At 43.3% G+C, this 57,671-nt stretch carries 53 protein-coding genes and 2 rRNA genes (1 of these 55 running past the window's edge); 36 read left to right on the top strand and 19 right to left on the bottom strand.

The genetic code is table 11. From position 1 onward, the window contains the following. Together L2740_RS12055 and rrf are read left to right on the top strand one after the other, a co-directional pair. Nucleotides 1-208: ribosomal RNA gene (locus tag L2740_RS12055) — 23S ribosomal RNA — on the top strand; the annotation flags it as partial. Between the two features lie 155 nt (nucleotides 209-363). Next, nucleotides 364-479: ribosomal RNA gene (gene rrf / locus L2740_RS12060) — 5S ribosomal RNA — on the top strand. A gap of 420 nt (nucleotides 480-899) precedes the next feature. Here the strand turns inward: rrf and hemB are convergent. From hemB to rraA, 12 genes are all read right to left on the bottom strand, one after another. Continuing rightward, complete coding sequence (gene hemB, locus L2740_RS12065) at nucleotides 900-1,910, bottom strand: porphobilinogen synthase (protein ID WP_248471066.1); 1,011 nt, start codon at nucleotides 1,908-1,910, stop codon at nucleotides 900-902. Nucleotides 1,911-1,938: 28 nt separating this feature from the next. After that, complete coding sequence (locus tag L2740_RS12070; RefSeq protein WP_248950452.1) at nucleotides 1,939-3,807, bottom strand: sensor domain-containing diguanylate cyclase; 1,869 nt, start codon at nucleotides 3,805-3,807, stop codon at nucleotides 1,939-1,941. Beyond that, nucleotides 3,807-4,601, bottom strand: coding sequence for a TatD family hydrolase (locus tag L2740_RS12075; protein WP_248950453.1), 795 nt, complete (start codon nucleotides 4,599-4,601; stop codon nucleotides 3,807-3,809). The genes L2740_RS12070 and L2740_RS12075 overlap by 1 nt, the downstream gene beginning before the upstream one ends. Then, entirely contained in the window at nucleotides 4,601-5,110 is a 510-nt protein-coding gene (locus L2740_RS12080) for a hypothetical protein (RefSeq protein WP_248950454.1), read from the bottom strand. The genes L2740_RS12075 and L2740_RS12080 overlap by 1 nt, the downstream gene beginning before the upstream one ends. Nucleotides 5,111-5,282: 172 nt before the next feature. Continuing rightward, complete coding sequence (gene tatC, locus L2740_RS12085) at nucleotides 5,283-6,050, bottom strand: twin-arginine translocase subunit TatC (protein WP_248950455.1); 768 nt, start codon at nucleotides 6,048-6,050, stop codon at nucleotides 5,283-5,285. 3 nt (nucleotides 6,051-6,053) lie between these two features. Then, nucleotides 6,054-6,452, bottom strand: coding sequence for a Sec-independent protein translocase protein TatB (gene tatB, locus L2740_RS12090; protein WP_028766634.1), 399 nt, complete (start codon nucleotides 6,450-6,452; stop codon nucleotides 6,054-6,056). Nucleotides 6,453-6,458: 6 nt separating this feature from the next. Next, on the bottom strand, nucleotides 6,459-6,728 hold the full coding sequence (gene tatA, locus L2740_RS12095) for a Sec-independent protein translocase subunit TatA (RefSeq protein WP_248471071.1): 270 nt from the start codon (nucleotides 6,726-6,728) through the stop codon (nucleotides 6,459-6,461). Nucleotides 6,729-6,788: 60 nt separating this feature from the next. Continuing rightward, entirely contained in the window at nucleotides 6,789-8,438 is a 1,650-nt protein-coding gene (gene ubiB / locus L2740_RS12100; RefSeq protein ID WP_248950456.1) for a ubiquinone biosynthesis regulatory protein kinase UbiB, read from the bottom strand. Continuing rightward, nucleotides 8,435-9,058, bottom strand: a complete 624-nt coding sequence (locus L2740_RS12105) for a ubiquinone biosynthesis accessory factor UbiJ (RefSeq protein WP_248950457.1) — start codon at nucleotides 9,056-9,058, stop codon at nucleotides 8,435-8,437. The genes ubiB and L2740_RS12105 overlap by 4 nt, the downstream gene beginning before the upstream one ends. Nucleotides 9,059-9,069: 11 nt before the next feature. Beyond that, nucleotides 9,070-9,825 carry a bifunctional demethylmenaquinone methyltransferase/2-methoxy-6-polyprenyl-1,4-benzoquinol methylase UbiE gene (gene ubiE / locus L2740_RS12110; protein ID WP_248471074.1) on the bottom strand — a complete coding sequence of 252 codons (756 nt, stop codon included), beginning with the start codon at nucleotides 9,823-9,825 and terminating at the stop codon, nucleotides 9,070-9,072. A gap of 204 nt (nucleotides 9,826-10,029) precedes the next feature. After that, entirely contained in the window at nucleotides 10,030-11,064 is a 1,035-nt protein-coding gene (locus L2740_RS12115; RefSeq protein ID WP_248950458.1) for a formimidoylglutamase, read from the bottom strand. A gap of 156 nt (nucleotides 11,065-11,220) precedes the next feature. Further along, complete coding sequence (gene rraA, locus L2740_RS12120) at nucleotides 11,221-11,706, bottom strand: ribonuclease E activity regulator RraA (RefSeq protein ID WP_248471076.1); 486 nt, start codon at nucleotides 11,704-11,706, stop codon at nucleotides 11,221-11,223. A gap of 339 nt (nucleotides 11,707-12,045) precedes the next feature. Here rraA and L2740_RS12125 point away from each other — a divergent pair, with 339 nt between their 5' ends. The 4 genes from L2740_RS12125 (at nucleotide 12,046) to L2740_RS12140 (ending at nucleotide 14,780) form a co-directional block, all read left to right on the top strand. After that, nucleotides 12,046-12,297 (top strand): YgjV family protein, encoded by a 252-nt coding sequence (locus tag L2740_RS12125; protein WP_248950459.1) that lies wholly within the window; start codon nucleotides 12,046-12,048, stop codon nucleotides 12,295-12,297. Nucleotides 12,298-12,461: 164 nt separating this feature from the next. Next, complete coding sequence (locus L2740_RS12130) at nucleotides 12,462-12,971, top strand: phosphatase PAP2 family protein (RefSeq protein WP_248950460.1); 510 nt, start codon at nucleotides 12,462-12,464, stop codon at nucleotides 12,969-12,971. A 9-nt stretch (nucleotides 12,972-12,980) separates the two neighbouring features. Then, nucleotides 12,981-14,036: an MJ1255/VC2487 family glycosyltransferase gene (locus tag L2740_RS12135; protein WP_248950461.1), complete on the top strand. Its 1,056-nt coding sequence runs from the start codon at nucleotides 12,981-12,983 to the stop codon at nucleotides 14,034-14,036. 72 nt (nucleotides 14,037-14,108) lie between these two features. After that, a complete protein-coding gene (locus L2740_RS12140) occupies nucleotides 14,109-14,780 on the top strand; it encodes a Crp/Fnr family transcriptional regulator (protein WP_248950462.1) in 672 nt (223 codons plus the stop codon). Nucleotides 14,781-14,860: 80 nt separating this feature from the next. Here the strand turns inward: L2740_RS12140 and deoD are convergent, their stop codons facing one another. The 7 genes from deoD to priA all read right to left on the bottom strand — a co-directional run bounded on the left by deoD (nucleotide 14,861) and on the right by priA (nucleotide 23,005). Further along, a complete protein-coding gene (gene deoD, locus L2740_RS12145; protein ID WP_248950463.1) occupies nucleotides 14,861-15,565 on the bottom strand; it encodes a purine-nucleoside phosphorylase in 705 nt (234 codons plus the stop codon). 227 nt (nucleotides 15,566-15,792) lie between these two features. Next, the gene (locus tag L2740_RS12150; RefSeq protein WP_248950464.1) at nucleotides 15,793-16,188 is read right to left on the bottom strand and encodes a gamma-butyrobetaine hydroxylase family protein; all 396 of its coding nucleotides are present in this window, start codon (nucleotides 16,186-16,188) and stop codon (nucleotides 15,793-15,795) included. A 116-nt stretch (nucleotides 16,189-16,304) separates the two neighbouring features. After that, nucleotides 16,305-17,630, bottom strand: coding sequence for an ATP-dependent protease ATPase subunit HslU (gene hslU, locus L2740_RS12155; RefSeq protein WP_248471083.1), 1,326 nt, complete (start codon nucleotides 17,628-17,630; stop codon nucleotides 16,305-16,307). Between the two features lie 45 nt (nucleotides 17,631-17,675). Continuing rightward, entirely contained in the window at nucleotides 17,676-18,200 is a 525-nt protein-coding gene (gene hslV, locus L2740_RS12160) for an ATP-dependent protease subunit HslV (protein ID WP_220767023.1), read from the bottom strand. 150 nt (nucleotides 18,201-18,350) lie between these two features. Next, nucleotides 18,351-18,929, bottom strand: a complete 579-nt coding sequence (locus L2740_RS12165) for an SPOR domain-containing protein (RefSeq protein ID WP_248950465.1) — start codon at nucleotides 18,927-18,929, stop codon at nucleotides 18,351-18,353. A gap of 10 nt (nucleotides 18,930-18,939) precedes the next feature. Next, nucleotides 18,940-20,685 (bottom strand): arginine--tRNA ligase, encoded by a 1,746-nt coding sequence (argS, locus tag L2740_RS12170; protein ID WP_248950466.1) that lies wholly within the window; start codon nucleotides 20,683-20,685, stop codon nucleotides 18,940-18,942. Nucleotides 20,686-20,809: 124 nt separating this feature from the next. Then, entirely contained in the window at nucleotides 20,810-23,005 is a 2,196-nt protein-coding gene (gene priA / locus L2740_RS12175) for a primosomal protein N' (RefSeq protein ID WP_248950467.1), read from the bottom strand. Nucleotides 23,006-23,335: 330 nt separating this feature from the next. Here priA and L2740_RS12180 point away from each other — a divergent pair, with 330 nt between their 5' ends. The 30 genes from L2740_RS12180 to L2740_RS12325 form a co-directional block, all read left to right on the top strand. Continuing rightward, nucleotides 23,336-24,091 (top strand): FimV/HubP family polar landmark protein, encoded by a 756-nt coding sequence (locus L2740_RS12180; RefSeq protein ID WP_248950468.1) that lies wholly within the window; start codon nucleotides 23,336-23,338, stop codon nucleotides 24,089-24,091. Between the two features lie 201 nt (nucleotides 24,092-24,292). Next, a complete protein-coding gene (gene rpmE, locus L2740_RS12185; RefSeq protein WP_220762057.1) occupies nucleotides 24,293-24,505 on the top strand; it encodes a 50S ribosomal protein L31 in 213 nt (70 codons plus the stop codon). Between the two features lie 137 nt (nucleotides 24,506-24,642). Next, nucleotides 24,643-25,416 carry a thermonuclease family protein gene (locus L2740_RS12190; RefSeq protein WP_248950469.1) on the top strand — a complete coding sequence of 258 codons (774 nt, stop codon included), beginning with the start codon at nucleotides 24,643-24,645 and terminating at the stop codon, nucleotides 25,414-25,416. 206 nt (nucleotides 25,417-25,622) lie between these two features. Continuing rightward, the gene (locus L2740_RS12195) at nucleotides 25,623-26,873 is read left to right on the top strand and encodes a malic enzyme-like NAD(P)-binding protein (RefSeq protein WP_248950470.1); all 1,251 of its coding nucleotides are present in this window, start codon (nucleotides 25,623-25,625) and stop codon (nucleotides 26,871-26,873) included. A gap of 341 nt (nucleotides 26,874-27,214) precedes the next feature. Beyond that, complete coding sequence (gene csrD / locus L2740_RS12200; RefSeq protein ID WP_248950471.1) at nucleotides 27,215-29,122, top strand: RNase E specificity factor CsrD; 1,908 nt, start codon at nucleotides 27,215-27,217, stop codon at nucleotides 29,120-29,122. Between the two features lie 213 nt (nucleotides 29,123-29,335). Further along, nucleotides 29,336-30,217, top strand: a complete 882-nt coding sequence (locus L2740_RS12205) for an MSHA biogenesis protein MshI (protein WP_248950472.1) — start codon at nucleotides 29,336-29,338, stop codon at nucleotides 30,215-30,217. Further along, nucleotides 30,214-30,822 carry a PilN domain-containing protein gene (locus L2740_RS12210; protein WP_248950473.1) on the top strand — a complete coding sequence of 203 codons (609 nt, stop codon included), beginning with the start codon at nucleotides 30,214-30,216 and terminating at the stop codon, nucleotides 30,820-30,822. The genes L2740_RS12205 and L2740_RS12210 overlap by 4 nt, the downstream gene beginning before the upstream one ends. Continuing rightward, nucleotides 30,819-31,475: a type 4a pilus biogenesis protein PilO gene (locus tag L2740_RS12215; protein WP_248950474.1), complete on the top strand. Its 657-nt coding sequence runs from the start codon at nucleotides 30,819-30,821 to the stop codon at nucleotides 31,473-31,475. Before L2740_RS12210 ends, L2740_RS12215 begins: the two co-directional genes overlap by 4 nt. After that, entirely contained in the window at nucleotides 31,456-31,791 is a 336-nt protein-coding gene (locus L2740_RS12220; protein ID WP_248950475.1) for an MSHA biogenesis protein MshK, read from the top strand. Before L2740_RS12215 ends, L2740_RS12220 begins: the two co-directional genes overlap by 20 nt. Nucleotides 31,792-31,795: 4 nt before the next feature. Further along, a complete protein-coding gene (gene mshL / locus L2740_RS12225) occupies nucleotides 31,796-33,457 on the top strand; it encodes a pilus (MSHA type) biogenesis protein MshL (RefSeq protein ID WP_248950476.1) in 1,662 nt (553 codons plus the stop codon). Nucleotides 33,458-33,459: 2 nt separating this feature from the next. Next, nucleotides 33,460-34,368: an ExeA family protein gene (locus tag L2740_RS12230; RefSeq protein ID WP_248950477.1), complete on the top strand. Its 909-nt coding sequence runs from the start codon at nucleotides 33,460-33,462 to the stop codon at nucleotides 34,366-34,368. Further along, complete coding sequence (locus L2740_RS12235; RefSeq protein WP_248950478.1) at nucleotides 34,365-35,642, top strand: tetratricopeptide repeat protein; 1,278 nt, start codon at nucleotides 34,365-34,367, stop codon at nucleotides 35,640-35,642. The genes L2740_RS12230 and L2740_RS12235 overlap by 4 nt, the downstream gene beginning before the upstream one ends. Beyond that, nucleotides 35,642-37,375: a GspE/PulE family protein gene (locus tag L2740_RS12240; RefSeq protein WP_248950479.1), complete on the top strand. Its 1,734-nt coding sequence runs from the start codon at nucleotides 35,642-35,644 to the stop codon at nucleotides 37,373-37,375. The genes L2740_RS12235 and L2740_RS12240 overlap by 1 nt, the downstream gene beginning before the upstream one ends. Nucleotides 37,376-37,377: 2 nt before the next feature. Further along, nucleotides 37,378-38,598, top strand: a complete 1,221-nt coding sequence (locus tag L2740_RS12245; protein WP_248950480.1) for a type II secretion system F family protein — start codon at nucleotides 37,378-37,380, stop codon at nucleotides 38,596-38,598. A gap of 22 nt (nucleotides 38,599-38,620) precedes the next feature. Further along, on the top strand, nucleotides 38,621-39,112 hold the full coding sequence (locus tag L2740_RS12250) for a hypothetical protein (RefSeq protein WP_248950481.1): 492 nt from the start codon (nucleotides 38,621-38,623) through the stop codon (nucleotides 39,110-39,112). Between the two features lie 69 nt (nucleotides 39,113-39,181). Beyond that, nucleotides 39,182-39,778 carry a type II secretion system protein gene (locus L2740_RS12255; protein ID WP_248950482.1) on the top strand — a complete coding sequence of 199 codons (597 nt, stop codon included), beginning with the start codon at nucleotides 39,182-39,184 and terminating at the stop codon, nucleotides 39,776-39,778. Between the two features lie 100 nt (nucleotides 39,779-39,878). Further along, the gene (locus L2740_RS12260) at nucleotides 39,879-40,385 is read left to right on the top strand and encodes a type II secretion system protein (RefSeq protein ID WP_248950483.1); all 507 of its coding nucleotides are present in this window, start codon (nucleotides 39,879-39,881) and stop codon (nucleotides 40,383-40,385) included. 14 nt (nucleotides 40,386-40,399) lie between these two features. Continuing rightward, entirely contained in the window at nucleotides 40,400-40,852 is a 453-nt protein-coding gene (locus L2740_RS12265; protein WP_248950484.1) for a prepilin-type N-terminal cleavage/methylation domain-containing protein, read from the top strand. Nucleotides 40,853-41,034: 182 nt separating this feature from the next. After that, the gene (locus tag L2740_RS12270) at nucleotides 41,035-41,508 is read left to right on the top strand and encodes a pilus assembly FimT family protein (RefSeq protein ID WP_248950485.1); all 474 of its coding nucleotides are present in this window, start codon (nucleotides 41,035-41,037) and stop codon (nucleotides 41,506-41,508) included. Further along, nucleotides 41,498-42,061 (top strand): type IV pilus modification PilV family protein, encoded by a 564-nt coding sequence (locus tag L2740_RS12275; protein WP_248950486.1) that lies wholly within the window; start codon nucleotides 41,498-41,500, stop codon nucleotides 42,059-42,061. Before L2740_RS12270 ends, L2740_RS12275 begins: the two co-directional genes overlap by 11 nt. Further along, nucleotides 42,061-42,963, top strand: a complete 903-nt coding sequence (locus tag L2740_RS12280; protein ID WP_248950487.1) for a PilW family protein — start codon at nucleotides 42,061-42,063, stop codon at nucleotides 42,961-42,963. The genes L2740_RS12275 and L2740_RS12280 overlap by 1 nt, the downstream gene beginning before the upstream one ends. After that, nucleotides 42,953-43,438 carry an MSHA biogenesis protein MshP gene (locus L2740_RS12285; RefSeq protein ID WP_248950488.1) on the top strand — a complete coding sequence of 162 codons (486 nt, stop codon included), beginning with the start codon at nucleotides 42,953-42,955 and terminating at the stop codon, nucleotides 43,436-43,438. The genes L2740_RS12280 and L2740_RS12285 overlap by 11 nt, the downstream gene beginning before the upstream one ends. After that, the gene (locus tag L2740_RS12290; RefSeq protein ID WP_248950489.1) at nucleotides 43,431-47,879 is read left to right on the top strand and encodes a DUF6701 domain-containing protein; all 4,449 of its coding nucleotides are present in this window, start codon (nucleotides 43,431-43,433) and stop codon (nucleotides 47,877-47,879) included. Before L2740_RS12285 ends, L2740_RS12290 begins: the two co-directional genes overlap by 8 nt. Nucleotides 47,880-48,062: 183 nt before the next feature. After that, nucleotides 48,063-49,112 (top strand): rod shape-determining protein, encoded by a 1,050-nt coding sequence (locus tag L2740_RS12295; protein WP_012278897.1) that lies wholly within the window; start codon nucleotides 48,063-48,065, stop codon nucleotides 49,110-49,112. Nucleotides 49,113-49,153: 41 nt separating this feature from the next. Next, on the top strand, nucleotides 49,154-50,041 hold the full coding sequence (mreC, locus tag L2740_RS12300; RefSeq protein WP_248950490.1) for a rod shape-determining protein MreC: 888 nt from the start codon (nucleotides 49,154-49,156) through the stop codon (nucleotides 50,039-50,041). After that, nucleotides 50,038-50,526, top strand: a complete 489-nt coding sequence (gene mreD, locus L2740_RS12305) for a rod shape-determining protein MreD (RefSeq protein ID WP_248471109.1) — start codon at nucleotides 50,038-50,040, stop codon at nucleotides 50,524-50,526. Before mreC ends, mreD begins: the two co-directional genes overlap by 4 nt. 95 nt (nucleotides 50,527-50,621) lie before the next feature. Further along, nucleotides 50,622-51,218 (top strand): Maf family protein, encoded by a 597-nt coding sequence (locus L2740_RS12310; RefSeq protein ID WP_275974211.1) that lies wholly within the window; start codon nucleotides 50,622-50,624, stop codon nucleotides 51,216-51,218. A gap of 208 nt (nucleotides 51,219-51,426) precedes the next feature. Beyond that, complete coding sequence (rng, locus tag L2740_RS12315) at nucleotides 51,427-52,893, top strand: ribonuclease G (RefSeq protein WP_420833532.1); 1,467 nt, start codon at nucleotides 51,427-51,429, stop codon at nucleotides 52,891-52,893. Next, entirely contained in the window at nucleotides 52,893-57,233 is a 4,341-nt protein-coding gene (locus L2740_RS12320; RefSeq protein ID WP_248950491.1) for a YhdP family protein, read from the top strand. Before rng ends, L2740_RS12320 begins: the two co-directional genes overlap by 1 nt. After that, a protein-coding gene (locus tag L2740_RS12325) for a carbon-nitrogen hydrolase family protein (RefSeq protein WP_248950492.1) crosses the window boundary here: on the top strand, nucleotides 57,157-57,671 show its 5' portion. 319 nt of this gene lie beyond the right edge of the window; the window shows 515 of its 834 coding nt (coding positions 1-515); its start codon is at nucleotides 57,157-57,159; its stop codon lies off the right edge, out of view. The genes L2740_RS12320 and L2740_RS12325 overlap by 77 nt, the downstream gene beginning before the upstream one ends.

Here is a 57,671-nt window from a genome sequence, read left to right on the forward strand (position 1 = left end):
GTTATGCCAATAGCATTGCCCGGTAGCTACGTTCGGAATCGATAACCGCTGAAAGCATCTAAGCGGGAAGCGAGTCCTAAGATGAGTCATCCCTAGGAATTTAATTCCTCTAAAGAGCCGTTCGAGACTAGGACGTTGATAGGCAAGGTGTGTAAGCGTTGTGAGGCGTTGAGCTAACTTGTACTAATGACTCGTGAGGCTTAACCATACAACCCTGATGGGTTTTATGAGTTAACTATGTTTCCATAGAAACCAGAATTAGAATGAAGCACTTAATGTGTGTTCGAACTCAAGAATTAATTTAAAAGCCATTTAAAAGACAATCTCTTTTGAAGGCACAGCTTTTCAAATTTACCCAATTTGTCTGGAAACCATAGAGTTGTGGCACCACCTGAATCCATTCCGAACTCAGAAGTGAAACGCAATATCGCCGATGGTAGTGTGGGGTCTCCCCATGTGAGAGTAGGTCATTTCCAGGCGCCAAATACGAGAAAGCCCGCTACGATGTAGCGGGCTTTTTTCGTTATTGCCTGGAAAAATGACCGAACGAACATGGGGAAGTAGAGAGTGCATGCGTAGCATGCTTCAAATCATGTGATAGTAGGGTGAAGCCCTTGTGCTTATCAAACGAAGTTTGATGCAAGGGGTGAACGCGGAGAGCTTGCTCGAAGCTGGCCATTTCCAGGCTTTAAATTAAGTGAGAAAGTACTTACCTTCTAATGCTATGGATGGGATAGAGAGCAGTTGCGTTTAGGCGTTTGTAAAATACTGAACGCTAACTTATTTAAAATACCGATCTCAGTATATATGGTGCTTTTGCGTGTGAGGCTAGTCATACAGACATAAAAAAGCCAGAGAGGTTCTCTGGCTTTCTAGTTTCTATATAGTGTAAGAAGAGTTTACTTGTCTTCTTTTAACCATTGAGCAGCGCGTTTGGCGAAGTAAGTCAAAATGCCGTCTGCGCCTGCGCGCTTAAAGCAAAGTAGAGACTCCATAACGATCGCTTTTTCAGCTAACCAACCATTTTGAATCGCAGCCATATGCATAGCGTATTCACCACTTACTTGATAAGCAAATGTCGGTACAGCTAGTTCTGTTTTAACACGGTGAACGATATCTAGGTAAGGCATGCCTGGTTTAACCATAACCATGTCTGCACCCTCTTGGATATCTAAAGCGACTTCGTGAAGTGCCTCATCGCTGTTAGCAGGGTCCATTTGATAGCTATGCTTATTGCCGCCCTTTAGATTGCCAGCTGAACCGACAGCATCACGGAATGGACCGTAGTAGTTTGAAGAGTATTTAGCTGAGTAAGCCATGATTTGTGTATTCACATGACCAGCTTCTTCTAACGCTTGGCGTATTGCACCAATACGACCATCCATCATATCTGATGGCGCAACAATATCCGCGCCTGCTTCTGCGTGAGAAAGGGCTTGCTTAACTAGAATTTCAGTTGTGATGTCATTCATGATGTAGCCAGTTTCATCAATTATACCGTCTTGACCATGCGTGGTGAACGGGTCTAATGCTACATCAGTCATAACGCCTAACTGAGGGAACGCTTCTTTTAATGCGCGAACTGCACGTTGAGCTAATGCATCAGCATTGTAGGCTTCTTCAGCCATTAATGTTTTTTTCTCGGCTGGAGTTACTGGGAATAGTGCGATAAGCGGGATCCCTAGCTCTACTAATTCTTCAGCTTCTTTTAGCAGTAGATCAATAGAAAGACGCTCAACCCCTGGCATAGATGCCACTTGTTCTGTGCGATTATTACCTTCAAGAACAAACATTGGGTAAATTAAGTCGTTAACCGTTAACTGGTTTTCTGCCATTAAACGACGGCTAAACTCATGTTTACGCATACGGCGCATTCTGCGTTGTGGGTAGGCACTTGTAATAATATTCACATTTTGCTCCAGATGATGGACATTAATTTTATAGCGGGCTATACAGATTTGAACGGTTCCGCCCTTCACTTTTTGCTTGATAAAGCGCTTTATCTGCCTGCTCTAATAGCAAAGTTGTATGCTCTTCGGAGTTAATAATTTCACTATTGACTCCGATGCTAACGGTTAAAGGAAAGCTCTGTTCTCCCCATGTTATAGGGGACTTGCTAATCGCTTTTCTTATGCTCTCAGCAACTTGTAAGGCACCAACTTGATCAGTGTTGGGTAATATAATAGCAAACTCCTCACCGCCAAAACGTGATACTAGATCAGTTGGTCGCTTTAAATTTTGTTTTAGTATTTCTGCGACTTCTCGTAATGCTTGGTCGCCCGCAAGATGACCATAGGAGTCATTAATTGCTTTGAAGTGATCTAAATCTAGCATCAATACTGACATCGGTGTTTGTTGTCTGCGACTAATGCGCCCTTCTGCTATGATTCTTTTATCAAACGACGCACGGTTTTTTACGCCAGTGAGGCTATCAACTTTAGTTTGCTCGGTTAGCTTTTGGTTGGCTTCGTTGAGTTCTCTTAATGCTATTTCTAGTTCTAAGGTACGCTCTTGTACTTTTTGGCTTAGCTGCTCACTACTACGCGCTTCAATGCGTAGTGCTTTTTCCTTGTGTTCTTTAGCTTGCTGAACTTGCTCGAATGCTTCTTGTTGTATTTTTAACTTGGCAAGGCGCTCATCGTTATAGCGAATGGCTAATAGAGCAGCCATTAATATAACTTCTACCGTTAAGCCTAAAATAAATGGCATATTGGCAGACATATTCCAATCGAGTACGTTTAAATAAAGCGCGCCAGATAGCAATGCGCCGAACATCATGCTAACCCAACCTAAAGCAAACAGTTTAGCAAGTTTGTAGCCCTTTATAGCCTGGGCTGTAGACATGTACATCAGCATAATGCTTGCCAACATAACGGCATAAATGTTGATTGTTAGCGCGGTGGTATAGTCAAAGAATAAACACAAGAGAAGTAACAAAGCTGATGCTGCAGCACTCAACCTGCAAAGACGCAGCATTGCTTGATTATGATATTTAAATTGCATTACTTTTTCAGAAAACAAGAATGCAAACATCATTGATAAGCTTAACAGCGCGGGCAGAGAATAATCTTGCAGTTGTGGCCATTGGGGCCAGATAAACCTATATGCCAACCCATGTAAGCTGGCGACAAAGAGGGTAATTGACAGCACGTAGCCAGCATAATAAGTGTAGCTAAAAGAGTGAGATGTTATAGCGATAAATAAGCTAAACAAGCCAATAGCAGTAAGTACTCCAAGCTGAAATCCATAGAGTGCAGATTCTTGTTCTGCATTCTGATAATAGGCGTCGCTTGACCATACACTTAATGGCAGATTTGTGGCTCCGGTACTCTCAATCTTGATATAGAACTGATGCTTATCCAGTTGTTTGCTAGAAAAAGAGTAGATGAAATTGGTACTTAAAATTGGTCGGTCGGCAAAAGGATAGTGATCTCCCAATAGTAAGTGTTCTACTTGCTGACCATCCGTGAAGTGATAGAGATCAATTGTGTCTATATGTGGATTTGTTAATGATAAAATTAACTGTCTCGACAGCGAGCTAGTTTGGGTAATATTGAATTTAACCCAATAACTCGTCTTTGTTATCCCTCTAACTTGTTCAGAGGCGAAGGGTTTCCAGCTAGAAGCAGAAGCGCTTTTTACCAAATTGATATCAGCATTTTGAGGGAAATTGGCAATAGAAAGCACTGGTGCTAATTTTATAACATCAGCAGTGCTATTACTGATCAATAAGCCTTGCTGTGCAGTTGAGGTACATGGAAGTATTAGAACGAGTGCTAGCAGCAGACGTTGAAAGCGGATCAGCATTAATTTTCTAAACCAAAAAAAGTTCGACTATTTGAGTAAGTTTGTGCAGCAAAATCTTCAAGGTTTTGCTTTCTAAGAGTGGCAATATATTGCGCTATGTAAGGTAAATATTTAGGCTCGTTTTTACTCGATTTTGGCTTGGGTCGCATGCTTCGCGGTAAAAGATAGGGACTATCTGTTTCAACTAATATTCTGTTATTTGGGATATCAGTAACAATAGATGCAAGCTCCTGCCCTCGGCGCTCATCACAAACCCAGCCAGTAACACCAAGGTAAATGTCTTGCTCTATATAGGCATCAAGTGACAGTTTATTGCCGGTAAAACAATGCAGTAATGCTGCAGGTAGTTCACTACGGAACTCTTTTAGGATCGCGATAAAGTCTTCATGGGCATCACGTTCATGCATCAGCACTGGCATTTGCAGTTCAACGGCTAGGGCTAGTTGCTCTGCAAACGCTTTACGCTGCATATCTCGCGGAGAGAAGTCTCTGTTGTAATCAAGGCCACATTCTCCAATTGCTATTACGCTAGGAGCTTGGCTTAGCTTTCGTAAAATATTAAGGCTATCAGCCTGCCATTCACTGGCATGATGAGGGTGAATCCCCGCAGTACTATAAAGTTGTTCTGGGAATTGCTGACAAAGCTTGACTGCTTGAAGGCTCTCTTCAATATGGCTGCCGATGACAACCATAGAGGTAACAGAGTGTGCCTTGGCATCATCAACAACGCGTTGAATATCTTTTTCTAACGAGCTGCCAATCAAATTGACAGCTATATCCATGTATTGCGGCATTATTTTAAACGCTTCACTCGAATAGTGGTATTGCGGTCATCAGTACCAAGCATGAAGGAGCCTAATGCTGCTTTTTCGATAAACACTTTTTGTTCTGCTTTAATTCTGTAGCTGCGGCTATCGGTTTGTTTCCAAATTTGACCATTGTTAAATGTAATCTTTAATGCACCGTAAGGATCTTTAGTGACTTTATCGACTTCTAAATAGATTTTGCTGACTTCGTCTTCTTCTGCTTTCTTTACTTTACCAAAGTTATCTTCTACAGAGCTTTCAGTTGTAGCGGCTAAAGCCACCGCAGCCGTTGGCGCTGCAACCGCCACGGATTCAGTTACAATACTTGTTTTGGTTTGTGAGCCTAAAGAAGATGAAAGCTTGTCGTAACAGATTAGGCGATCTAGCTTGTCTTGTATTGCAGCGCACTGTGATAGTTGGCTTTCTAACGATGCATGGGCAGTGGTTGAGATAAATAACGATGCAACACTTAGTAGGATTAAACGAGGCTTGATCATCTGTAACTTCCTTTTATTTTTATAAAGCAGGCTTGTAGCTGATTTTACATTTTATTAGGTTAATTGAAACCGCAAAATCAATTTGTACAGCTGCTATAAAAACAAAAAAGGTACTATCTGAGCCTGTTAAGGACGAGATAATACCTTTTAATAAGATGATTAAAGAAGTGGATTACGACTCAGATTCTTTCTGCTCGTCTCTCTCTTCGTTTTCGTCATCTTCTTCATTGTCTTTACTGTAAAAACGCGCGGCAATTAACCCACCTTCAAACAAAATTAGCATTGGAATCGCTAGCATTGTTTGCGAGATGATATCTGGTGGTGTTAGTAGCATACCAATTACGAATGCACCGACCACGATATATGGGCGTTTTTCTTTGAGGTCTGCTGGAGTTGTTACGCCAGCCCAACATAAAAGCACAACGGCTACAGGGATCTCAAAGGCTAAACCAAAAGCAAAAAACAGTTTTAGGATAAAGCTTAGGTAACTACTAATATCGGTAGCGACTTCAACACCGTCGGGTGCAACGCTGGTAAAGAACCCAAATACAACTGGGAATACGACATAGTAGGCAAAAGCGATACCTAAATAGAACAATAACGTACTGCTGGCTAGCAGTGGCACAACCAAACGTTTTTCATGTTTATATAGGCCAGGCGCGACAAATGACCACACTTGATAAAGAACATAGGGGACTGCTACAAAAAACGATAGCACCAATGTTAATTTGAATGGGGCAAAAAATGGCGCTGCAACATCAGTTGCAATCATACTGCTTGATTCAGGCAAAGCTTGCATCAAGGGCGTGGCCATATAATGGTAAATATCGTTGGCCCAATATACCAAACCAATAAACACCAAAAGAACACTACCAATTGCTTTTAGTAACTTGGTGCGTAACTCAAGCAAATGGCTGATTAATGGCTGCTGTTGTGACATGGACTACCCGTTAGGTTTGTCTGAATTAGCACTTGTTGTCGAGCTTGTCTCTGCAGTTGAGGTTTCTTTGGCTGGAGTAGTATCTTTCGCCGCTGGAACGTCTTCTACTTGATAAGGACGATTAACAGATTGAGCCGCTTCTTTTAATTGATCGATTGAATCCTGTAACTCTGGAGAAAGGTTCTTTAAACCTTGACTCTCTGCATTTTTCAAATCAGAGTGCAGTTGCTCAATTTTAAGCTCCTGCTCTAATTCGTCTTTTACTGAGTTAGCCATCTTTTTCATGGCGCGGATCCAGCTAGAAATTGAGCGCACAGCAGTTGGGAGTCTTTCAGGGCCAAGTACTACTAGGCCCAAGATCCCAATCAGCAGCAACTCCATAAAGCCGATACCGTCGAACATAGTCGATTACGCCTGTTCTTTGCCTTTAGACTCAGCTTTTTTCTCAGCTGTCTCAGCAACTTTTGCAGTTTCTGTCACTTTTGCAGCGTCAGCAGCTGGTTTGTCAGTTGCGTTATCTTCTAAAGCCTTCTTTTCTTCTTCAGAAGACATGGCGTTCTTAAAGCCCTTAACTGCACCACCTAAATCGCCGCCTAGTGAACGTAACTTCTTAGTTCCAAACAATAATACGACAATTAAAGCAATAATAAGAAGTTGCCAAATACTAATGCCACCCATGGATGAATCCTCTTAATTAGATACTGGTTCCATTATGAACCTTTGGTTATTTAGGTCTAGCTAAATTTTGCGATTCTTTGGTCTAGATCGCCATCCGAGCACCCACAGAGTGAGGCCTATGCCAATACTGCCATAAGAGGCCCATAGTGTAGCGTCTTGGTTTAACAAAATAGTGCCACAGATCACTAAAACAGCCGATGTAATCAAAAGATAGTTACTTTTATGAGCTTTTTGTTGATGTTTGAGATACCGATCTAACAAATTATTTTGATTTTTAGATAGGTTGCGGCCCATTTTCAGGTTGTCATAGATCAATTCTGGCAATTCTGGCAAATGTTCAGCCCAGTATGGTAACTGTTGCTTAACTTTTGCAGCCATCGCTTTAGGGCCTACTTGCTCTGCCATCCATTGCTCTAAAAATGGTTTAGCTGTTTGCCATAAGTCTAGTTGCGGATAAAGCTGGCGGCCAAGACCTTCAATATAAAGCAAGGTTTTTTCAAGCAAGACTAATTGCGGCTGTACGACCATGTCGAATCGGCGCGCGGTTCTGAATAGCTCTAGTAATACGTGGCCAAATGATATTTCATCTAGCGGTTTATTAAACATTGGCTCACAAACCACTTTAACCGCTTGCTCAAACGCTGCAACGTCAGTATCGGCTGATACCCAGCCCGACTCTATATATAGCTGGGCAATTCGGCGATAATCGCGATTAAAGAAAGCTAAGAAGTTTTCGGCAAGGTAGCGTTTATCTTCATCGGTTAAGGTTCCCATAATGCCGCAGTCTAAACCGATATAAAAAGGATCGTTTGGATGCTCACGACTGACAAAAATATTGCCAGGATGCATATCTGCATGGAAAAAATTGTCACGAAATACTTGAGTGAAAAATAGTTCGACACCGCGTTCGGCAAGCAGCTTTAAGTTGGTTCCTTGTGCTTCGAGTGCCGCTTTATCAGATACCGGCACCCCTTCAATACGCTCCATTACAATTAAACGTGTGAAGCATAGATCTTCATACATGTATGGGATGTAAAGTGCATTGGAGTCAATAAAGTTGTTGCGCAGTTTTATTGCATTTAAGGCTTCAAGCTTAAGATTAAGCTCACCCTCAATCGTTGTGCGGTAATCTTCAACCACTTCTGCAGGGCGCAGGCGGTTATTTGCGCCAAGTAAGCTTTCTAGAAAATCAGCTGCTTGTGACATCAATAAAATATCAGCGTGTACCTTTTGCTCAACGTCTGGGCGCAGCACTTTTAGTACGACGCTAGCACCATTTGATTTCAGTGTTGCTGTATGGACCTGAGAGATTGATGCTGAAGCAAGTGGCGTGTCATCAAAGTCGTCAAAGTAGCTTTCAATAGGCGCACCGAGTTCGGCTTCAATAGATGCTCGAGCAATAGCAGAGTCAAAAGGCGGTACTCTGTCTTGTAGCATTGCAAGTTCTTCGGCCCACTCGTCAGATAGCAAGTCACGGCGAGTCGACAGCATTTGGCCAAATTTAATGTAAACCGGGCCAAGCTCTTGCATGGCTAGCTTTAAGCGTTCGCCACCGACTTTATCTTTATGCTTGTTACCTAACCAGAAAAAGCAACCCCTTAACAGTTTGAAGTACCAAGGCGTTAACTTAGAAGGGATTAAGTCATCTAATCCGTAATGCAATGCAGTACGGATGACGTGATAAGCGCGCCTGATACTTTTTACTGTCATGGTTTCATCTTTACCCTGTTAATAAGCTGGTCTACTCGTGTTGATACTGCGTCGACATCGGTCACAAGATCGTCGATTTTGTCGCTTAGGTGTATGTATTCGAGTTTATGGGGAGCGAGTCGATATTCTTCAGTCGTTAGCTGGCCAAGGTGTGAGCGGGTTTTACGCAACACATTGGTTAGATCACTCTTAGCTTGTTTTAAACCTTGGCTAATGAAGTGTGTTGGCACATCGCCAATATAGCGTGATAAAGGCTCTGAAAAATCGACATCGATTTGCTGCATATAATGGCTAAAAGTCTGTAATAGACTTAAATCGCCTTCTAGGCTAAGTTTGTCTTGCTTGATCAGCTCGGTAAGGTTGGCACCTTCTGTAAGTTGATAAAGCGTGGTTACGTCAGCATTAACTTTGGTGGTGACTTCGCCTTCGTAACGAGAAAAAACTTGGATCTCTTTGGCAAACAAAAAGTATAGCGGCCAATTGAGTTGAGAAAGTTGGATGCAAAGAACTTTGCCATGCAGACTACGCAGCTTGGCGTAGTCTTCTGGAGATTGTGAGATCAGTTTATTTAAACTGATCTCAATCGCGGCGCAGGCAATTAATGGCAGGTCACGAGACATAGCGAGTCCAATCAGAATTTATAACCTTTGTGTAAGGCTACGATACCGTCAGTCATGTTGGTGTAGTTGACTTGCTCAAAGCCAGCCGTTTCCATCATTTGCTTTAGTGTCTCTTGATCTGGATGCATACGAATTGATTCCGCTAGGTATTCGTAGCTGTCTGCATCTTGGGTGATTAAAGAGCCCATTTTTGGTAGCACTTTAAAGCTGTATAGGTCATACACTTTACGCATAATTTCATGCTGGGGTCTTGAGAACTCTAGCACTAATAGCTTTCCACCTGGCTTTAGTACGCGCAACATAGAGGCAATAGCTGCATCTTTATCGGTTACATTTCGTAGACCAAAAGCAATGGTAATAATGTCAAAGTGATTGTCCGGGAAAGGCAAGGCTTCAGCGTTGGCTTGTACGTAATTTACGTTGCCAACAATGCCTTTATCTCTTAGCTTTTCACGGCCAACTTTCAGCATAGAATCGTTAATGTCTGCTAACGTAACTTGGCCTGTCTCACCGACGATGCGAGAGAATTTAGCCGTTAAGTCACCAGTACCGCCAGCAAGATCCAGTACTTTCATACCAGGACGTGCGCCAGCGCTTTCAATTGTAAAACGCTTCCACATGCGGTGGATACCGAAAGACATTACGTCGTTCATAATGTCGTACTTTGCTGCGACAGAATGGAATACGCCAGCAACCATGTCGGCTTTCTTCTCTGCTTCAATGGTTTTATAACCGAAGTGAGTGCTCTTTGGAGTGTCGTCTGACATCTATCTGTTCCTATAACGTTAGCGAATAATTTGTTGCGATTGTATGTCATCACAGCGGATTGCTGAATCTTTCATCTATCACTCTGTGACGAAGGTTAACTATCCGTTTGAGGATAATAAAAAAATGCGCTATTACGCAGGCTATCGCAAAATTGACAGCGCATTACACCACACTATTTAGCAATGTTGAATAATTATTACTGTCTATAAAGCATTTATACGTGCGTTGATATAAGAGTAGATCAATTCGCTTATGCTCTGACCTGTTTCGCGGTGGCCTGCGGCTTCTCCTGCTACGTGGCAGCTAGGCGCAGCTTCTGCTAAATGCAAGTATACACTCGGGCAGTGTTTAGCGATGTAATTTACATATTTGAGTGCATCTAATAGCGGGATCCCGGCAGCAGTTGAGGCGCTGCTAGGCATATTGGTGATCGCATCAAGGTCGAGCTCAATTGCAACTGGCAGTTGCGTATTATTCAGCTGTTTGGCAATTTGTTTTAGTGCTGTTTCTAGGCTGAGTTCTTGGCGAACCCAGATCTGTTGCAGGCTATGCCAGTGACCTCCAAAAGTTTCTAGCTGCTGTAAGGTCGTTTCGCTATTTTTAAGCTCATGCAACCCTAATACATGGTAGTAACCTAAGGCACCTGAGGCGGCTGCATAACTAAAACCATTGCCACTGTGACGACCTTCTTTTGGCCTAAAGTCAGAGTGAGGATCTAGGTTAACCGCTGCAAGTGGGCGTTTAAAGCTGGCTTTAGCTGCCATGAGTAAGCCATAAGCGTTGTTATGACCGCCACCAATTACAATAGGCTCTAGTCCTGATTCAAATACGGCTGATAAAACCTTTATTACGCGCTCATCTAGATTCGATACTTGTTCTCTGAGCTGCTCAGCAGTGCTATTAGTATCGAGTTGTAGATCTTGAGTACTAATTTGTCCCAGCACTAAGCACTGTTTGCCGTTGAGAAAGCGATTAGATTGTAGATTTAGAAATTGCGCCATAGCACTTTCAAATGCATTGGTTGCACCGCCGCGACCAAGGTTTGCTCTTGGGCCAATATCTTCGCCAATGCCTAAAATAACAAAACGTGCGCCATTGGTTTTAGCTTGGCTTAGGTTGTCTGCAATGCTTTGGGCTGCGCTTGCAAGTTGTACTTGTTGACCAAGTTTAGTTTCACCATCGCGAGTGCTAAGTAGGCTGCGTCGATTATCTTCAGTAAATAACGATAGGTTGAGCATAATATTATTCTTATTGTTAGCTTCGATGTGACCTAGTTTAAGCTGATAATTTTTGCCTGCAAGTCATAGTGATTTTAGTGGGATTGTTCAGATGTAAAAAGCCAGTCACGGAGACTGGCTTTAAATGAATATAACGCAGGTGGAAATCGTTGCGATTTAATCGATATCTAACGGCTCTGGCGAGAGGATGATGCCTGTGTTGTCGGCATAAACATGATCACCAGGTAAGAAAGTTACACCACCGAAGTTAACTGGGATCTCTAGTTCACCAACAGCATTGCTGTCTGCACCAACAGGAATCGAAGCTAACGCTTGAATACCGATATCTAAATCTTCTAATGCATCAACGTCACGTACTGTGCCGTAAACGATAATACCTTCCCAGTTGTTCTCTACTGCTTTAGCTGCAATGGTTGCATCTAATAGAGCGCGACGAAGTGAGCCACCGCCATCAATTAGGAGCACCTTGCCTTCACCATCTTCTTGAACTGCATCGATGATAAGACCATTGTCTTCAAAACACTTAATGGTGCTAATTGAACCACCAAAAGAGTTACAACCCCCATAATTACTGAACATGGGTTCGACAACATCAACAACATCGATATAAGTGTCACAAAGTTCTGAGGTGTTGTATTCCATAAGAACACTCCTGATAGATAGAGACGCCCAGCTGCCCGAGCAAACAAGTAATTGCACTCAGTATATAAGGGATTCTTAAAAAGAAAAGCGTTATCAATCACGCAATTGCCTAATAACAATACACTCGGCATTGCTGTAGTAATATTTCTTCGTCTTGGTTAAATAAAGCGCTAAAACATGATGTAGGTCATTATATGACGGTTTTTTATTACAGGTTTTGTGCGCGTTTGTTATCATGGTGTCGACTAAAATCGGTATAAACATTAAATTTTACCCGCTTTAGGGGCACGGAACCCCCAATTAGCTTAGGGAAGGCATAAGGCCTACAAAAGGTGCCTTATGGAAGCAGTAAATACGATAGAAATCATTGGTTACGCCGCATCAGTTATGGTGGCTATATCACTTATGATGAAAGACATTATCTGGCTTAGATGCCTTAATTTTACGGGCTGTAGTTTGTTCGTTATTTATGGTGCTTCAATTGAAGCTTGGCCTGTTGCCGGTATGAACGCTTTTGTTGCCTGTATTAATATTTATCATTTAGTGAAGTTGTATCGAAATCGTCATCGCAGCGATCTTGTTTCCCAATAGCATCCGCTTTGCACCAGTCCTAAACAGGGCTGGTGTCTGTTTCACTTTAGTTTCCTTTGCAACAACAAATACAGTTACCACTGTCATAAAACTTTAGGTCTGTTGTCACGTTGGCGTCATGGATATTTCATAGCTTGCCTACATAACAAGTGTAGGGAGCTAACATGACTTCAATAACCGAACTCGATAGCAAGCTCTATCGATATATAGTGCAACTAGGCCAGCAACATCGACTCCAGCCAATGGCGCTTAAGGTGTCGACTTCTGGCAATGGTCCAGCCTACCTATATTTAGCAGTCGCCTGTTTGCTATTTGATCGGCATCATGAGTCATTGTTACATGCCATGTTGGTTGCTTACTTTGTTGAGCTGCCTTTATATTTCGCGCTAAAAAATATGATCCGCCGCCCTAGACCATGCCATGCGTTAGCTGATGGCTGCGCTAGTATTGAGCCAGCAGATAAATTTAGTTTGCCTTCGGGCCATACAGCAGCGGCATTTGTAATGGCAGCAAGCATCTATTTTATTTACCCCCAACTTTTTTATATTGCAGTGACTTGGGCGCTTGCCATTGGTGTCTCACGGGTGCTTCTCGGCGTGCATTACCCACTCGATATTGTTGCTGGTGCCACTCTTGGCACTGTGTCGGTGTTAATCGCTCAGCTAATGATTTAGGAGAACAAGTTGCGAATTCTTTATGGTGTACAGGGCACGGGAAATGGTCATTTAAGCCGTGCAAGAGTAATGGCTCGAGCGCTTCAAAAGCAGGGCGTTGATGTGGATTTCTTCTTCTCGGGCCGCAGTGCAGAACAGTTTTTTGATATGCAGTGTTTTGGCCAATATCAAGTGCAGTCTGGGCTAACCTTTGCGACAGAGAACGGCAGAGTGAGCGTGGCTAAAACCGCTAAAGAAAATGCGTGGCTTGGCTTTATCAAGGATGTTAAAGCGTTAGATTTAACTGGCTACGATTTAGTGTTGAATGACTTTGAACCTGTATCAGCTTGGGCTGCAAAGAACCAAGGCGTTGCGTCTATTGGTATTAGCCATCAAGCTGCACTTAATTTTCCGGTACCAAAAGTTGGTGACAACTGGTTTAACGATATGATGTTAAGTTACTTTGCCCCAGTTGATATTGCTTTGGGCTGTCATTGGCACCATTTTGGCTTTCCTATTTTACCGCCATTTGTTGAGGTTGATGCTGTCGAGCAGCAACTTGCTCATCAGATTTTGGTGTATTTACCGTTTGAATCGCCTGATGAGATAGTTAAGTTTTTAACGCCGTTTACTGATTACACTTTTATGATTTACCACGCTAACCAGCCTTCTTTGCCTCCTCCAGAGCATATTCAGTGGCATGGTTTTGACCGCACCGGTTTTAAAGCGGCGATGGCAAATTGTGGTGGAGTAATTGGTAATGCGGGTTTTGAGCTGGCAAGTGAGGCGCTTACCTTAGGTAAAAAACTACTGATAAAGCCACTGCTCGGCCAGTTCGAACAGTTATCTAATGTTGCAGCGTTAGAGCTGCTTGGCGCTGCAGAGTGCATGAAAACTCATTTAGATCCCGAATCGTTAAGGCGCTGGCTTAAGGCGCCAATGCCTGAGGCTATTCATTACCCTGAAGTAGGCGATGCCTTGGTGACTTGGTTATTGAAAGGTGACTGGAGCCAGCCGGAAAAGTTGTGCCAATCGCTCTGGCAAGAGGTGAAACTCCCAATGAGCTGGCAGAAAAAAAGTCCTTAATGTGACTAAGTGTTAAGGTGAAAGGCGTATAATTAGTTTATCTATCGCCTGAACTTAATTTTAAACCATATTATGCAGCTAAAACCCTTGGCTAAAGGTCGCTTTCAATCTCTATGGGAGCAAGAGCATGATGCTATTGAGCAGATCATGCGTGAATGCATTACTGAAACAAAAACGGTTGCTGCTCAATATAAGTTAATGCAGCAAGGGCAGCGGGTAAATGCGTTGATTTTGGTTGCAAGTGGCCGAGTATCACTAGGTTATACAGCAAGAAATGGCCGTAGCTTTCAGCTTGGCACTATGACTTGTGATTCACAGCTATTTGGAGAAATGGAGTTCTTTAGTGATTATCAATGTCAGCTCGATATCATCGCCGAAGCGCCGTTAGAAATTGCGGTTATTAATGGTGATAAACTACAGCAGGCTTTGTTAAAGACCCCTAAGGTCGCACTTTTCTTTGCCAGCGCAATCGCCATTGATTACCAAGATACTATCGATATTCTTACCCGGCGTATGCTGTATCCAATCGCTTATAATATTGCTTATGACTTGTATCACCAGCACTTAAACGAACAACCGGTAGAAGGGTTTAGCAAGTGTTATTTAGAGGCGGAACGCTTTGCTACTACTGACAGGGTATATCGTCGCGCAGTTAAAAAGCTTGAAGATCTACAGTTAATTAAGCGTGATAAAGAAGGGCTGATTATTCAAGACTTAGCCGGACTCAAAGCCTTTATTGAATAGCTCCAGTTCGATAATAAAACTCGAGCTAGATTACAGCTCGCTTGGGAAAGTAGCCGAAGTTTAGTTCGGCTACTAATGCTTTATTGGCAGGCTGTTTCTAACGCTAACTCAATCATGTTATTAAAGGTTAGTTGGCGTGCTTCAGCTGTTGTCTCTTCACCAGTTAAGCAGTGGTCAGATACAGTTAAAATCGCTAATGACTCAAAACCTTTATGATGAGCAAGGCCGTATAATCCGGCAACTTCCATATCAACACCAAGCACACCAAAACGCTCGAGTGCTGGGATCATATCTTCATCAGGATCGTAGTACATATCACCACTGAACACGTTACCCACTTTTACGTTGAGCTGTTTCTGTTGGGCGATCATGTAGGCTTTGTGCAATAAGTCAAATGTTGCTGACGTAGCCATTTGGTAGCCACTGCTGCGCTTCGCATTAGTTGGTGAGTCTGTACCAGCTGCTTGGGCTAGAATCACGTCATTGATTTTCACATCGTGCTGGGTGGCACCAGCGCTACCGACACGGATAATACGCTTAACGCCAAAGTCAGCGACTAGCTCGTGGGCATAAAGCACCATAGATGGAATACCCATACCGTGGCCCATTACCGAAATACGCTGGCCTTTATAAAAACCTGTGTAGCCAAGCATGTTACGAATATTGGTGACTTCCACCGCATCTTCTAAGAAGTTTTCAGCGATGTATTTAGCGCGTAGTGGGTCACCAGGCATGATGATGGTTTCAGCGAAATCGCCAAGTTTGCCGTTGATATGTGCAGTCATGAGTTATCCTCTTTTTTGATTGCACGCGATATTAAATGGCATCAGCTACGGCATAGAGGACTTAAGTCCGCATTCACTCAATTTGAGGCAGATTTTTGTATTAGCTCACACTGTATTGGTGATAACGAATATTAGTGAGCAAGATGAGCGTTCAATTTATTGGGGGTAAAGAAGGAGAGGATCACCTAAACAGATAGATGATCCTAGGTAAGCTTAAATCAGTAGGCTTATTTATGGTACTTCACAGCCATATCGATTAATGGCTCGCGGCTCGCCTTAGCTGCGCGTAGTCGGGCAAGATACTTTTCCCATAAATCTAATTGATGGGTGGCAAGATCGTACAGCACCTTCCAAGAAAACAAACCGGTATTGTGGCCGTCATCAAAGGTGATTTTAACGGCGTAATTACCGACAGGATCAATCGCGCTGATATTGATGTTTTTCTTATGAGTCACCAGCACCGGATTACCGTGACCGTGAACTTCTGCAGAAGGTGAATACACACGCAACATTTCACAGCTTAGCTGGTGGGTCTCACCGTTATCGAAAGTCATCTCAAGTTGACGAGATTTACGTTTTAGCTTAAGCGCTATCACATTAGGTGTGCTGTTATCTTGAGTCATCTATTAACCGACATAATTTTAACGAGTATTAGAAACAGAATAGCGGTTAAGGAGCATATTGTCCTTAACCGCTATCACTAATTTAGCCATTATTTGGCAACGAGTTTAAGCTGAGCTTATAGAATAAAGCGGCTTAGATCTTCGTCTTGAACTAGATTATCTAGGTGTGCTTTAACATATTCGGCATCGATAACTGAAACAGAGCCAGACTTGTCAGACGCTTCATAAGAAAGCTCTTCCATTAAGCGTTCCATCACAGTGTGCAGACGACGGGCACCGATGTTTTCAGTACGCTCGTTTACCTGCCAAGCAGCTTCTGCAATGCTGTCGATACCGTCTTCTGTAAACTCAACGGTTACGCCTTCAGTTGCCATAAGCGCAATATATTGCTCAGTTAATGACGCATGTGGCTCAGTCAAAATACGCTTAAAGTCACCTGCAGATAACGCATCTAATTCAACACGAATAGGCAGGCGACCTTGAAGCTCAGGGATCAAGTCAGATGGCTTAGACATCTGGAATGCACCCGATGCGATGAACAAGATGTGATCGGTTTTAACCATGCCGTGTTTAGTGTTTACCGTACAACCTTCAACAAGAGGCAGTAGGTCACGCTGTACACCTTCACGAGAAACATCAGGGCCTGACGATTCGCCACGCTTACAGATTTTATCGATCTCATCTAAGAACACGATACCGTGCTGTTCTACTAGCTCGATCGCTTGTTCTTTCAAGTCTTCTTGATTAACTAACTTAGAGGCTTCTTCTTCAATCAATAGCTTGTAAGCTTCTTTGATTGGCATTTTACGGCGCTTGCTGGCACCTGGTCCCATATTTTGGAACATGCTTTGAAGTTGGTTAGTCATCTCTTCCATACCTGGAGGAGACATGATCTCAATGCCCGCTTGAGGCGCAGCAATATCGATCTCAATTTCTTTATCGTCTAGCTGACCTTCACGTAGCTTTTTACGGAAGATTTGACGAGTTGCACTGTCGTCAGACTTTTCGCTATCCCAATCTTCTTTTGGCTTAGGTAGCAAGGCATCTAAAATACGTTCTTCTGCAGCTTCTTCAGCGCGGAATTTGCACTTTTTAATTTGCTCTTCACGAGTAAGCTTGATGGCAGAGTCTGTTAGATCGCGAATGATCTGTTCGACTTCTTTACCTACATAACCCACTTCCGTGAACTTAGTCGCTTCAACTTTAATGAAAGGCGCTTTTGCAAGACGCGCTAAACGGCGAGCAATCTCAGTTTTACCTACACCAGTAGGACCAATCATAAGAATGTTCTTTGGTGTTACTTCTTGGCGAAGATCTGCAGCAAGCTGCATACGGCGCCAGCGGTTACGCAGTGCAATAGCCACTGAACGCTTGGCTTTTTGTTGGCCGATAATGTGGCTATCTAGCTCGTGAACAATTTCACGTGGTGTCATTTCAGACATATTCTTTCCTCATGCTTTACAGCATTTTTTACTTAGCGCGTAGGCTTAGTACTTTAATTCTTCAATTGTCTTAAATTGGTTGGTGAATACACAGATGTCACCAGCAATTGTTAGCGATTTTTCAGCAATTTCGAGTGCACTCAAGTCAGTGTTTTCAAGTAGTGCAGTCGCTGCTGATTGGGCAAAGTTGCCACCAGAACCAATCGCGATAAGATCATTTTCAGGCTGAACCACATCACCGTTACCGGTAATGATTAATGAAGATTCAGCATCGGCCACAGCAAGCAATGCTTCAAGCTTGCGTAATACTTTATCTGAGCGCCAGTCTTTAGCCATTTCAACGGCTGCGCGCATTAGGTGACCTTGGTGCATTTCAAGTTTAGCCTCGAAACGCTCGAATAGGGTGAATGCATCGGCTGTACCGCCAGCAAAGCCCGCTAGTACCTTGTTGTGGTACAAACGACGAACTTTTCTAGCATTGCCTTTCATAACGGTGTTACCGAGAGAAACTTGGCCATCACCGGCGATAACTACTTGGTTATTTCGGCGTACTGATACGATAGTGGTCACAATAAATCCTCTTCTCTAGCCAGCGACATTATGCCTGCTGGTTGACGATAATAGAGATATGGGGATGGGTTACTGAATATCAAGGGGGCGTTGTCTTGCAGGCATAAAAAAACGCCGCACAGGGCAGCGTTTTCGATTAGGCGTTTACGGTTAGCCTTCCCAGAACCAGATTTGACAACCGTTGGTTCCGTTGTTTTGTAGCACGTGGCGTTGTCTTTCGGCATCGCGCTTTTTGTCGTAAGGACCTAGGACTACTTTGTACCAAACGCCGCTACTGCCTGTTGCCTTACGTACTTGCGCCTCTAAACCTTGGAAAGCAATAATCGCTTTCAGTTCATTAGCTTGCGACTCTTTTCTAAACGAGCCACATTGCATTTGGTAAGGACGTTTTGGCTTAGTTGATACTTCAGGAAGATCAACTTCAACCTTTTTGTTCTCTAGCTCTTCAAGGTAGGTCCATTCCTCTTTTGGCACTGGAGGAAGGGCGTCCGGATCTTTCTTAACTGGCTTTTTCTTTGGTTGTTCAACAACTACAGGTGCAGTTGTTTCTGGCTCACCTGAACTGCTTAAAATCCATAGTAAATAACCAAAGCTAGCAATACCTGCAAGCGTGATCAGCCCTAGCAAAATTGGAAAGCGCTTAGGGGCGCTTCCTTTTGAGCTCTTTTTGCGAGCGCTGTTCTTACCTTTTCGAGCAGGCTTACGATTTGCATAATCACGATTTGTCATGAGCTACAGCTTACATCCGTTCTAAAGTTTCTAGACCAAGAAGATTTAAGCCTTGCTTTAGCGTCTTAGCGGTAAGCTGTGACAATAGTAGACGGCTCTTCTTAAGCTCTTCTGATTCTGCTGCTAGTACAGGACATGCTTCGTAGAAGCTTGAGAATGCACCCGCAAGTTCGAATAGGTAACCACAAAGGGCATGTGGCTGACCTTTGCTAACCATACGTGCCATGACTTCGCCAAACTGAGCTAGCTTAGTGCCTAGGTCTTTCTCTTTTTCGTGTTCTAGAATGATTTTCGCATCGCTTAAATCAACGTCTTGAGCACGCTTAAAGATCCCCGCTACACGCGTGTAAGCGTAAAGTAGGTATGGCGCAGTGTTACCTTCAAAGCTCAGCATCTGCTCGAAGCTGAAGATATAGTCACTGGCACGGTTTTTTGAAAGATCGGCATATTTAACTGATGCAATACCCACAACACGGGCAATCTCAGCAAGTTCAGCTTCATCCATTTCTGGATTTTTGCTACGAACAAGCTCTAGTGCGCGAGTATCGGCTTCTTTTAGCAGGTCAATCAGCTTAACAACGCCACCAGAACGTGTCTTAAATGGACGACCATCTTCACCGTTCATGGTACCAAAGCCCATGTGCTCGAAGCTCATTTCTTCACGAACAAACTTAGCTGTTTTAGCTAGCTTGAATACTTGCTGGAAGTGCAGTGCTTGACGTAAATCAACGAAGTACAGCGCGCGATCAGCGTTTAGTACATTCGAGCGGTAACGCATTGCTGCGAGATCGCTAGTGGCATATAGGTAACCGCCGTCGGCTTTTTGGATAATAACCGGCAGTGGCTCGCCTTCTTTGTTTTTGAATTCGTCTTGGAAAACAACTTTAGCGCCATTGCTTTCAGACAGCAGGCCTTGTGCATCTAGATCGGCTACTACTTGGGCAAGATCGCTGTTGTAAGCGCTTTCACCGCGAACATCTGCGCGAGTTAGGCTCACGCCTAAACGCTCATATAGCTCATGACAGTGGCTTAGCGAAATGTCGTTAAATTCGCGCCATAGTTTGTTGCAGTAATCGTCGCCTGATTGCAGTTCAACAACCAATTTACGTGCACGAGTGGCAAATTCTTCTGACTCGTCAAAACGGACTTTAGCAGCGCGGTAGAATGTCTCTAGATCTGCTAGTTCCATCTTAGCTTGCTCGCCATTGGCAGCTTGAAGCTCTTCCATGTACGCAAGCAGCATACCAAACTGAGTACCCCAGTCGCCTACGTGGTTTTGACGAATAACCTTGTGGCCCATAAATTCAAGGGCGCGTACCACACTGTCACCAATAATGGTTGAACGTAGGTGACCTACGTGCATCTCTTTCGCTAGGTTTGGTGAAGAGTAATCAACTACCACAGTTTGTGGTGCTGGTAGGTCGATCCCAAATGTGTCGCTGTTTAAAGCAGTCATCAATTGGTTAGCAAGGGCGTTATCATCAATAAAGAAGTTGATAAAACCTGGGCCTGCGATCTCTACTTTTTCAACATGTGCTGAAGTTGGTAGGTTATCAATTAGCAGTTGTGCAATTTCACGAGGATTTTTGCCTGCAGCTTTAGTTAGCATCATTGCCAAGTTCGTTGCAAAATCACCGTGGCTTTTATCTTTCGTTCGGTCAACTTGAATGCGAGCTTCAAAGTCAGCAGGAACAATCCCTTGTTGTTTAAGGGCATTTAAAGATTCAGCGAGTAAAGATTGAGTATGTGATTTCATTGGCGTTTAATCGACACTTACATAAAGAAAAATAATAAGGAGTAACCGACTATTTTAGCCGCTAGTGGCGGTGAATTACTATCCTCTAGCGAACTTTTTCTGCATTGAAGCGAATAAAGTCGATTTAAAGCAGATCTTGTGGATCTCTATCAATACTCCAACGACATTTTTTAGCCAGTGGCAATTGCTCTATTTGTGGTAATGCACGTTCAAATTCTGCCTGAAGTCTATTACGGTTTTTTGTCTGGAATAATAACTGGCGGCGATATTTTCCGGCCTTTCTATCAAGCGGCGCAGGCATTGGACCAATCACTTCGCATTCATCATCTTGTGGCAGCAGTGCGCCTATTTGGCTGAGCAAATTATCAGCATCGATAGCTTGGTGCGCCTCGGCACGGATCAGAATCATGTGCCAAGCTGGTGGTAATAGTGCTTGGGTACGTTCAAACAACTGATTGCGGGCAAATTCCCCGTAGCCTTTGTGCATCAGCTCACGCAGCATGGCATTGTCACTTTGGTGAGTTTGCAGCAATACAGTGCCCGGTTTTGTCGCGCGGCCAGCACGCCCTGACACCTGAGTATAAAGTTGGCCGAAGCGCTCTGGCGCTCTAAAGTCTGCACTAAATAATGCACCATCAACATCAAGTAGCCCCACTAAAGTCACATCAGGAAAATGATGGCCCTTGGCTAACATCTGCGTGCCGACAAGGATTTTGTATTCACCTTTATGAATCGCATTAAGGTGGCTTTCAAGTGATCCTTTATTGCGCGTGGTGTCTCGGTCGATGCGCACCACAGGATGATTTGGAAATTCTTTTTCTAAAAATGACGCCAGTTGCTCGGTACCCACGCCTTGTCCTGCAAGCATAGTACTGCCACAGCTGTGGCACTGTCTTGGGATCGCATATTGATTGCTACAATGATGGCAGCGAATTTCACCGAGCGCTTGGTGTACGGTAAAAAAGGCATCACAGCGATCGCACTCATGCAGGTGGCCACACTCATGGCAAATCAGCGCTGGGGCAAAACCACGGCGGTTTAAAAATAAAATAACCTGATTACCTGCATCGAGATGAATACGCATCTCATTTAATAACGCGTGTGACACCCCTGAGCGCAGTGGTTGATTGCGAATATCAATAATACCCTGACGGACTTTTTCAGCCGCGCCAGCACGCTTGCCTAAATGCAGGTGTTGATAACGACCATTTAAGGCATTTTGTAAGGTTTCTAGTGATGGTGTTGCAGTGCCTAGAACTACTGGCACTTGTTCTAAATGTCCACGCATAACCGCTAAGTCGCGGGCGTGGTAACCGACACCTTCTTGTTGTTTAAAGCTTGAGTCGTGCTCTTCATCTAAGATGATTACTCCAGGGTAAAGCATTGGGGTAAACAACGCTGAGCGGGTGCCGATAATAATCGCTGCTTCACCAGATTTAGCTTGGCGCCACGCATCCAGTCTTTGGTTGTCGGTAAGCCCTGAGTGAATCACCGCAACTTTAACATTGAATCTACGACGAAAACGGTTAATGGTTTGCGGTGTAAGGCCTATTTCTGGCACCAGTACTAGCGCTTGTTTACCTTGCCTTAGTACGGTTTCTAGCATGGCTAAGTAGACTTCGGTTTTACCTGAGCCAGTGATCCCCTCTAACAAGGTACAATGATAACCAGACTGTTGAGTTAGTGTCGCCACTGCAATGGCTTGCTCCGGGTTTAGCCTGTGCGGCTCCTCGGTCATTTCAAGCTCACTACGCCAGCTTAAATCGGTATCAAGAATTCGAGTCTTTTTCTCAATCCAGCCTTTGTCATCTAAGGCTTTTACGGCGGCTTTGCTGAGATCTAAATTGGTAATATCGCTCGGTTCTAAATCACGCTCACGTAAGCAATGTAATAATTTCCGCTGTGCAGGTGCACGGTTTAACTGATTGATATCGGCTTCTTTACCTGCATTGGTCAGCGTCCATAAGGTAACGCTAGAAGCTTTTACTTCAGCGCCTTTACGCAGCGCGACTGGAATGGCTTGCGATAACATCTGCCCTAGGCTGCAAAAGTAGTATCTTGCAGCCCATGCGGTGAGTTTATAAAGTGATTCAGGCAGCAATGGCTCATTATCCAAAATGGCCACTATGGGTTTAATCTGTTTAGGTGTCAGCGAGCAGCTGTCTGTTACTGCAGTAATTAAGCCTATAAGTTGTTGGCGACCAAATGGCACTTGAACACGCATACCTTTTTGCGGCGCAATAGTGATATGTTCAGGGACTTGATAGCTAAAGTTTTGTCGCATTGGCACGGGCAGAGCGACTTCAACAAACAAAGGCATAGATTTACTGTTTCGAAAGGAGACTGTTGTTAAGTGTACCGAGGCAATGAAACTAGAGCTAGCGACAATTGATTTTATTCACCGAGGCTTGGCTCAAGTTAGCAAAAATATTTGCTAAGGTTTAAAGGTAAATGTGCTGCTAACACTATAATGTTATGTTTAACGTAAAGAGCATAAACTACAATCACTTGAACGCTCATTTATACAGTTGCAGTTAGGGTTTAATGTTGACTAACCATAGTGTTGCAGTGAAGAAACAGAGTACATGCCGTTGTAGCGAATGGTTTAGCGACAATCACTGAAAAGGTTTATCAAACTGGGATACATTTGATGAAGAGAATTATATTCGCTTTAGCGGGGATCTTTATGCTGACTTCCGCCCATGCGCAGGTGTCGCATGTGAGCATTAATAAAAGATTATTTGAATTGGGTCAGCACCCGAGCTTAAAGCTAAATTTAGTTTCTTCGCATAATAGCCTAAAGAAAGTGCAATTTTCTGTGCGACAAGCTGACGGGGAGGAGCGCTTACTGTCAGAGCCAATTACTGGCTTTATGGTACAAGTCTCGGGTATTGATGACGTGACTGATAAAAACGCGGTATTAGTCGTAAAGGAGTACCGAATTAACCGTTGGTATCAAGTAAAAGTCATTAGCTTATTTAATGAGGATATGCCGGAATCAGCAATGGATAGGCACTATACCGCAGATCGTTTAACTCCTATTAAGCAAGGCACTCAAGTCTCTAATGCAGTGCTTGCTGATAACAAGCTTGCAGTAGCCTTAGGTTGGACTGAAGATCCTAAACCGCTTAAAAGCATTGCCCCTGTAACAGAGCCTCAAGATTGTCAGCTAGCCTTTAATGGTAAAGAAAGCCTTTGGCGGGTTGCCAATCGTCAGTTAAGTGCTTGGAAAGTGAGTCCGTATGGCGCCATGTTAGCGATTTTTGAAGCCAATCCAAGCGCGTTTAATCGGCAGAGTATTCATGGACTAAAGGCGGATGCAATATTGCGTTGCCCTACACCTGCTATATTAGAAAAGTACCGGGATTCTGAGGCGTCAGAACAGCAATTTAGTGCGATGAAATAATAAGTTAAGCTAGCTGGGTTAGCGGCAAGATTAACCCGCTCAATGTCAGGTTTAAGATTATTAGTTAATCGGCTATTTTGTTGCTTGTATATACTATGGAGTTGCTGTAGTATTCCGCGCCTAAATAATTTTATTTTAACAGCATGTGGTGTCCGACTTCGGGTTGGAAGAGCGACATGGCCTTTTACTGAGGTAATTCCAATGAAACCAGGCATTCATCCTGATTATGCAGAAATCACTGCAACTTGTACTTGTGGTAACGTTATCAAAATTAACTCTACTGTAGGTAAAGATTTACACCTAGACGTATGTGGTGCATGTCACCCGTTCTACACTGGTACCCAAAAAGTTATGGATACTGGCGGACGTATCGACAAGTTCAACAAGCGCTTTGGTGCACTTGGCAAGAAGTAATTATTACTTTTGCAATGAATTTAAAAAAGGCGCCTTCTGGCGCCTTTTTGCTATCTGAAATTTGCATTAGCTGCACACAACCGTATTTTGTCGTACGTTAGTGTTTGTTTTGGTTGGTATAAGACATGGAGCGGGTCATGAAGCAAATCATTTTGGTGCTATTATTGTTAACCACTGTGCAATCTTATGCTGTGCAGGCGAGTCAATGTGTGCCAACCCAGTTTGATGAAACCGTTACCTTAGCGCATATTAACGACGGTGATACCATTACCTTAACTGATGGTCGTTTGATCCGGTTTATCGGTATCGACTCACCTGAAATCGATTTTCAATTCCCAAACCTTTCTCAACCCTATGCAACCGACGCAAAAAAGTATTTATCTAGCATTGTTAAGCCAGGGCAAACATTACAATTAGCGTTTGATAAAAAGCGTTTAGATCCTTTTGGTCGTACTTTAGCTTATGTTTACACTGAAGATTTACAGCATCTACAAGAGTTGATGTTGGCCAATGGATTCGCTAAAGCTCGAGTTTATCAAAATGACTATTTTTGGCAGTGTTTAGAAACCGTGGAACAACGAGCGCGTGATAATAAAGTTGGATTATGGGCTCACAAAAGTTATCAACCTTTACTTGCAGACGCACTTACTCGTGAAGATACTAATTTATGGCGAGAGATCCGAGGAGTTGTCACTGGTTATGAAAGAAAAGGTCAGGTTTTTGAGCTTAATATTGATGATAATTTGGTATTGATGATATCTCAGCAAGATATTGGTAAGTTTCGTAACATTTTGACGTTAAAACTACTGCAAAATCGGGTTTTGGTGCGTGGTAAATTGTATTTTTCTTACGGTAAATATCGCCTGAATGCCCAGCATTTATCCCAGATAACCATAGAAAATGCACCTTAGAAATAATATATAGCGATAAAGTTAAAAAATGAGAAGATCTTATTTGAAATGACTTGAGATTCAAGTATCTTAGCGGCTATCAACTAACTGTTTTTTGCTCAATTGAGAATACCTCTTAAAGGATCAGTATTGAGTAACAGCATGAACACTTAGTTGTCGACCTTATACGCTTTGGATATTAATTAGTTGCACTCAGGATCAGAAAAATGGCAGATTTTCGTCAACAAGCTCTCGATTATCACGAATTCCCAGTTCCAGGCAAAACAGCTGTTTGCCTAACCAAACCCGCACAAACAAGCATGGACCTAGCACTAGCTTATAGTCCAGGTGTAGCAGAGCCCGTACGTGAAATCGCGGCGAATCCTGATAATGCTTACCGTTATACTGGCAAAGGTAATACCGTTGCGGTTATTTCTAACGGTACTGCTATTCTAGGTTTGGGTAACTTAGGTCCGTTGGCATCAAAGCCTGTAATGGAAGGTAAAGCACTGCTTTTCAAGCATTTTGCTAACATCGATGCGACTGATATTGAAGTTAAGCACAGAACATCTGAAGAGTTTATCAATACAGTTGAAGCCATTGCTGACACGTTTGGCGGTATTAATCTTGAAGATATCAAAGCACCTGAGTGTTTTGAAATCGAAAAAGCCTTGATTGAACTATGTAACGTACCAGTATTCCATGATGATCAGCACGGTACTGCTATTGTAACCGCTGCGGGTATGATTAACGCGCTGGAAATTCAAGGCAAGTCGATTGAAGATGCTGTGTTTGTATGTATGGGCGCAGGCGCTGCCGCAATCGCATGTATGACTATGATTGTTAATTGTGGTGCACAACGTGAAAACGTTTACATGTTAGATAGAAAAGGCGTTATTCATACTCGTCGTGACGACATCAATGAATATAAAGCACTATTTGCTAACAACACTGACAAGCGTACTTTGCAAGATGTAATTAAAGGCGCTGACGTATTCTTAGGTCTTTCTGGCCCAGACGTATTAGCTGCTGAAGATGTTGCGTTAATGGCTGAAAAACCAGTTATTTTTGCTTGTTCAAATCCAGATCCTGAAATTAAGCCTGAGCTTGCTCATGAAGTTCGCCAAGACTTAATCATGGGGACAGGCCGCAGCGATTACCCTAACCAAGTTAACAACGTACTTTGTTTCCCATTCATTTTCCGTGGTGCTTTAGATGTTCGCGCGACACGTATTAATGATGAGATGAAGCTTGCTGCTGTACACGCTATTGCTGCATTGGCAAAAGAATCTGTTCCTGAGTCGGTCTTAGCTGCATATCCAAATGTTGACTCTTTAGAATTTGGTGCAAACTATGTTCTACCAAAGCCTATGGATAGCCGCTTATTACCAAGAGTTGCTAAGGCTGTAGCACTTGCAGCAATTGAGTCTGGCGTGGCAACAATTACTGAATTACCAGAAGGCTATATGGAATCGTAAGATTCTATTCGTCACTTAAAGGGGCCTTGGGCCCCTTTTTTGTTGCTCAGTGTTTTTGGATTACGTATAACTGTAATTCTATTTTAGAGTTTTTAGCCGTCAATATCAGTCAATGCTCTGTATGGCACTCTTTTTATAGGCAAGTTAACTTAAACATAAGCTGAAATACTGATATTGCTTTGCTGTACTTTTAGCGCAAAAATTTAGCGCAAAAGTTAGTGGCCTTGAGTGCGGCATAGAATTTAGCTGATATTGAGAGTATGAATTTTATCTTGATTGGCACTCAAGTCGTGTGAGTTTTACTGTATAAAAACCAATAAGAAACTGCGGGAAGCGGACGAATGAAACTGACTAGAATCCTAACCAAAAAACTAACCAGCTTTTGGCTAATGTCGCTTGTTGGTGTTGCATTTATCTGCTTCTTAACTGCCATGGTTAGCTTTGTCCAACTAACCTATACATTTCAACAGCAAAAGGTAACAGAGCTTGAAGAGCTGATTGAGCAGCAGTCATCTCGCCCGGAACGTTGGGGCTTTCAAGAATGGTTACCACCATTATTAAATTCCTATCGCGCTCGTGCCTTTAGTTTGTATCAGGGCGATAAACTTATTTTTGAATATCAGCCTGAAACGACCGCCAAAGGCGGGGTTCAGTACAAAAGCCAGTTAGCTGAAGGCAAGCTAGCTATGCAGTTAACTATGCCGCAGCCGTTTGCTAAGAGTGATATTGGTTGGTATGGCATGTTAATTATCTTTATTGGCTGCGTAGCGGTATTTCTGTTTGTACGTTTTGGCTTTCGTTGGTTTTCTACCGAGCTCAATGGCATTGAACATCTGGCGCAAAGGTCGAGTCTTATATTGTCGGGACAGCATGATAAAGCGTTAGCTGAAAGAGGTCAGGGCAAGCCGCGATTAATCAACCGAGCGCTTACTCATTTGTTGTTAGAGTTAGATGATGCTCATAAAGAGCGTGCCCGCTTTGATCAGTTCATTCGTTCAAATACCTTCCTTGATTCAGAGACTGGTATTGGTAATAACCTGTTTCTAAAAAACCGCTTAGATGCGCTTAGTGGCTCTTCGGGGATGATCACCCCAGGCGTTTTGTATTTGTTTGAAATGGAAGATCTAGAGCTATTAGGTAGAGAACTGGCTGAGCATGAAGTGGATGAGTTTTTACTGCAATTAATCGGTGTGGTAAACCAAATTTTGGCGGACAAAGCCAACAGTATTTTCTCTCGCCGTTCATATAATCAGTTTGCCGTTGTTGTACCGCAGATCTCCCAAGCTGAAGCGGATCAATTAGCCGCGAAGTTATTACGTTTGAGCCTGAATCAGCTAAATAGCTTTGTGACTTTACCTGACGATTTTATCCATTTGGGCGGCGCTTACTTTAAAGTTGGTGATGATAAAGACGCCTTAGTTGAAGAGGCTGAACTGGCCTTGCGCTCGGCACAATTCCAAGGCGGCAGTAGTTGGTTTATGTATGACAAGGGCGCGGTTGACGGGGATCTTTCTAAAGGCTCTGTAAGGTGGCGTAGTTTTATTGAAAATGTATTGGTAAGCAGAAGAGTATTCTTGTTTTCTCAACCGGTGGTGGACAGCGACTCAAATGCCCATCATCAAGAGGTTACTTGTCGTTTGCGAGATACCCAAGGTAACTTGGTGCGCGCAACTTTGTTTTTACCTATGGCAATAAAATGTGGTCTAACCCCGCAAATAGAACGACAAGTTATCGAGATGGTGATGTTTGATGTTCTGCCAAAACATAAAGATAACTCGTTAAAATTTAGTATTAACTTAAGCTTAGATACACTTTTGAGTCGAGCTTTTGTGCGCTGGCTTAAAACAACATTGCTTGAATATCGTCACTTAGCTCCAAGACTTATTTTTGAAGTTAATGAAGATATTTTAGTTAATCATCAACAGCAGTTAAAAGATCCGCTAGATATGATTAATAAAATGGGAGCAAGTATCTGTGTTGATCGAGTAGGGCAACAGGTTGTAAGTACTGAATACATGCATCACTATCCAATTTCATTAATCAAGTTGCATAGATCTATTGTTAATCAAATTCATTTGCGCGCAGAGAATCAATTGTTTGTACGCAGCTTGATTGCTGGGATCTTTAGAACAGACGTGCAGGTATGTGCAGAAGGAGTTGAAGTGTTCCAAGAGTGGCAAACATTACAAATCCTCGGAGTGAGCGCGGGTCAAGGTAGCTTTTTCAGTGAGCCAATTGAAGAAGTATAGTTTGTTTCTTATTTTAGAATTATTGTTAATAAAGATTCGTAAATTAGGGTTTTATCTATAATTTTCAGGAATAACCCGCTACACTAAAGGGATAATGACAGTCTTGCGTTATTTAAATAAGAACTGACAATATTTAATTTACTAATTTAAGCGTGGAACAGCGTTAACTTCGCAAATTGAATTAGTTTTTGAACAATTTTAAGGCATGGATTAATGGAAGAAAGCCTATTGGGTAAAATCCAATTTTGGCGCAAATCTGCACCTAAGCAAAATCTAGGTGTGTATATTTGCGCAGACAAAATATCTGTCTTTCAAGGCTCTACTGCCCAAGTAGCTGCCAAAACTATGACATTCGCTTTCAATCAGCATGATTGGAATAGTGCCTTTTCTCAAGTTGTGAAAGAGTTTGGCGTGGCCAATATTCAAATTGTGCTCGCAGCAGATTTTTATCAACTCCTTTTAGTCGACAAACCGAACGTGCAAGAAGAAGAGCTCAATGCAGCTTTACTTTGGTCGGTGAAAGACATTGTGACTCAAGCTGTTACAGATATTCACTTAGACTATTTTGAGTCATCCAAGCAAACCACTAATAAAGTTAACGTAGTGGTTACTGAAAAATCCCAATTATCTGCACTACTCATTGCTGCCAAAAATGTTGGTTTAGTAACGGTTGGCGTTTCTATTGAAGAAATGGCGATGAGCAACCTATTTGACGATAACCAAGCTCGGCTTGTTCTTAGTCATCGAGAAGGGCAGGAGTTACTGCTAACGGTAGTCAGAGCTGGTGAAGTATTTATGCAACGCCGAGTACGAGGCTTTTTGCAGATAGATAAAGTTTCTGCAGAAGATTTGTCTTACGGTGTGGCAGATAATTTAAGTTTAGAGCTGCAACGCTCAATGGATTATTTTGAAAGCCAATTGCGCGAAGCACCAGTATCTTCAATTGAGCTGGTTATGGATGGTGAACGTGTAGCGTTAGCAAACTTAATTGCCGCTAATTTTGATCAGAGCGTCACGCCTTACGACGGCATATCGGTGGAATCCGTGTTTGCACAGTTAGCGTTGGCTGAAATCACGCGAGGTCAGCAGCAATGAAATTAAGAGTTAACTTATATTCTGATACGTTATTCCCGCCAGAACTACGCTTATCTTTTTCAAGATTGAATAAAGCACTGGTTGCACTTGTTTGCTTGCTACTGCTAACAACGGCTGTGTTCTGGGGCTTAAATTCGAGTTTAGAGTCCGACAAAAAACAGCTGATGTTAGTTAAAAAGAGTCTCGATTCCGAAAAACAAGATTTAGAAGCTGAGCTTGCCAAACGTGGACCAAATAAAGCCCTAGTGGCTGAAGTTGAGTTAAAAGCACAGCAACTGGAATTAAAACAAAAGTTGTTCGGCAAACTGAACCAACAAGAAGTCTTAACCAGTTATGGGTACTCGCCATTGATGACAGATTTAGCTAGCGTTGCTGACGCCAAGTTATGGTTAAATCGAATTCAAGTGAATGAAAATAAATATATTTTTGAAGGCTTCACCTCTTCACCAGAAGGCGTGCCTTTATGGGTCGATAAACTTAAAACGACTACAACATTAAAAGGTCATGCATTTGCTTCAATGACCATGAGCCTAGGTGAGGATCAGCCTCTAGCATTTAAGCTAACTAGCGATGCCGTCGGCAGCGATAAGGAGTTAGTGAAATGAAGCAAAAGTGGCAGCAGTTAGCTGAAAAGTTTGATGATTTAAGCCAGCGAGAGCGGGTTTTGGTAGCTGTGGCGACCTTAGTGGTGGCGGGGTTGCTTTTTTATTTACCGCTTGAGTCGGCCTTAGAAAAGCACAGCAAAATTTCACAGCAAAATCAGAGTATCGAAAGTGAAAACCGCATTTCAACACAGCAAATTGCTATGTATGAAGAGAGCTTGCAAAAAGATCCTGATACTGAGTATCGCGATCGTTTGAATAATATCAATCAGCAAAATAAACAGATAGATGAGCAATTATCTTTTCAAATGGTTGATATGGTGCCAGCTGATCATATGCCAACCTTGTTAGCGGGATTACTTTCTAAAGTTAAAGGTATCACTCTTAAATCCTTCACATCTATTGCGCCTAAGCCGTTACTTGAAGTGGGTGAAGAGAAGAAGATTAATTTATATAGTCACGGCATTCGACTTGAGCTGGTTGGTGATTATTTCTCGGTGTTGCGTTTTATTGAAGCCGTAGAAAGCATGCCGAATAAATTGTATTGGCGCAGTATGGACTATCGCGTTGATGCTTACCCGAAAGCTGCTATTTCACTAGAGCTTTACACCTTGAGTATTAATAAGGACTTTATCAGTGTTGCCAACAAAGATTAGTGCGCTATTGATTGCATTCCTGTGCAGTACTTTAGGTTTTAGCGTAAATGCTGCAGCTTTGCGAGATCCAACATTGCCTGGTAATGCCTCTGGTCAAGCAGACGTCGTAATCAGTTCTACGAATAACAATTTAGTGCTCAACAGTGTGGTTAAAAACAATACCTCTGCCTATGCGGTGATTAATAATCAAATTTTCACCCTAGGCGAGAGAGTTAAAGGTGTCAAAATCGTTGGGATCGGTAAGGACTCTGTGTCGTTAGCGGACGGCCGTAAGTTGACCATGTTTCAAGCTATTACAGATTTTAAGGGACAATAATTAAATGCGCTCAATTACCTATATCACCCCTTTACTGTCATTAATGTTAGTGGCTTGCCAAACGGTAGACAGGCCTAACCCTGTTGAGTCAAAGCAGGCGCTGGCTGATTCATTAGCTGCGCAGCAGACTGCAGCAACACCGCCGCCAGCAGTAATGCCTGATGATGTTCAAAGAGAGTTATCATCTGATAATTTATTAGCAGGTTACACACCAGCAAGACCTACTGAGCGACGCTTTGATGTATCGGCTAATGATGTTGATGCCAAAGTATTTTTCCCAAGCCTTGCTCAAGGTACACCACTGAGTGTGGCAGTGCACCCTGATGTAACCGGTAAGATCTCCTTATCGCTGAAAGGGGTGACTCTTAAAGAGGCCTTGCAAGTTGTTGAAGATATTTACGGCTATGAAGTAAGCCGAGAAGGTCGTATTTTACGTGTTTTTCCTGCTGGCATGCGAACTGAAACTTTCTCGTTAAATTATTTGTATATGGAGCGCCAAGGCCTTTCATTGACCTCAGTAAATTCAGGTCGAATTTCAGATAATAACGACTCAAATTCGAATAGCAGTAATAGCAATAACAGTAATTCAAATAGTTCGTCTAACAGTGATTCCAGCTCTAACAGCGATAATAACGAGCAAACTAACGGTACGTTTATTCGCTCAAAAACCAAAACAGATTTTTGGGGTGAGTTACAAGAAACCTTAGTATCGATAATTGGTAATACTGGCGGTGGACGTCAGGTGGTTGTGACTCCGCAAGCTGGTCTTGTGACGATTCGAGCTTACCCTAATGAAATTCGTCAGGTGCGCAACTTCATTAAAACCGCAGAAACGCATCTACAACGTCAAGTTATTCTAGAAGCTAAAGTGCTTGAAGTAACCTTATCTGATGGTTACCAGCAAGGTATTCATTGGGACAGTGTTTTAGGCCATGTTGGCAGCACAGATATCGAATTTGGCACAAGCCCTACAACAGGCTTAAGTGATCAAATAACCAGTGTATTAGGCGGAGTAACCTCGATTAAGTTATCTGGTTCAGACTTTAGCACTATGATCAATTTGCTTGATACTCAGGGTGATGTTGATGTGTTATCGAGCCCGCGAGTTACTGCTTCTAATAACCAAAAAGCAGTGATTAAAGTGGGTACCGATGAGTACTTCGTTACTGATGTATCATCGACAACCGTCGCGGGTAACACACCAGTTACCACTCCAGAAGTTGAACTTACACCTTTCTTCTCCGGTATTGCACTTGATGTAACCCCACAAATTGATGAGCAAGGTAATGTGCTACTGCATATTCACCCCTCAGTTATTGATATTAAAGAGCAAACTAAAACCATTAAGATTTCAGAGAATACTTTAGAGCTACCATTAGCGCAAAGTGAGATCCGTGAATCTGATACTGTGATTAAAGCTGCAAGCGGCGATGTAGTGGTGATTGGTGGCCTGATGAAGAGCGAAAACATTGAGCTGGTGTCTAAAGTGCCATTGCTGGGTGATATTCCTTACTTAGGTGAAGCATTTACCAACCGTGCTAACTCAACAGTAAAAACCGAATTAGTTATTTTGCTTAAGCCTGTAGTGGTTGGCGCTAACACTTGGGAAAGTGAATTGAAGCGTTCGCAGCAACTACTTGACCGTTGGTACCCAGAGGAGCAATAAGCTTGTATCTGCAGCATTTTGGGTTAACAGAAACCCCGTTTTCACTTACACCGAACACGGGATTTTTCTTTGGCCTTGCACCGCATGTGGAAGCCTTACAGGTACTGCAAACAGCATTACAAACAGGCGAAGGCTTTATTAAAGTTACTGGTGAAGTAGGCACGGGTAAAACGCTTATTTGTCGCAAATTGATGAATGAGCTGCCAGAACGTTTTCATTGTGCTTACTTACCTAATCCTTATCTTACACCAGAAGAATTGCGCTGGGCTGTAGCAATGGAGCTGGGCCTAAAGCATTCCAACAAAATAGATCAACAGCAGCTAACAGGTTTGATCCAGCAGCAGCTATTAGCATTAAGTGCACATGGGCATTCGATAATTCTGGTTCTGGATGAGGCGCAAGCATTGCCGGATGAAAGTCTGGAAGCGCTGCGCTTATTTACTAATTTAGAAACCGAAAGCCGAAAATTACTGCAAGTCGTACTATTTGCTCAGCCAGAGCTAGATGAACGTTTAGCGCAAAACAAATTTAGACAGCTTAGGCAAAGAATTACATTTAGCTATTGCCTGCGGGCATTGACTAATGATGAATCTGCAGCCTATATCCAGCATCGTTTAAGTGTCGCTGGCAGTGGTAATGGTCGCTTGTTTAGCGAAACTAATGCAAAGCGAATAGCGAAAGCGGCTCGAGGGATCCCAAGGTTGATTAACGTGTTATCCCATAAAGCGTTATTAGTCAGTTTTGGTGAAGGTGCACAGCAAGTTGAAAAGCATCATATTGGCGCGGCGATTGACGACACGAGTGATGCAATTAAGCATCAGCATAAGCCTATTTGGTTGGCAATAATGGCGGTGGTGACTCTAGTTATATCGTTTGGTGCAATTTATTGGTTTAAGGGAGGCGTTGTATGAGCGTAATTAACAAAATGCTCAAAGATTTAGATAAACGCCAGCAGCCTCATGGTATTGAAAGCATGGCGCGGCCACAGGCTTCGACTCAGCCTAATCGCGCATCTAAAAAACCAATATTGCTAGCAAGTGGCTTATCTTTGGTGATTGGCGGTTTGGCTGTATTTATCACGCTTAACTTCACAGGGCTCAAGCAGGCTCCTGACGAGCTCGTTGTTAGTGAAGAACAAAAGCAAGTACCAATCCAAAAGCTGAACCGAGTAGAAGCACCAATAGCGTCAGCTACAGAATCAGCAGCGCAGGTTCAAACTCAAATTAATTCTCAGCCAAATTCGAGTCGGCAAATGACGGCTGTAAGCTCTACTGAGCCGCAAATTGCAAACTCGCCAAAGTCTGTGCAAGAAAGTGATCCATCTATAGAAGTGCAAGAGTCTAGTAATGTTAGTTCAAGCAAGCCTGCTACTAATACAGCTAAGCCTGTTTCTGTAACTGACATATCTGTAACTGACACAGTCGTTGCAACTGAAGTAGCAAAAGTAACTGATAAGCCACAAGCTGTAAAAGTTGCACAAGTAGAAACTAAGCCACTGACTGAAAAGGTAGATAAAGCCGCACAAAAGCTAACTATTTCTCATCAGGTAGATCGTAGTGCAGAGCTTCACAGCAGCAGTAATATGGCGGTTACCGAGGTTAAACTTTCCCCTCAACAATTAGCACAAAAACAGCTACAACTAGCAACAGATGCGCAGGCGCAAGGACTGCACAGTGACGCGCTAACGTATTATTTAGCCGCGTTAGAGTATGATCCATCGCTTGAGCAAGCGAGAAAGCAAGCTGCTGCATTGTATTACGGACAAAACAAATTGCCGCAAGCGGCGCAGCTATTAGAGCAAGGCCGTTTGTTGTTTCCGCAACAATATGAGTTTTCATTACTGTTAGCTAGAGTGTTACAAGCGAGTGGGCAGAACCAGCAAGCATTGCTTAGCCTAAACGCTATTCCGGATTCGAGTGAATTTGCCGTTGAAAAATGGCATCAGCAAAGTGATTTAGCGCAAAAGCAAAAAGACTACCCAGTTGCAGAGAAAAGTTTCCGCCAGTTAGCACAACAAGAGCCATCACAAGGTCGCTGGTGGATGGGACTTGGTTACGCCTTAGATGCGCAGCAAAAATACAGTGATGCAAAGCAGGCTTATCACCAAGCATTGCTGCAAGATAATTTATCCGCCCAAGCAAAAGTATACGTCGATAATCGTTTGCTGCAGTTAGGAGCATACTAGTGAAACCCAAGTTAAAAATGCGATTAGGTGATCTGCTGGTACAAGAGCAGATCATTACAGAAGAGCAACTGCAACAGGCATTGTCTGAACAACGTAATACAGGCAAGAAATTGGGGCGCACGCTAATTGACTTAGCGTGTATCACAGAGCAACAACTACTGCAGTTTTTGTCACAGCAGTTAAATATTCCATTTCTTGATATCAGTAAACGGGCCATCAACGCTAAAGTTGTTAGCTTGCTGCCAGAGGTTCAGGCTCGTCGATATCGTGCATTAGTTGTTGAAGATAATGGTGATAGCGTGCTGGTCGCTATGAGCGATCCTGCGGATCTGCAGGCGATGGATAACCTTGAGATGCAGTTATCGCCCAAGGCGATATCAATTGCAGTGGTTACAGAAGAACAGCTACTTGATGCCTTTGATAACCTGTATCGTCGTACCGATGAAATTGCGCAAATTGCCGGTAAGCTAGAAGAAGAATATGCCGCCGATGAGATTTTCGATCTTGGCAGTTTAACTGGCGCCGATAGCGACAACGAAACAACCGTTGTAAAACTACTGCAATCTATTTTTGAAGATGCCGTGCAAATGCGTGCATCAGATATCCATATTGAACCCGGCGAAAAGTCCCTGCGTATTCGCCAGCGTATCGACGGCCAGTTACACGAAAATATTTTACCTGAGGTGAGCATTGCTGCTGCCTTGGTATTGCGATTAAAGCTGATGGCTGGTTTAGATATTTCTGAGAAACGCTTACCGCAAGATGGTCGTTTCCACATGGAGATCAAAGGCCATAAGATCGATGTGCGTATGTCGACTATGCCGATCTATCATGGTGAATCTGTGGTGATGCGTTTGCTTGATCAGTCGGCAGGCCTGTTAACGCTTAATGAAACCGGTATGCCTGCTGATATGCTGGCGAGGATCCGCCGTCAGATCAAACGACCACACGGTATGTTATTAGTAACAGGACCAACTGGTAGCGGTAAGACAACAACCCTTTACGGGATCTTAAGCGAGCTTAATACTGCAGATCGCAAGATCATCACCGTAGAAGATCCGGTTGAATACCAGTTACCGCGGATTAACCAAGTTCAAGTTAACCACAAAATTGGCTTAGACTTTTCTCATGTACTGCGTACTACGTTACGTCAGGATCCCGACATCATAATGGTCGGTGAGATGCGTGACCAAGAAACCGTGGAGATCGGCCTTCGTGGTGCATTAACCGGTCACTTTGTACTTTCAACTTTGCATACTAATGATGCGGTAACCAGTGCGTTGCGTTTGCTTGATATGGGCGCTGCAAGTTACTTGGTTGCGAGTGCGTTAAGGGTGATCATTGCTCAGCGATTGGTGCGCCGAGTATGCCAAAATTGCGCGGTTGATTATCATCTTAGTGCGCAAGATAAAGCTTGGCTATCTAATGTAAGCCAGCTTGATTACTCAAAGGCAACTTTCCGCATTGGTAGCGGTTGCCAGAGCTGTAACGGCAGTGGCTATCGTGGTCGAATTGGTGTGTTTGAGATCTTAGAGCTTGATGAAGCAATGATTGAGGCTATGCGCACCGGCAATCCGCAAGACTTTACCCGCGCAGCTTATCAAAGTCCTAATTTCACGCCGTTAGCTGAATCAGCACTAAAGTATTTAGCTCAAGGAATGACGACGATTGAAGAAGTGGCTAAGTTAGTTGAAGACGTGAGCGATATTGCACTTGAGCAAGGTGAGGCTTAATTATGCCATCGTATCAGTACCGTGGACGCAGTGCCCAAGGCGAACAGATAAAAGGCATACTCGATGCCAGTTCTGAGAGCGCGGCTGCCGATCAGCTTATGTCCCGTGGGGTGATTCCGCTAGAACTGACATTAGCCAAAGAGGTTAAAGAGTTTAGCCTTAAGGGCTTATTTAAAGGAAAAGTGGCTTTAGACGAGCTGCAGATCTTTACTCGGCAGATGTATTCATTGACCCGCTCAGGGATCCCAATCTTAAGAGCGATCGCGGGCCTTTCTGAAACGACTCACTCGCAACGTATGAAAGAGGCGCTTGATGATATTTCTGAACAGCTAACCTCTGGTCGTCCGCTTTCTTCGGCAATGAATCAGCATCCCGATGTGTTTGATGCCTTGTTTGTATCTATGGTTCACGTGGGCGAGAACACGGGTAAGCTTGAAGATGCCTTTATTCAGCTATCAGGCTATATCGAGCGTGAGCAAGAAACCCGCCGCCGTATTAAAGCTGCAATGCGGTATCCAATCTTTGTGCTTATCGCCATTGCTATTGCCATGGTGATCTTAAATATCATGGTTATTCCTAAATTTGCGGAGATGTTTTCGCGATTCGGTGCTGACCTGCCATGGGCTACAAAGTTACTAATTAATACATCAAACGTATTTGTTAATTATTGGCCCGCCATGATAGTGGTATTAGTGGCTAGCTTTGTTGGTATTCGTTACTGGCACAGTACTGAAAAAGGTGAAAAGCAATGGGATAAGTGGAAGCTAAATATCCCTGCTGTAGGCAGTATTATTGAACGTTCTACTTTGTCGCGTTACTGCCGTAGTTTTTCGATGATGTTGAGTGCTGGTGTGCCGATGACGCAGGCATTAAGCTTGGTGGCAGATGCCGTTGATAATGCTTATATGCACGATCGAATTGTTGGTATGCGCCGTGGCATTGAGTCTGGTGAATCGATGCTAAGAGTATCGAACAACAGCCATCTATTTACCCCGTTGGTGCTGCAGATGGTGGCCGTTGGTGAAGAAACCGGACAGATTGACCAATTACTAAATGATGCCGCTGACTTTTATGAGGGCGAGGTTGATTACGACCTTAAAAACCTAACCGCCAAGCTAGAGCCAATATTAATCGGTTTTGTAGCTTGTATTGTACTGATCCTCGCATTAGGTATTTATCTACCTATGTGGGATATGCTTAACGTGGTTAAAGGCGGTAGCTAATGATTTGCTGTGAGTCTGAGCAATGTTGAGTCAGCAAAAGTCAGACCGTGAATTATTGAGTCTTTCAGGCAGAGTATTTTCGATAATTATACTATTGTTAATACTGTCTTATTTAGCCTTTAGCCATTTTGATAGCATCAAATTATTGGGTAACTCTAATATTCAAACAGTGCACAATAGGTTGTTAAATGTGTTAGCGGGCGTTAAGTCTCAGTGGTTGATCCGTGGTCAACCACAGCAGCTAAAGCTAGATTGGCGCACAGATCTAAATCAAGAGTCTTTGCAGGTGAGTTATGTACTCATGTCTACTGGCGGCTGGCCTGTACCAAATGAGACAAATGTTGCGGGTTGTCGACAGCTGATAGGCAGTTTGTTGGGTGATAGTTATGGGCAACACTTTGTTACAGAGCATGATATAAACACTGAAACATGCCGATATATTGGCGTAGATGGCGGAAGTATTAGCTATCAACTCAATTCTGGGCGGGTCATTTTTTTGACAGGGGATCAATGAATAGTGAAATTATCTGTTTTCTAATTTTAACAAACTGCTAGAATAGCCGTATACAAGACTGGGGGTAAAATGAAACAACAGTATCAGAAAGGTTTTTCTCTTATTGAATTGGTCATAGTTATAGTCATTCTTGGCTTACTGGCTGCGACCGCAATTCCACGTTTTTTAAATGTGACAGAAGATGCTGAAGACGCAAGTGTAGACGGTGTTGCTGGTGGTTTAGCCACAGCAGTCAGCTTTGTGCGCTCTCAGTGGGAGGTTGACGGCCGTAATAACAATAACGTAGTACTTGATGGTGCTCGTGTATATCTGGATACGCGTTTTGGCTTCCCGACAGGAACAAGTAGTAAATTAGCTACTGAGATGGACGCTTCTAGCTGTAGTGAAGTATTTAATACTGTGCTACAAAATGCACCACGTAATGTACTGGAAGGCGTTGATGCTCGCGGATCTCGTTACGCAGTTAGCGTTGACAACGGCGCAGGTGACCTTGTTATCGATCTTGATGGTAATGATGTTCCTAGTGTTGATTTATGTGTGTATCACTTAGTGGAATCTTTAACACTAAACGACTCAGGTATTCCGACACCAACTCCTGATACATCAGATGGTAAAGGTGTGACTTATAATCCAGGTAACGGTCAGGTGCAGAGTTTTATTAACTAAGCTCGCTTGATTTAATTTTAAACGTTATTTTCTAGATAACAGCTAAGTAACTGTATGTTATAGATATAGTGCTTGTACAAGAGAAAAGCTCGAGGTTTATATGCAAAAGCAAAATGGTTTTACCCTAATCGAATTAGTGGTTGTAATTATTATTCTAGGTATTTTGGCGGTAACAGCTGCGCCTAAGTTTATCAACCTACAAAGTGATGCACGTGCGTCAGCACTACAAGGTGTTAAAGGTGCCATTCAAGGCGCTAACGGTTTAGTTTTTGCCAAATCAGCTCTAGCTGGTAAAGAAAAGTCTTCTACTGCAACAGCTGTTGAGATTGGAACGGATAGTGCTGGTGACCCGGTCGAGGTTCAAACTATTTATGGCTATCTATTAGCTACAGAGACTGATTTTGAAAAAGCGATGGATGTTGATTTTGATACAGATCCAGACACTAAACCAGAGTGGGTAATTGAATTAGCATCACCTGCTGCAGGCCAGGTTACTATATATCAACTAGGTGCTCCAAGCGACGGTGCTACATGTAATGTTGTTTATACCCAAGCAAAAAGCACTTCCGAAATACCTACTTATGTTATTACTGAAACAGGTTGTTAATAGGACTTTTAATAATGCAAAAGCAAAATGGTTTTACGCTAATTGAATTAGTGGTTGTGATTATCATTCTAGGTATTTTGGCGGTAACTGCTGCGCCTAAGTTTATTAACTTACAAGGTGATGCGCGACTTTCAACTTTACAAGGCATGAAAGGTGCTATTCAGGGAGCTAACTCACTTTATTACTCTAAAGCAGCTATTGCCGGTAAAGAGAAGAATGCGGATGAGCTAATTGAAGGTGCTACTTTGAATTACGGTTATGTTCAGGCTGATGCAGCTGAATTAGCGAAAGCATTAGATATCACAGCAGCTGATTGGACTTTTACTCCAGTTACTGGTGGTGATGCTCCTGCTATTGATATTTCTCCAGCAGATGCTCCTACAGCGTGTAAGTTTACTTACACAGAAGCTGAAGATGCATCGACACCGCCTAAATATAGTGCGATGCCTACAGCAGATAAGTGCTAGTTTTAGCTTGATGTAAAAGGCCTGCCTAGCAGGCCTTTTTTGTATCTAACGTATTAATAGCGGCTTTATTTGCCATACTTATTAAATTGTTAGACACTAACTCTATGAGTTAGCTCTCAATCCTTTTAGTTTGATTTACTTTAATCGAAGTCTAAACACCGCAGTACTGTTCAGGACGAATAATGCACAGAACGCCGCGACAAGCAGGTTTTACCTTAGTTGAACTTGTTACCACTATTATCCTTATTGCCATTCTTGCTGTGGTGGTGATCCCGCGACTGTTAACTACCTCGAGTTACAGTGCATTTACCTTGCGTGATGAGTTTATTAGTGAACTGCGTAAAGTGCAGATTATGGCGATGAATAACCAAGATCGTTGCTATCGTTTGTCAGTCACTGAAACCGACTACCAACTTATTCGTTTTAATGGCGCCTGCAGCGGCAGCCCTGCTCGAACAGATGCCCCTCAAGCTTTTCAAGGTGGTGCAAGTCTCTCTCTTTTCAATGGTGGTGCTACTAGCTTTAATATTGAGTTTAATCGTCAAGGAGTGCCAATAGTCAATGGCTCGCGCTGTAACGGCACCTGTATAAATGTGCTTGCTGATGAAACTCTATTTTTAGCGATAGAGTCTGAGGGATACATTCATGAAGGCTAGAGCGCATTTATTAAAAAGTATAAAGCTACAACAAGCCTTTACTTTAGTTGAGCTTGTTGTTGGCATGGTGGTGATTAGTATTGCCTTTGTGCTGCTAAGTACCATGTTATTCCCTCAAGCAGAACGTGCGGCTGATACTTTACATCGAGTGCGCTCTGCAGAGCTTGCCCATTCCATTTTGAATGAGATCTGGGGTAAGCGATATGATCAAAATACCAATGCCAATGGAGGCGTGCCGGCATGCGGTACAGCAGCTAAGCCTGCACTTGGTTTGCCTGCGGGGCTTGACTGTACAGCTTCAGCTAACTTAGGCCCAGATGCTGGTGAGAATCGCAGTGATTATAATGATGTTGATGATTATGCTGGGCTTAATATCAACAGTCAGATGCTGAATAGCGCTGATACCTATGCCGAACGCTATAAGAACTACTCATTATCTGTTTCAGTGCAGTACGATAACTTGCCAAGCTTAAATACAAAACTGGTGACTATTGATGTGACCACACCTAGCGGTGAAGTGATGACGTTCAATGCGATCAGGAGTAACTATTAATGCCTGTATCGATAACTTCAGCTTCTAGCTTGCAGCTACGAAAAATAAAACAGCTAAAGGCTAAAGGTTTCACCTTGGTTGAGTTGGTCACGGTTATCATTATTCTTGGGGTGTTAGTCCTAGGCGTGAGTAGTTTTCTTATCTTTGGTACGCGCATTTTTGTCGATGCAACCTCGGTCGATCAGGTGATGAGTCAAAGCCGCTTTGCGATAGAACGAATGACCCGTGATATTCGTAATGCAGTGCCTAATAGCATTCGGGTTAGTAATGGTACACGCACTAATGGTTCAGCATGGCAGTGTATTGAAATGATGCCAATTCAGGCGAGTGCATCCTATATTGAATTGCCAATCATGCCAGCTGCTAAGTCAAGAGAAGCTAGAGTGATGCCTTCACGAGCTACGGCATCTTCGTTAACTGCAGGGCAGTTTTTTTTGGTATACCCATTGAGCCCTGCTGATGTTTATACCTCTACAGCTATCAGTAAAACCGACGGTAAGTTATTTCGCATTGATGCAGTTTCTGCCAATTCGACCAATGACTTAACTGTTAATTTTGGTCGTCAGGTTCGTTTTGATACAGCCTCACCAAGGCAGCGATATTTCGCCGTCCAAGATGCAGTTAGTTATTGCTTTGAGCAGGTTAGCGCTGAAAGTAGTCTGCTTAACCGTTATAGCGGTTATGGTTTTAATAACCCTACGGATCAACCGTCGCCAGATAAGATGGGTGACGGAGTATTAATGGCTGAAAATATTGTTAACACTATCGGTAACAATAGCCCTATGGCCTACACCCCGGGAACCTTAAAAAATAATGCAATGGTGCATCTGAATCCATTATTTGATGTTCAAGGCCAGAGCTTTCAATACCATCATCAAGTGCAGGTGATTAATGTTCCTTAAACTACAAAGAAAACCAAGTAGGAATAACTTCACTAGGCAACGTGGTAGCGCCCTAGTTATTGGTGTATTCATTATCACTGTGATGTTCTTGTTAGCGGCGACCTTAATAAATGTACTTAATGATGCAGACCAACAGATCAGTGTTGAGGTATGGGGAACTCGTGCCTTAGCTGCTGCCAATAGTGGGGCAGATCGAAGTTTAGCGACATTATTCCCTGTAGATGGTAGTTCGGGGAGTTGCAACGCACAAACGACTTGGAATATTGGCAGCGATACGGGACTTGTGGGCTTTCATAGTTGCCAAGTCATAATGACTTGCTCTGAAGTCGCTACTACTTACCTTACTAATAATGTTACTCAATATTTAATATCCAGTTCGGCCACATGTAGCAGTGGTGATTGTGACTCTGGTGGAACTAGTGATACGAGTTGTATTCGAGTGAGCCGACAGGTAGAGGTAGAAGCTCGTGATTAAATACCGTGGAGTAAAAATAGCGCTTAGTGTGTTATTTATTAATCTATTAGTTCAGCCAGTGCTCGCGTCTAATTGGAGTAACGTTTTCCAGGAAGGGATAAATGTTCATAATAAAAATGGCAAGATAGAATTTGACCACGGTGCCCACCTTGAAAATGCCCCTGTGGATGGAAAGTTGCCTGCTAAATCTGTGGAAGATGAGCAAGGGAGATCATGTTGGCCACAATCTCCTTATCCCAGAATTGAATGCGTTGCTTCTGGTCGTGCAGCTGATACACCAGCTGACAGAATAGGATTTGAGCAATGTAAATCACATAGTAATAATGATATTAGTACTGATTATAACAATAGAGAAATAGACCTTGTTAGTGACGAGTATGGGCACATTCACTTAAATGGGGGCAGCTCCCGTAAAATTCGTTTCGTTACTAATAATGGTGTTTATAAAATAAAGCACTTGAAGGCAACAAGCGGTAATTTAGAGTTTGCTCCAGGACAATATTGGATAGAAGAACTTGAGATAAATAACGGTGTTAATGTTATTTATCCACCTTTAGGGGCGGGTACTGTAAGCCTATTTGTAAAAAAAGCATACGAACACAAAAATAGGAGCTTATCGCAATCCGCGGAGCAGTTGTTAATGTACCACTATGGTGACTTTACTCTAAATGGTGCAACGTATTTAAGAGGTTTTGTTTTTTCAGAAAAGGATATTGAACTAGACGGTTCTTCTTCAGTTGAAGGAGCCGTATCTGCTAAGAACAAAGTTGAGTTAGATGGTAATAGTCGCGTTATATTTAAAAATACCGCAGGTAATTTAAATGTAACTCCTAACTGTGAATTAGGACCTGAGCCTAATCCTGCTGTCCCAGCACAGTGTCCAGCTGGGCAAGATAATGTCCAAGGATTAACCTACAGAACTTACGATACTAGGGACTGGTATAGCGATAATTATAGCCCTGCAAACGACAGCGAATTTATGACGCTTGTTGATGATTTCAAAAAGACCATCTATCAGATTGGAGAGTCAATTGAAGATAATTTAAACCAGAAGGGCAATGGCATTAATCCTCACTCGAATCTAGCTAGGGATCAAGATTTATACTTAGGTATTTTTGAAGGATATATAGAAGCTCCTGTAACAGGTGAGTATACCTTTGCTATTGACGGCGATGATGCAATTGAGTTGTTGATTGATGGTGAAGTTATCACTGGTTTTTATGGGACTCACGCAACTTGTAATTGCACCCGTTATCAAGGGACTGTATCGCTCGAAGAAGGTGCTCACCGAATAGAGCTTAGATTTCATGAAGCATTTGGTTATGAAGCATTTAAGTTGTACTGGAAAACACCTAATACAAATAGTTTTGCCATAGTACCGCCCCAACAGTTACTCACCTGTCCTTCACCACAATTTGAATTTGGTCGGGCGGAACTCAGTAATGATGGAATCGCAAATATCAGCTTTAATAATAGCTATGCCGAGCCTCCTGTCATTGTTGTTATGCCAACGATTGATGGTAGTAGTCCAAATAATGACAAACCATCAACTCTTCGAGTTGATAATTTAACTAAGAGCACTGCCAAAATTAAGCAGGTAAATGCGAATGGTAACTCGGTATTGAACAAAAAGATGACCCGTGTTGATTATTTTGTCATGGAACCTGGTTATCGTTTTTTGAAAAAGGGATCTGCATTGCAGGCGGGAGCAGTCTCTACCGCTTGGTATCAAGGTAAACGCTTACCTAGTGCGGGGCGTGGCTATGAAACTGTAGACTTTGAACATGAGTTTGGCAGTAAGCCTGCAATGATAGGTCAATCACTAACCAATAAAAATCGTCGTTTTTTTACAACTGTGATTAACAATGTTGATTCAGATGGTGATGATTTTGATATTGCAATCGAAGGTTCGGAGATTAGTGGAACGATTCTTCATGAAGAGAGCTTAGGCTATGTTGCAGGTATAGGTAGAGGTACTTTAAATAATGGCGGTGATAGTGTTCTTTATGAATTTTCTACAGCACTAAATCATGGTGCAGGTAATAGCACTCGCACTCTAAATCAGCAGTGTGCATTTTCCAATAACTATGCTCAAACATATGACTCACAACCAATTACTATTGCGACCAAAAACCAACGTAAAGGCGGTGATGGTGGTTGGGTACGTAGGTGCCTAAAAGACAGCTTCAATAACACGGTCAGTTTTGTTTTAGATGAAGACACTGCACTCGATAACGAGCGAACTCATTTAGCTGAAAGTATCGGTTATTTTGCTTTTGAATATGCATCAGAGCCACCTCCGGTTAATCACTATCGCATCAGTTTTGACTCGGGAGCACTAAGCTGCGCTGCAAAACCGGTGACAGTGCAAGCCTGCGCAAATGATAACTGTAGCGCTTTATTGCCAGATCCGGCTTTTATCACCCTAACTAAAAACGGCAGCAATTATACCAGTGCGACTTTTAACGGTAGCACCAGTCTTGATGTATGGCATCCGCAAGGAGGTTTAGTCACATTGGGCTTGGGTAATACTACGCCTAGTGGTGAATATCGCTGTTATATTGATGGTAGTTTAGTGGCCAATAGTCAATGTCAGCTCAATTTTGAAGATAGTGGCATCTACTTTGACATTGATGATTCAACCTCCTGTAAAAACTCGACTAACTTTGAGCTGTTTGCTGTGAAAAAGGATCAAAATAGTCAACAGTGTGTACCGCTATTTGCTAATCAAACTAAACCACTTGCTATGGCATTTAATTACATAACGCCTAATGCCAGTGGCATAACCAATGCTGAAAAGCTAACGGTTAATAGCCTGAACTCACCACAGGCAAGTGTAGAGATCAGTGGTGGAGAAACTGAGCAGTTGCAAGTGCGTTTTGATACGAATGGTAAAGCCTTACTGAATGTGAATTACCCTGAGGCTGGTCGAGTAGAGCTTGAAGCAACGCTAACTGAAGAAATTGAATCTCCAGATGGCTCAACTAGTGAAACCTTAGTACTTACTCATAGTGAGCAGTTTGTGGCTAAGCCTGACGGCTTTCACTTCTTCAATCCATCGGGCAATAATGGCTGTACAGGAGCAAGTTGTACTAAGTTTGCTATGGCGGGTGATGATTTTGCTTTGAGCGTAAAAGCGGTTTGTGGTGTTGACGATGCAAGGCCATTTAAAGATCGCCCAGCGCTTGGAAATTTCCGTTTTACAGACTTGAGTATTAAGCCAGAATTATTAGCGCCATTAAAGGTTAACGGTGATGCTGATGACGGTGGCTTAGGTAGTATTGACCAAAGTCAGCTTAGTTTTACTAAAGCTAACAGTGCGCCATTTACCATGAATAACCAGACTTATTCTGAAGTTGGCGCTATCAGTTTTGCACTTGATGGTGATGTTAACTATCTAGGCACAACCATTGCCGAGGCGAACTCAAGCAGTGATATCTTTGGGCGCTTTACGCCGTACTTCCTATCTATTGAGGCTAATTCACCAGCGCTTCAAGCTCAATGTAATAGCTTTACCTATATGGATCAGCCTTTTGGGTTCCAATCAGGAATGGAGCCAACCATAAAAGTCAAAGGGATGAACAAAGTCGGCGCTGAGACTCGTAACTACCAAATTGGTGATTGGTGGCATTATCACGGTAATCAGTGGACGAATCGCAGTTATAACGACACCTCTGGTGCAACCTCTGTGAATGGTGCGGCGCTTGCTGTACAAGATGTTTCACCACTTTCAGAGCAAGTCGATTATTATCCAACTGACTCAACTAACACTATTCAGCGAGCTTATTTGAGTGGTAGTCAACTTAGTTACCCGCGCACAGAATCTTTAGCTGTGCCTTTTAATGGTAAGTTTGATTTAGAGCTAAATAAGGATGATGTGACCGATAGCGATGGCATTTGTTATCGAGATCCTGCATCTCTGGCCAGTGGCTGTATCGGATTCACCTTTAAAGATATTGGTGAGTCAAGTTCTACCGGTGGCGCCTTTGCTTTACGCTATGGTCGTATGCTGCTTGAAAATGCTTATGGTCCATCGTCTGAAGAGCTTCGACTTACAGTGAATACCCAGTTTGTAAATAGCGGCGGCGCTTGGGAAGTTAACTCCGCTGATGAGTGTTCCGTTTTTAATACAACAAGTGCTGCTGAGTCGGCCGATATAGGTTTGAACCTTAAACCTGATGCAGGGCTAGAAGATGTTGAAGGTTTCACCCAAATAGGCGGAACTGGAAAGTCAGGGACAATCTATTTAGGCAATAGCTTTATCTATTTCCCTGCACCTAATGTTGACGGTGAAGTTGGCCTACAACAACATGTTGATAAATGGCTGCAGTGGTATTGGGCTTTTGATTCAGCCAGCGGTTTACAAGATCCTCGAGCAACAGCTTACTTTGGTACTTATCGGGGTCACGACAGGATAATTTATTGGCGAGAAGTTAACTAAATGTCAGTAATGAAGGGTAAGACAAGATATTGGCTTGCCCTTTGCTATAGATATCTCAATATATCGCAAAAAAACACCGTTTCATTAGCAATTGTTAACCTCTCTGGTCTTGTGGATTTTAAGAAGCATGATAAAGTTACCTGATTTCTTTTTTCTACGATTCCACATAGACAGGCTGGTTACATGTTCAAGAAGCTACGCGGCATTTTTTCTAATGATCTTTCGATCGATTTGGGTACAGCAAATACGCTAATTTACGTCCGTGAAGAAGGCATTGTACTAAACGAACCATCAGTGGTTGCTATTCGTGGAGAGCGAAGTGGTTCTGGCCAAAAGTCGGTAGCGGCTGTTGGTACTGAAGCAAAGCAAATGCTTGGTCGTACACCAGGTAACATTCAAGCTATTCGTCCAATGAAAGATGGCGTTATTGCTGACTTTTATGTGACAGAAAAAATGCTACAGCATTTCATCAAGCAAGTTCACAACAACAGCGTATTCCGTCCTAGCCCACGCGTATTAGTGTGTGTGCCAGTTGGCGCAACACAAGTAGAGCGCCGCGCAATCCGTGAATCGGCAATGGGTGCTGGTGCACGTGAAGTGTATTTGATTGAAGAGCCAATGGCAGCAGCAATCGGTGCTGGTCTTCCAGTATCAGAAGCAACCGGCTCTATGGTTGTTGATATCGGTGGTGGTACAACTGAAGTTGCCATCATTTCACTAAACGGTGTGGTTTACTCTTCGTCAGTACGCATCGGTGGTGACAAGTTTGATGATGCCATCATCAATTATGTACGTCGTAACTACGGTAGCCTGATTGGTGAAGCAACGGCTGAGCGTATTAAGCACACAATCGGTACTGCATACCCAGGTGATGAAGTATTAGAGATTGAAGTTCGCGGTCGTAACCTTGCTGAAGGTGTACCACGTAGCTTTACGCTTAATAGCAATGAAATTTTAGAAGCACTGCAAGAGCCGCTTTCAGGTATTGTGAGTGCAGTTATGGTTGCACTAGAGCAATCACCTCCAGAGCTAGCATCAGATATTTCTGAGCGCGGTATGGTATTGACTGGTGGTGGTGCACTTATTCGCGACCTAGATAGACTACTAATGCAAGAAACTGGCATTCCAGTGATGATCGCTGATGATCCGTTAACTTGTGTTGCTCGTGGTGGTGGTAGAGCTTTAGAGATGATCGATATGCATGGCGGCGACCTGTTCTCTGAAGAAAACTAATCACGGTTAAAAAGGGCGGTTTTCAACCGCCCTAGTTTGTTATGAAGCCTATTTTTGCTCGCGGAATATCCAACCAATTTAGACTAACACTGGCTGTTATTATGTCAGTGATTTTGCTTGTCGCTAATGACAGGCTTGAGCCTGTGCGTAACTCTCTTTCTTCGCTATTGAGCCCGTTACAATACGTGGCTAATATCCCCGGCGCACTGTTGGATCTTTCTGCTGAAAGTCTTGCTACGCGCAATATGCTTGCTAAACAAAATAAAGAATTGCTACGCCACCAATTACTGATGAGTGAACGCTTACAGCGTTTCGAGCATCTACGCCAAGAAAACGATCGCCTGCGGGGGCTACTTGGCTCACCTGTGCATATGGATGCTAAAAAGGTGGTTGCTGAGGTGATGGAAGTTGCGAGCGATCCTTTCCGTCAATACGTGGTGCTTAACCATGGTTCGCGCAGTGGCGTGTTTGTTGGTCAGCCAGTGGTAGATGCTCAAGGCGTCGTTGGCCAAGTGGTGCAAGTGAGTGAGCTAACCAGCAGAGTGCTTTTGTTGTCTGATACCACGCACGGTATCCCTGTGCGTATTACCCGCAATGATGTGCGTTTGCTTGCTGTCGGTACTGGCGTGCTTGATGAGCTTGAGCTAAGGCATGTTGCTAAGAGTACCGATGTTCGCGTCGGTGATTTATTGGTGTCATCGGGTCTTGGTAAGCGTTTTCCTGAGGGGTACCCAGTTGCTCGAGTGATGAGCGTGGAAAAAGATGACGGCAAGAGTTACGCAACCGTAGTTGCTCAACCTTTAGCTGCATTAGATAGAATTCGTTATTTATTATTACTTTGGCCTGACATCGAATCTGATGGCGCTGAACTCACACCGCCAGCAGGTGTCGAAGAAGCTATAAAAGCGAGTCAAGAGAGCGTGCAATGAGTATACATGTGGCAAATGGCCGCTGGGTAGTTTGGCTCAGCCTGTTGGTGGCAATGTTATTTCAGATCATGCCACTGCCTGATCTTGTTGAAGCTTGGCGTCCAGACTGGTTATTACTGGTTATCATGTACTGGGCAATGGCTTTGCCCCATAGATACAATATTTTAACCGCGTGGGTACTGGGCGTAATGCTCGATATCTTGCTCGGAGCAACCTTAGGCATTCGTGCCTTTGCAATGTCAGTAGTGGTGTATGTTGTGGTGCTGCACTTTCAGCGTTTACGTAACTTTCCTATGTGGCAGCAAGCACTTGTAGTTGCCATGCAGGTAGCGCTGTATAACTTAGTTGTGTTCTGGGTGCAGTTTGTTGCTGACAGCGCTGTATTTGATATCAGCCTGTTTTACCCAGCTGTTTCAAGCTTAATTATGTGGCCGTGGATCTTCTGGATCTTGCGCCGTGTAAGACGTTTATACAAGGTTCGTTAACCTAACAAGGTGTGTCTACTTGTAGCGTAATGCTAAGCAGTATTGCGCTAACAACAAGTGGAGTGGATCAAAGCTTATTAAGAAGGTAATTGATTATGAAGTTAGTCCTTGCTTCGGGATCTCCTCGTCGTAAAGAGCTGTTAGGCCAGTTAGGATTCTTAAAAGCTGACAATAACACGTCTTTTGAGTTTGATATTCTCGCCGCTGATATTGACGAAAGTCATCATGCGGGTGAGTCAGCAACAGACTTTGTTGTGCGCTTAGCTAAAGAGAAAGCATTAGCGGGTTTAGCGCTGTATGGTCATGATAAGCAAGCAGTAGTATTAGGTTCTGACACCATAGTTGTGCAAGGCGAGACTATTTTAGGCAAGCCGACAGATGAAGCGAATGCTGCTGAAATCTTGGCAAGCTTGTCTGGAAAACGTCACCAAGTTATGACGGCGGTTGCACTTACTGATGGTACTAAAACCGTTAGTCGATTAGTCACTACTCAAGTGCAATTTTGTGGCTTAACTGAGGCGGATATTCTCGCTTATATCGCCACAGGCGAGCCGATGGATAAAGCCGGAGCCTATGGTATTCAAGGCTTAGGTGGAAATTTTGTTGAAGCTATCGACGGCAGTTATTCCGCGGTAGTGGGGTTACCTTTGGTAGAAACCCGCGCGTTATTGTGTGAGATGCAAGTTTTATAGCCATAACAAGTAGTAATAAACAGGCAGTATTCGCCGCGCTATAAAGTCATTCATTGCAAACGATATCAAAGGCTAAAGCCTTACTCTTTAGCCTTTGATCTTTAATCTGACCACAATTTACGCCAAATCCTTTTTAAATTAGCTATTTCCCTAAGTGGGGTGAGTTGTGAGTAGAAGTCGATTCGCGCAAAGCAGAGTGCAGAAAAAAATAGGCTCTGAACTCTTAATCAATGTAACACCTACCGAAGCACGTGTAGCCTTAGTTGAGCATGGTGTGTTGCAAGAAGTCCACATTGAGCGACGCATGAAGCGTGGCTTAGTCGGCAATATTTATAAAGGCAAAGTGAGCCGTGTACTGCCGGGTATGCAGGCCGCTTTTGTTGATATCGGGCTAGATAAAGCCGCTTTTTTGCATGCATCAGATATTGTGCCGCATACCGAATGCGTTGCCGATGTAGAAAAAGGCAACTTTGTTGTGCGTGATATTGCTCAGCTGGTTAGGCAAGGGCAGGATATTATGGTGCAAGTGGTTAAAGATCCACTTGGTACTAAGGGCGCACGCTTAACCACAGATATTACCTTACCTTCCCGCTACCTTGTTTTCATGCCAGGCTCTAGTCACGTTGGTGTTTCTCAGCGTATTGAGTCAGAAGCTATTCGTGCACGCCTGAAGAAAATTACTCAGCCATTTGTAGATGACGACGGCGGCTTTATTATCCGCACCGCGGCAGAAAGTGCCGGTGAAGACGAGCTTATTCAAGATGCAGGCTTTTTAAGACGGGTTTGGGCCAAAGTGAGTGAGCGCCGCAAACGTCGTGGCGTGTCATTGTTATATCAAGATCTAGCGCTGCCAGTACGTATTGTGCGTGATTTTGTTGGTACTGAGCTAGATCAGATCCAAGTCGATTCAGCGCAAACTTATGAAGAGTTACAGCAGTTTGCGCAAGAATTTATGCCAGAGATCGCGGATAAGCTTGAGCATTACAACGGCCCGATCCCGATTTTTGATTTGTATGATGTTGAAAATGAAGTGCAACGTGCATTAGGGCGTAAAGTCGAGCTGAAGTCAGGCGGCTATTTGATCATAGATCAAACTGAAGCCATGACTACCGTCGACATCAATACCGGCGCGTTTGTGGGTCATCGTAACCTCGAAGAAACCATTTTTAACACCAACCTTGAGGCAACTCATGCTATCGCTCGCCAGTTACGTCTGCGTAATTTGGGCGGCATCATCATTATCGACTTTATTGATATGCTCAATAATGATCATAAAAAGCGTGTGCTTGCTAGTTTAGAAAGCGCCTTAGCCAACGATCGCGTTAAAACCAATATCAGCGGTTTCTCTGGTCTTGGGCTGGTGGAGATGACGCGTAAGCGTACTCGCGAAAGCTTAGAGCATGTACTTTGTGGGGAGTGCCCAGCTTGCCAAGGCACAGGCAATTTAAAAACGGTTGAAACGGTATCTTACGAGATCTTTAGAGAGATCATTCGCTTGAATCGTGGTTACGATGCCGATGAGTTTTTAGTTTATTGTGCTCCAGCAGTGTTTAACAGCCTCAAAGGTGATGAGAGTCATTTGCTTGGTGAGCTTGAAGTTTATATTGGTAAGCGAGTTCGCCTACAAAGCGAGCCTATGTATGCACAAAACAAATTTGATGTGGTGATAATGTAGTGCCACCAGAGACATGCGCGCCTAAAAAGCGCTCCTTTAGCTTCCCTCGATTTTGCTGGCAATTCCTTGCCATCATTTTAGTGCTATTTGCACTTATGGTAAGTCTGTTTCGAGGGCTGTTACCACAACTTGATCAAGTTCGAGTCGAGCTGATCAATTATGTGGAATCGGAATACCAAGTAGAAGTTCAGGTAGGTAAACTTGCGGCCGAATGGCAGGCTTATGGTCCGGCATTGACGGTAAAAAACTTTGTATTACCTGCACAAGACAACTTACCCGTGACGCTGATCTTCAATCAGGTCAACGTAAAATTCGATTTTTGGCAAAGCATAGTGACTGCCAGCCCACAAATTGAAGATGTGATTTTTGATGGCGTGAATGTGGCGTTAGATCTCGATCATTTAAAATCACTAAAGCCGCGGGAATCCTCAACTGCGATGCAAACCGATTGGTTGTATAAGCTGCTATTAGAGCAACTTGATCGCTTCTCGATCACCGATGCACGCTTTCAACTGCTTAGCCAACAGCATGCTTATCGACCAATCTTTATTAAAGATATGAAGTGGCGTAACGCCAATAACCGTCACCGCGGTGAAGGTAAGTTATTCTTAGATGAAAATGCCTCTGAGGTGGAGCAATTAGCACTAAATGTTGACTTAAAAGGTAGCGGTTATCGACCAGAGTCTTTGGTGGGGCAATTCTACTTAGCTGCGAGTTCGCTCGATATTGGCGAATGGGCTTCACGACAACCTAACCCATACGATGCAACTAAGCGCCTACCTTTAGAAGGCGTAGTTAACTTGCAGGCTTGGGCGGAGTTTTCTAACCGTAATATCGACACTGTTACCGTCGCATTTGAGCCAAGCTGGCTTGAGTGGCATTTAAATAAACAGCCTCAACGTTTTACTATCGAATCCGGTGCAGCCCTGTGGCGACCAGCTGAGCAAGGCTGGGCACTTAATAGCCATAATCTGCATTTTTCAACCAATGGTAAAGCGTGGCCAGAACTAGAGCTAATAGCACGTAAATGTGAGTCTGGTGTCGACGCAAGCTTAAATCAGTTAGATTTGAGTATGTTATTACCCTTGCTGCCATTAGTTCCGGGCGTTGAGCCAGAAGGGCTGAGAACTTGGCAGTCGTTAAATCCAACGGGCAAAGTCAAAAATATTCGCGCGCACTGGGATAATTTACTTAGCCAGCCAAAAGTTGCTTTAACCCTTGAGCAAGTCAGCTGGCAGGCCAGTGATGCTATTTTAGGTGTTGCGCCAATTGACGCCAAAGTTAGTCTTGTAGATGACGCTGTGCAGTTTGCTTTACCTCAGCAGAATTATACGCTCGATTTTAACGGTGGCTTTGAAGCACCGATTAAGCTTGCTGGTGACAGCTTTAGCGGTGAGTTTAACATTGCCGATCTCGCGTTATCTCTACCTAAGATCCATTTTAATAATCAGGATTTGGACATAGATGGCGCGGTGCGTTTAGAGTTTGCTGATTCCGTCCATATGGCCTTACTTGCCAATGTTAACATTCACAATGTAGCCAATGTGCATCAGTATTTTCCGCTAAACGGCATGAGCAGCGAGCTTGTGAGTTACTTAACGCAAGCGTTAAAAGCGGGTAAAACTGATGACGCTGTTGTGCTGTGGCATGGCGCTTTTAATGATTACCCTTACGCTAGTCATAATGGCTTATTTCAGGCAGGCTTTACCCTTAGCGATGCGACCTATGAGTTTGAAGAAAGCTGGCCGGCAGTAGATCAATTAAACCTGTCTGCACTGTTTGAAAATAACTCAATGGATCTGTGGATCAATCAAGGCCAATTACTAGATGTAAACGCTAGTGGAGCTTACATTGGTATTCCAGCGCTTGGGGAGAAGAGCTTACTGCAAGTAAAACTCGACCTTGCAACCAAAGCTGAGGCCGCCAATGACGTGATCCAAAAGTCACCACTGGTTGATTCAGTTGGTGCAACGCTAGATGTAGTGCAAATCTCTGGTGATATTACAGGTCAGATTGATTTGAGCATTCCGCTGTATGATGGTGAGAGTGAAGTCATTAAAGGTACGGTGACTTTTGATGACACGCCTGTTTATATCACTGAGCCGGGTATCGCGCTTACTGGTGTAACAGGTCAATTGCAGTTTGTGAATGATGTGGTCACGGGCACAGGTTTTACTGCAAAAATGTATCAACAGCCCTTACAGTTTAGCTTTCACACCGAAAGCATGAATCAAAACTACGGCGTTAATGTTGAGCTAGACGGCCAATGGCAGCTAGCAGACTTGCCAGCAGAATTAGCTAATCCACTTAGCGATTATTATACCGGTCAGGCTGATTGGAGCGGTGACTTAAGGCTGATTTTCGATCCTATTGGTTATCGTATTCAAGCGCGAGTCGAGAGTGACTTAATTGGCACAGAGTTAAACTTGCCGGTTCCTTTTGCTAAAAGCCAAGATGAATCCAAGCGCTTAGTCGCTGAGATGATAGGGGATAATAAACAGGCCTCGCTCGGCATTAAGTTGGATAATCAGCTAGAGTTTTGGGGCGGTTTTGACGCCGAGTCAGGTAATCGTCTAGCCCATTACGACATTTTACTCGGTCGGTTATTTAAGCCGGGCGATATGCTGCGTAAAACTAAAGGTCATTTGCAAATTGATATCGACGAAACCGAGTTTTCACCTTGGCTGCCGATCATTGAAGGTTTTGTGAGTCAAACTGGTGCAAAAGAAGTTGATCAGGCTGCAAACGAGGCTGTTATCGCTGAATCATTAGGCTTCTTCCCAGCTTTAGTTTCTATTGATGCCAACTTCAACGGGCTTAACCTTATGGGGCAACCATTAGAGGATGTCCATTTTACTGCTAACCCTACGGATCACGCGTGGCGCTTTGATATTACATCACAAGAATTTGATGGTCGTATCGACTTTTATCCTGACTGGGTCAATCAAGGCTTGAAGATTGTTGCTTCAAAGTTCCATATGGCGCCTGAGCCGCGCACCGAAGAAACTGCTCACTATAAATCAGACACCATAATGGCAAACTTACCGCCATTGGCCGTAGATGTTGATGATTTTGCTTTATATGGCAAGTCGTTAGGACACCTAGTTTTGCAAGGTACGCCAAACGGAGATACTTATCAGATCCAGACTGTATCAATAACCGCGCCTAATGTTGAATTAAAAGGTAAGGGTGACTGGGACATGACAGAGGGCAAAAACATCACCTCGTTCCAGCTAAGTCTTGATGCTAGTAAGTTTGATTACCTGTCTGAAAAACTGGGTATTGACCCTGGTCTTAAAGATGCGCCTACAGAAGTGAAAGCGGATATTTCATGGACAGGTGCGCCGTATGCATTTTCACTTGAAACTCTTAATGGTGATGTGAGCTTTGATTTAGGCAAAGGCCATTTGTCAGAAGTCAGTGACAAAGGTGCGCGAATTTTCTCGCTATTCAGCTTAGATTCACTGCTGCGTAAGCTGTCGTTAGATTTCTCTGATGTGTTTGGTAAAGGTCTCTATTTTGATTCTTTTGCTGGCTCACTGAAAATTGATAATGGTGTGGTTAAAACAACTGATACAGAGATGAATGCAGTCGCCGGTAATATGAAGGTGCGTGGATATACAGATTTAACCACCGAGAGCTTAAATTACGATATTCGCTTTGTGCCGCAATTGGCATCGAGCGTACCAACCGTAGTGCTATTGAGTACAGGTGGTTGGACGTTTGGCCTTGGCGCTTTTGCGTTAACTAAGGTGCTTGAGCCTGTGATTGAAGTTATTTCAGAGATCCGCTTTAGGTTAACAGGCACTATGTCTGAACCAAAACTGGAAGAGCTAGAGCGGAAGAGTAAAGAGATTGAGATCCCTGAATCGGTATTGCCAAAAACACTACCGAGCAAAGACGGTCAACCTGTAGGTAATACGCCTGCTGATAAGGCGAGTAAACTTGAATCACACGAAGTACAAGCAAATACAGCCGCAAAGCCTCTAGCTAGCAATACACAATCTACAAATACTCAATCTACTAATACTCAAGCGGTTGAGCTCAATGCTGTAACACAGCCAAATACCACTTTTACTGAGGTGACTCACAAGCCTAAAGTGGCTGAACTCGCTCCCGAGTCTGCGGCTGTTAATGATCTAGAGCCACAAATAGAGTCACAGGCAAAACCAGATACAGCGCCTGCGTTGGATAATTCCCAAGCGCAGCCACAAGTATTGCCAACTTCATCACTTGAAGATAATCGCCAACAAGGAGAGTTAGATGCAAGTCAGCCTATTGCAATGTCAAAGCAGTCGCAGCGTAGCCGACAACCTAGCGTTTATCGAGTCGCAGCTTAAGCAATTAGAGCGCAGTGAAGATGTGCCACATATGGTGGTGCTACCTGAGTGCTGTTTGCTGTTCGGTGGTCAAGAAAGTCAGCAGTTGCAGTATGCTACTCGCGAAGAAGATAGCAAGCTAAAGCAAGCGCTTGCTAAGTTAGCAGCTAAATATCAACTGCTGCTAGTAGCCGGTAGTATTCCGATTTTGGCTGAAGATGGCCGAGTATATAACCGCTGTTACGTATTTGACCTTGATGGTAGCGTATTAGGCCAATACGACAAGCTACACCTATTTGATGTTGAGGTGAGTGATGGCACTAAACAATATCGAGAAAGTGACGCATTTTGCCCAGGCGATCGTATCGTTGTAGTGGATACACCTTTAGGGAAACTCGGCTTAGCGATTTGCTATGATATCCGTTTTAGCGATCTGTTTCGGGCGCTGCGCGAAGCTGG

This window comes from Shewanella pneumatophori (assembly GCF_023283895.1).
In the GTDB taxonomy this organism is placed as follows: Bacteria; Pseudomonadota; Gammaproteobacteria; order Enterobacterales; family Shewanellaceae; genus Shewanella; species Shewanella pneumatophori.

Bases quoted from the DNA above. Each gene is read 5' to 3' on its own strand.
- L2740_RS12245 (WP_248950480.1), top strand. From the start codon at position 37,378: ATGCCATCGTATCAGTACCGTGGACGCAGTGCCCAAGGCGAACAGATA.
- L2740_RS12105 (WP_248950457.1), bottom strand. From the start codon at position 9,058: ATGTCTCGTGACCTGCCATTAATTGCCTGCGCCGCGATTGAGATCAGT.
- L2740_RS12070 (WP_248950452.1), bottom strand. From the start codon at position 3,807: ATGCTGATCCGCTTTCAACGTCTGCTGCTAGCACTCGTTCTAATACTT.
- L2740_RS12260 (WP_248950483.1), top strand. From the start codon at position 39,879: ATGCAAAAGCAAAATGGTTTTACCCTAATCGAATTAGTGGTTGTAATT.
- mreC (WP_248950490.1), top strand. From the start codon at position 49,154: ATGAAGCCTATTTTTGCTCGCGGAATATCCAACCAATTTAGACTAACA.
- argS (WP_248950466.1), bottom strand. From the start codon at position 20,685: ATGAAATCACATACTCAATCTTTACTCGCTGAATCTTTAAATGCCCTT.
- csrD (WP_248950471.1), top strand. From the start codon at position 27,215: ATGAAACTGACTAGAATCCTAACCAAAAAACTAACCAGCTTTTGGCTA.
- L2740_RS12270 (WP_248950485.1), top strand. From the start codon at position 41,035: ATGCACAGAACGCCGCGACAAGCAGGTTTTACCTTAGTTGAACTTGTT.
- L2740_RS12210 (WP_248950473.1), top strand. From the start codon at position 30,214: ATGAAATTAAGAGTTAACTTATATTCTGATACGTTATTCCCGCCAGAA.
- L2740_RS12205 (WP_248950472.1), top strand. From the start codon at position 29,336: ATGGAAGAAAGCCTATTGGGTAAAATCCAATTTTGGCGCAAATCTGCA.
- priA (WP_248950467.1), bottom strand. From the start codon at position 23,005: ATGCCTTTGTTTGTTGAAGTCGCTCTGCCCGTGCCAATGCGACAAAAC.
- L2740_RS12075 (WP_248950453.1), bottom strand. From the start codon at position 4,601: ATGCCGCAATACATGGATATAGCTGTCAATTTGATTGGCAGCTCGTTA.
- L2740_RS12310 (WP_275974211.1), top strand. From the start codon at position 50,622: ATGAAGTTAGTCCTTGCTTCGGGATCTCCTCGTCGTAAAGAGCTGTTA.
- L2740_RS12215 (WP_248950474.1), top strand. From the start codon at position 30,819: ATGAAGCAAAAGTGGCAGCAGTTAGCTGAAAAGTTTGATGATTTAAGC.
- L2740_RS12235 (WP_248950478.1), top strand. From the start codon at position 34,365: ATGAGCGTAATTAACAAAATGCTCAAAGATTTAGATAAACGCCAGCAG.
- L2740_RS12280 (WP_248950487.1), top strand. From the start codon at position 42,061: ATGCCTGTATCGATAACTTCAGCTTCTAGCTTGCAGCTACGAAAAATA.
- hslU (WP_248471083.1), bottom strand. From the start codon at position 17,630: ATGTCTGAAATGACACCACGTGAAATTGTTCACGAGCTAGATAGCCAC.
- L2740_RS12180 (WP_248950468.1), top strand. From the start codon at position 23,336: ATGAAGAGAATTATATTCGCTTTAGCGGGGATCTTTATGCTGACTTCC.
- L2740_RS12275 (WP_248950486.1), top strand. From the start codon at position 41,498: ATGAAGGCTAGAGCGCATTTATTAAAAAGTATAAAGCTACAACAAGCC.
- rpmE (WP_220762057.1), top strand. From the start codon at position 24,293: ATGAAACCAGGCATTCATCCTGATTATGCAGAAATCACTGCAACTTGT.
- L2740_RS12115 (WP_248950458.1), bottom strand. From the start codon at position 11,064: ATGCTCAACCTATCGTTATTTACTGAAGATAATCGACGCAGCCTACTT.
- rraA (WP_248471076.1), bottom strand. From the start codon at position 11,706: ATGGAATACAACACCTCAGAACTTTGTGACACTTATATCGATGTTGTT.
- tatC (WP_248950455.1), bottom strand. From the start codon at position 6,050: ATGTCACAACAGCAGCCATTAATCAGCCATTTGCTTGAGTTACGCACC.
- ubiB (WP_248950456.1), bottom strand. From the start codon at position 8,438: ATGACAGTAAAAAGTATCAGGCGCGCTTATCACGTCATCCGTACTGCA.
- mreD (WP_248471109.1), top strand. From the start codon at position 50,038: ATGAGTATACATGTGGCAAATGGCCGCTGGGTAGTTTGGCTCAGCCTG.
- L2740_RS12080 (WP_248950454.1), bottom strand. From the start codon at position 5,110: ATGATCAAGCCTCGTTTAATCCTACTAAGTGTTGCATCGTTATTTATC.
- L2740_RS12295 (WP_012278897.1), top strand. From the start codon at position 48,063: ATGTTCAAGAAGCTACGCGGCATTTTTTCTAATGATCTTTCGATCGAT.
- ubiE (WP_248471074.1), bottom strand. From the start codon at position 9,825: ATGTCAGACGACACTCCAAAGAGCACTCACTTCGGTTATAAAACCATT.
- L2740_RS12250 (WP_248950481.1), top strand. From the start codon at position 38,621: ATGTTGAGTCAGCAAAAGTCAGACCGTGAATTATTGAGTCTTTCAGGC.
- tatB (WP_028766634.1), bottom strand. From the start codon at position 6,452: ATGTTCGACGGTATCGGCTTTATGGAGTTGCTGCTGATTGGGATCTTG.
- L2740_RS12255 (WP_248950482.1), top strand. From the start codon at position 39,182: ATGAAACAACAGTATCAGAAAGGTTTTTCTCTTATTGAATTGGTCATA.
- L2740_RS12285 (WP_248950488.1), top strand. From the start codon at position 42,953: ATGTTCCTTAAACTACAAAGAAAACCAAGTAGGAATAACTTCACTAGG.
- L2740_RS12165 (WP_248950465.1), bottom strand. From the start codon at position 18,929: ATGACAAATCGTGATTATGCAAATCGTAAGCCTGCTCGAAAAGGTAAG.
- L2740_RS12190 (WP_248950469.1), top strand. From the start codon at position 24,643: ATGAAGCAAATCATTTTGGTGCTATTATTGTTAACCACTGTGCAATCT.
- L2740_RS12150 (WP_248950464.1), bottom strand. From the start codon at position 16,188: ATGACTCAAGATAACAGCACACCTAATGTGATAGCGCTTAAGCTAAAA.
- L2740_RS12140 (WP_248950462.1), top strand. From the start codon at position 14,109: ATGCAGCTAAAACCCTTGGCTAAAGGTCGCTTTCAATCTCTATGGGAG.
- L2740_RS12130 (WP_248950460.1), top strand. From the start codon at position 12,462: ATGACTTCAATAACCGAACTCGATAGCAAGCTCTATCGATATATAGTG.
- mshL (WP_248950476.1), top strand. From the start codon at position 31,796: ATGCGCTCAATTACCTATATCACCCCTTTACTGTCATTAATGTTAGTG.
- deoD (WP_248950463.1), bottom strand. From the start codon at position 15,565: ATGACTGCACATATCAACGGCAAACTTGGCGATTTCGCTGAAACCATC.
- tatA (WP_248471071.1), bottom strand. From the start codon at position 6,728: ATGGGTGGCATTAGTATTTGGCAACTTCTTATTATTGCTTTAATTGTC.
- L2740_RS12265 (WP_248950484.1), top strand. From the start codon at position 40,400: ATGCAAAAGCAAAATGGTTTTACGCTAATTGAATTAGTGGTTGTGATT.
- L2740_RS12125 (WP_248950459.1), top strand. From the start codon at position 12,046: ATGGAAGCAGTAAATACGATAGAAATCATTGGTTACGCCGCATCAGTT.
- L2740_RS12195 (WP_248950470.1), top strand. From the start codon at position 25,623: ATGGCAGATTTTCGTCAACAAGCTCTCGATTATCACGAATTCCCAGTT.